Here is a 41,059-nt window from a genome sequence, read left to right as displayed (position 1 = left end):
CGTTCGTAGAAATAGGTGGTACTGATATTCAAAGTTTAATCAATGCTGGTCTAGTATCGGAGGTGTAACCTATGATAACTAATGAAATGCTAGAAGTACATCTCCAACCCATTCAGGAAAAACATATCAGAATCTCACTTTTACAAAATTTCTTTGTCAATGAAGATGACAACCTAGTTAGGAGATTTAGAAAAGTTGGTGAACTTCAAGGAAACACTACTGGAGGCTCAATTGACATCAATAATAACTCAACCATTCGTAGGACTTGTTCTATTGATATGGTTATCACCGATAGTAGTTTTTTAGTATCTGAAGATAGTAAAATTTGGATGGATAAATGGTTTAAAGTAGAATTAGGTATTAGAAATCTCAAAACTGATAATATCGTTTGGTTTAATAAAGGTATATTTGCTATTAATAATCCTTCTATTAAATACAATTCGTCTACAAAATCTTTGCATATTGAAGGATTAGACCTGATGTGTACGCTAGACGGAACTTTAGGCGGAGAACTAGGTATTGTAACAAAAATACAAACCAATGTAGATATACCAGGTGTATTGGAAACGGCTGTATGGAGATTAGGTAAGATAAGCAAAACTCATATATATATAGAGCAAAATGCTTCTACCCTACCCTATGATATTGAAAAAACACCTACTGATACTGTCTACTCTATCCTAGAAGAAATAAGAGATCTATATATGGATTGGGAAATATTCTTTGATGAAGAAGGAAGATTTATTTATCAAAAGATTAAAAACAGATATGTTGACAATCCCCTACCAAACTATGAGAATGATGTAATTACTTTTAATTTCCTAGAAGAACATGATTTAGTAAATGACTATGGACTAGATTATGACTTCCAAAATGTCAAAAACAAAATCATTATCTGGGGGCATCAATTAGATAATGGTATTCAAATACACCATGAATTAATTAATAGTAATCCTGATAGTCCCTTCGATATTAATAAATTAGGTGAAATTCCTAAGACAATTATTGATGATAAGATATTTACTGATGAACAAGCTGAACAGCGTGCAAGGTATGAGTTTTGGAAACATAATAACTTTTGTGAACAGGTAAACATTCAAATGTTGCCTGTTTATTTTTTAGATGTAAATAAATTAGTAGAATTCAATAAACCTGAAATAAATTTAGTTGGCAAATACCTTGTTGATAGCATACACCTGCCATTAGAAATCGATTCTCTGATGAGTTTAAGGGCACATAGAGTTTATGCAACTATACGAGAGGAGTGATGAAATGTGAGGAATAACCAATCTACTTTTACAGCTGAGTACGGTTATTTAATTGACCAATTCGATGAACTGCAAGATTTGCGATGGTCTGATTTACAATACTTAAACGAATACCGTGAGTTGAAAATGAAGAAAAACGATGGGTTGCCAATCGACCAAAATCGGTTAGATGAATTAGAAGAAATATTTAAGAACAAAATTGTGACTTCTGCAAGGTGGAATAAATTCCAAAATGCTTTAGTCGGTATGCAAACCTTTATCAAGAATGAAGTTGAAGAATTTGTATTAGATAAGCAACAAGAAATAACTGATTATACTAATACAAAGAAAACGGAAATTGAAGCAACTGTTATAAATGCACAAAATAGTATAAATACCTCAAAAGATAATGCGTTAATCTCTATTGAACAAAAAAAAGAAAATATTATTGAATATATGGATAGCACAACTGCTGGACAGATTAGAAATGATATAGGTATAATGGGTGAGTTAACTACAACAGATAAATCAAGTTTAGTTAATGCAATAAATGAAGTTAATACAAAAGAAGTTGATTTAACACCAATTGAAAATAAAATTGAAATTTTAAACGCAAGCTTAAGTGATTATATGTATCAAACCCCTACAATAGTAGGAAGCCAAATACAATTAATAAAACACTCAGATATAAATAGAATACATTTTAAACTAGATTCTAATATAAATGGCACTATCTCAATATCCATTGATGGCGGAACTACGGAGTTACCTTTAGTGGACATAGAAGGTAACCCAGTTACATCTCTAGATAAGGGTTTTGTGGAGGTGGTAGCTGATGCGAATTTTTTTATCTTGCGGAATAAAGGGGGATTGAGTGATAGTGATAAGCAAGCACTGCTAGACATAACAAACGAGGCATTGTTGAACGAGAATGCAATAAAAACTAATATAGTTAATGCTTTGAATGATAAATTGGAAAGTGAGTTACTTCCTAATAGTGCTTGGTTGGATATACAAAATGTGATTAGTGGGATTGAAATAGGGAAGAAATGGGCTAGTGGATTAGTAACATCAAGCTCAGTAACAGAGACTTTTAAATTTCAAAATGGTAATTTAGATTCAAAGACGCTACATAGCATTATTGTGACAGGGTTAGATTTTGACCCAAGTACAATAGTTGCATTTACGACGAATGGCTACAATGTTACTGCATGTAAATTACATCAAAAGTGTCTTTCTACCAATGAGGCAACTCTAGGTTTACCTGTAACCACAACTTCAAATGGTAGTGCTAATAGAGTTGTAGATGGTGAATATGCATATATGAGGTTTGGCACTTTTAAGCTACCAGCAGTAAGCTCATCATATGAATATTTCTGGATGGCATTTGAATAAAGAAAGAAGGTGATGAAATGACACAACGACTATGTGACCTACCAATAGGTGCAAAAGTAAAGGATATTAATACAGCATATTATGGCAGACCGATTGAATGGAAAATAATAGGTAAAAATCATCCTGGTTACCCTAAAAACTCAGTTACTCTTTTAAGTGATAAAATATTATGCTTAAAAGCAATTGATGCTAAAGAATCGGGAGGAGATTCAAACAGACAAAAATATGGAAATAATAGATATATGTATTCTAATATGAGACAATGGCTCAATTCCGATAAAGAAGACTGGTATGAACCTCAGCATGAATACGATAATCCTCCTTCTAGTGAATATTTATATCAAAATTATAATCCGTATGATAAAGAAGCTGGATTTTTAACAAATTTTTCAAGTGAGTTTAAGACACATATTTTGCCTACCACTCTAGATACTTCAATACCTATAGTAGATGGGATTGGTTTTGATAGGGTAGTAGATAAAGTATTTATATTGTCAAATACAGAAATAGGAGCAGAAGGAGAAGACGTGTTAGAAGGCGCATCCTTTCTAGAATTAAGCGGGTCTGATGGTAAAAAAGCTTACCCAACACCAGAAGCAGTAGCTAATAGTAACTATAAACCCACAGGTCTTGTTATTGATGAACCATGGGGTTGGTGGCTAAGAACCCGATTTACTAATAATGCGTACACCCTTTGGGGTGCATCATCTAGCGGATATTCATTTTATGGGGATGTTTATAAAGGTGTTCGTGGGGTTCGCCCTGCTTTAAATTTACCACAAGAAGCGTTGGTATCTGATGAGCCTGATGTTGATGGATGTTATAAAATATACTTTACAACTATAACTGGAACTGATGAAAATTTAGGTGGATTAGAAAATCCGCCAACTAAAGAATATATAATATCTAATGAAAACTTTACAAGTCTACCAGTGACAATAAAGTTAGATGGGAACATAATAGAAAGTTTTAATGCAACGATAGGGCAAACATATACATTAAATTTGACAGATGTATGGAATACTTTAAGTTATGGAACTCATGTAGTTACCGTTGAGTGTAATGAAGCTAAAAGAGCATGGACTTTTATTAAACTGTTACGTAGTACAAATGATAAAATCAAAAATATAGTATTAGCTTTACAAGAACTACAAACGATAAATCAAAAAGCAGAATTAAGACAAGCATTAATTAACAAAGGTGTAGATGCATTAGAATCAGATAGTGTAATAGAACTAATTAATAAATTAAATAATATGGAATTAGGAAAGAAGTGGGCGAGTGGAGCAATGTTATCTTCTTCAGTTCCTTTGAATTTTCGCACACCAACCGGCGCATCTAGAAATTGTTGGTATTTGGAAGTAATCGGTTTAGATTTTAACCCTTCTATTGTTATAGCAATATGTGAAAATTCTCCAGAGATCGGTATTGTAGCAAATATAAATGCGCCAAAAAAAGATGATAATATATTGATAATTGCAATAGATGACGCCTATATATTAGAAGGAGTTGCATTTCTTGACCAAGGAGGATTTAGAATACCTGTTCACAACACAAATAGTACAACATATAGGGGAGTTTCATTTCAATGGGTAGCATATGAATAAGGGAGGTAATTAGATGAGAAAAATAGGTAAAAAAATATATTATGACAAAATAACTGGTGACATCATACTTACTACATCAGAAAGGATTGGCAATGTAAGGGAAACTACGACAGAAGAAGACTTTCAAACTTATCAAGCGCTCAAAGAAAGAGTGCCTGATACAGTGGGAATAATACAACTTGAATATGGGCAGTATTCACAAGATTTTATAGAGTGTAATGGGTATAGGGTTAATCTTGAAACAATGCAGTTAGAGTTTAGTTACCCAGACCCCAACACACCGCCTGAAGAACAAGAAATTGTTTATCAAAACCCATTAAGCGAAGAACTAAAAGAAGCCAAATTAAGAATAACTGATTTAGAGTTGATTATGGCTGATATGATTAGTTTATAAAAAAGAAAGGAGAGTATAAATTATGTTATTAAAACCATATCAAGTAAGAGTAATTGCAAGGGCGTGTGTCACTAGATATAATAATGAAGAGGGTAACATTATAACAATCGTTGAAAGCTATGGGCATAGCAAAGAAAACAATGATTTAATATTAGCAGAAATTGCATCAATGCGACCTGACATTCATATGGAAGTTGAGGAAGAAGTTACTGAATAGTTAAGACGTATAAGGTTTCTTATGCGACATAACTAACCAAGGCTTTAACGTATAACCCGAGAAGGGCTTTTTTTATGCCCTTCTAGTTTTTGTGGCAGAAAAAGGTTGTTTTGTGTTTAAACTGTATGTGATACAATATAAGAAATTAATTTAGCAAGTTAATTTAATAACTGAATAAAGGAGGGATTCATGTGAAAGATATCGCTGAAGTAATTTTGCTAATTGTCCTGTTGCTCATTATAAAAGAGCTAAACCTTTTATAGTAACAGGGGTAAGGTTTCGAATTTTGAAATCTTACTTTAAAGCAATTAAAAAAATTATAAGAAAGATATCTCACTTGAGTCCTTTATATAGTAGCACCCTTAGGGGTGCTTTTAGTTTGCTCTCTTTTAAAACAATGATATTTTTAGTATAAGATTACTTATGCAGAGTATAAAAAATTAACACCTAGCAAAGTGTATTTTTGTATCTTTCTTTCCCCTTATTATGGTAAGATGATAGTAAGGGGGAGGGATTGAACAATGGATAAAAAAATAAAGCGTCTTGAAAATAATGAGTATGCTTTAAATATGGCTTATAAAAGATTGAAAAATAGCATTACTAGCAGCCAAGAAAAAGATATATATTCTGCTATAGGAGAATTATTACTGTGGATTCTAACAACTGATGAATGGCATAAGGAACATAATGATAAAGATTATAAGAATAGACGCAATAATGATGAAGATGGACGATTATTACTTGGACTAAGATATGCATATAATTTGATGAAACACAATATGGAGTTTTTTCACGTTTTTGAGGCAAATGAAGGTGGTATAGAATTTCCATTTTCTTTTCCATTAGAGATTCCAGCTTCGTTTGCTGAGTGGATAGTTCTAACTGAGGATATGAAAACAGGGATTCCTAAGCAAATTAATAATTATATCAAATATCTTGAAAGAAAAAATGTCTTAACTACATTTGATTTGGCTATTAGATTTTTAAAAAAAGAAAGCGCCACAGTAAAAGAACAATACTATATATAATTTTAATAGAACTTACTTAGGTAGGTTCTTTTTTAATACCATTTCGGAGGTGCAGAATGGATGAAGCTATCAAAAATATTACAAGTTATATAGACAGAGCCTTTACTGGCATAAAGCCTTTTTTAGGGCTTATTTTCAGTTGGATAGGTTATATTATTTTTCCTGAAAAAGTGTATTTTTTGTCCTTAATGGCAGTCTTAGGAGCTTCGTTTTTAGATATCATCACAAAATCAATTTCTATATGCAAAATACATGGAGGATATAAAAATGCTATAAAAGAGAAAAAGCTCTTTTCAAAATCTCTTTGGAAAGGAACACAAATCAAAATTATATCCTATCTTTTTATTTCAATATTAACAGGATTATCGTATAGGGTTATATATCTTAAGGAGGCAGGAATACTCTTAGCTTCATTCGTATATTCAGTAATGTTCATGAGAGAATTTCAAAGTAATGTTGAAAATTTAATCGAAGCTGGTGCCGATTTGCACTGGCTTTTGTTATTCTCGCGTAAAAAAAATAAGGAATTGATGAAACCTTATGAGGAAGATGAAAAAGATAAACCTAAGAAAGACAGCAATGAAGAAGACTATAACAAGTACCTATGAAAGGAGGGTTTAAATGTTATTTCCAATCGAAAAGCAGAATTTGTCTAAGTGCAAGTTTAGTTCTGCTTTTGGAGAGAGAGTTCATCCTATCACAAAAAAGAAGGACATGCATAGAGGAATAGATATTGCAGTTCCACAAGGTACTCCTTTAGTGGCAATTGAAGATGGTGAGATTACGATTAATAAAGTGAATAACGGAGGACCTACTGTAGGCTTTGGCTATTATCTAGTAATCAAATATAAGAATGGATTACACTCAGTGTATGCTCATCTTAGAGAACTATCAAAGCAGAAAATTGGTAGTAAAGTTACCAAAGGTCAAATAGTAGCCTATAGTGGAAATACAGGCTCAAGCACTGGACCTCATTTACATTTTGAGATTCATGAAGGTGGACTGCTTTTCAAAAGCCAGGTGAAAAATAAAGACACAGCAGTTGACCCTTTAAAATATTATCCTCAACTAAAAGGAATGCTCGGCAAATATCTCACTAATATTAATTTCGATAAAGGAGCTGATAATATGCCTGATAACCAAATAGTTGAATTCAAAGAAAAGTGGCAAGAAAACCTATTCTACGATACAATAGAAAACCTTAAGAAAAAAGGCGCTTTGCTCAATACTGAGGAATGGTTAAATAAATATAAAAATAAAAAATTAACTGTATCAGAGTTAGGTCTGTTAGCTCTTGTCATGGCAGATAGAGATTAATAATCTAAGGAGGTAAAATTATGTTAGATTTCTTAAGTAATGAATATTTGACTTTAGTATTAGTGCCTATCCTAATAGGTATATTGGAAGTTATCAAGAGAACAGAGTTGTTCAACAAAAAATTCATTCCAGTAGCAAGTCTTGTATTAGGAATTCTGTTTGGAATAGCTTTTACTGGTCTCAATGTAAAAGACGGTATTATCGCTGGACTGTTCATAGGATTATCAGCTGTAGGTTTGTATTCCGGAACTACCAATGTAATTGAAGGCATAAAGGCTAAGGAGTAATTCCTAGCCTTTTTATTTTTTTACTCATTAAAAAAAGAGATTTATAAACCTAAAGAAAAAAGGCTCTCCAAATTGACGAATTTTCCCCTTTAAAAGCCTTCTTAATATATTTGTTCATCAAACTCTATTAAACGCCTATATGTGTCAACTGCGTGCCTTATCTATTATATTTGCCTTTTCATCTGTTTCTTGAGCATAGTAATATTCAATTCTTAACAAATCTTTTGTCTGAATTATTCTTTTGCGCTTTTTAGTGTGAGAATAAAATGATACAAAATCTTTGTTAATATCAAAATTCTCAAATTCAATATTTGAATCCCTGTATCTTTTCCCATTTTGGTTATAGAAAATAGTCACAGTTTTAATTTTTTTCTTCAATCCTTCTTCATGAGTAGAGCATATCAAAAAAATGATGCTGGGGCTATAAAAGTAGAATGCAATAAGAGTGAGAATGAAATCAACTATTTCCAATCCTAATTGTGAGAAGTCAATTATAGTAATATAAAAAAACAGAACAAAGAATATGTTTATCGGCGCTATGGAAAATAATAAAATTACAGCTAAAATATATCTGAAAAAAATTCTTGTAAATTTCCTCAATTTATTTTTCAGTGTATTAACCTTGTATTTTTTTCCTGTAGTCCTTATATAAGAATAAACTATTAGTATATCTAAAGCAATTATAATAATCATAATAAAAATTAATGTGTCTATTTTAGCATATAGCATTACCCATAAGAATAATAAAATTAGCAAAGGCACAACTAAAGTAAACTTCAAAATGTTGCGTAATAATTTTGATACATCATCTGCTACCATAACCTGCCTATGTCTCCACTTTACACTTGATTTATAAAAGTAATATGTTACTATAAAAACGGCAACCCCAGAAGTAAAAAAAGAACTTATTAAATCAATTGGTATTCCTTTTATAAAGTTAAAAATATCGATTGTTAATTGACTATCCATCAAACTCCCCCTCTTAAATGGATAAAGTTTTACAAAAAGTTTCAAAATCCTTTATTATTTTATCGCAAGTTTCGACATTTTGCTTTTCCAAAGAAAAAAGAAGGATAGATTCCTTCTTTCAATTTTAAATATCATAATATTATACTACTTACTAGCGTCGATCTTTAACCTTCCTTGAAGACTATTTTTCTTCCACTTCATATAATCGGATACATCATAAAGAAAAGAATAAAGATTACTATATGTCAACCTACCTACAATGGAAGCCACAACATCATGTACTGCTCCTGAATAATCAAGGAAATACCTATTTGATTCATATATATTTTCTATTCTCTTTAAATTATTGTTCTTATACTCTTTTTCTAAACTTTGTCTTATATTTTTTGCAATGTCAAAAGCTTTCTTTTTATCCTTTTCATATATTGCTTGTCCTTCTTCTGCTAGGTTTAAATAATAATTTATTTTTTCTAGAACTTCTTTTATGGTTACTTCGTGTTTCCCATCATATAATATTTCTCTCATTTTAGTTCACCTCATTTTCTTATAAATTTTCGCGCTCTCGTTGCTTTTCAATTATTCTCTCATATATCAAATCAAAGAATAATAGTAATTTTATATAATTCTGTTTAGTTCCATATTCAACATCTGCACCATGCATAATAGCATGTCTACTTAGAAATGAATCAATGGGTTCATTATGTTCAAAACCTACTAATATAGTATTAGTGTAAAATTTACTTAATTGTGCTTTAAACGATGAATCCTCTGCATTAAGTAAATCTAATATATATTGTTTTAATTGCTTACTACTCATTCTACCTTTATGATTATATCCATCAGCTACCATTCCTTCAAGTTGTGAGAATAACACTGGAATAGCTGTAAAATACAGCTGTTGTTCAAAACATGATATTGATTCTCTAATAATTTTTAATCTTCTACTTAATATGGTTGCCTGTTCCCATCTTTTTAGAAATTTCTCTTTTATATACATATCATCAAACCGTGCAATATAAAAATTATCTATTATTTGTTTGACCTCATCTTCATTTCCATGAAAATCTTTGAATAATAAATCCAATTCTCTTTGAGATATGAACAGGCTATAATGATGAGGATATCCCAATAAAGTGCAAATTGTTTGAAAGTTTTCTATAGATTCCGTAACATATTTTATATCCTCTGCCATCTTTTTCATTTTACTAACAGCATTAAAATATTCAATATACATGTTAACCCTTGGCAATAGCACTTCGTTAAACTGATAAATAAGCTCTTTAAGATTACTGCTCATCCCAATCTCCCCTTTTATCTTTTTTCCAGTCTTATACCCAAATTATATCCTTCTTATCCTCATTGTACATAAGAAAATGGTCCATCTTTAAATTGAAAATTTTATATTTTTTTAGTTCTCTTAAATAAAACATCTAATATTTATAAACTATTAACGTTTCTTTTCATAAAAAGAAAGAGTATTTTTTGCTTTTTCCAATAGTTGTTGATATGTAATTATACTTAAATTATGATAGGATGAATTTAATATCCTTAAATATCTTTCTTCATTATTACTTAATTTCTCTATAGATCCGTATAAAACTACTCCTTTTGGCTTTATAATTTTACATTCATTATTCATTTGGTATTTTTCGTTTGTTGTCATTTTTTCTAGTTCAAAAATATAATTCTGAGTTTGAGCAATTGCTTTAGTTAAATTTGAAGTACAATAGTAATTATTATGACTTTTGTCAAAATTAAACAACTTTTCATTTGGAAGTTTTACTTCTATTATATCTATGTAACCTTCAAAATTCTTTGGAATAATGTCTAAAATATTTTTAGCATTAATCTTCTCATCATTTATTATAAACGAATAATCGTTACCAAACATCCATAGATTATCTAATAAAAATTTCTGAATATAATTTTCATTTTTAAACTCACCTTCGATTATTTTTTTCAGTTCTATTATAGCTTGACTCATTTTTTCTATGGCTATTATTTTATAAAAATTCTCTATTTGAAACATATTTGCATTTATAAGTTCAGTAAATTCATCTTGATTAATTATATGAGAGTAATTTTGTTCTGCGATAGACTTATTAATATCTAATGAATCTACAGGTATAGTGAAAGGATTATTATTGTGGTTATCAATAAAATTCATATTATTTAAAAAGTTTCTTAGTCTTAAAATTGCTTCTCCTGTTAATGTAATCTCTTGAGACCCATATACTCCTTTTCTTGTTCTTCTAGAAATGTGCAAAGAGTTAATATATTTTGAACTTGAATTTTCTAACAACCAAGCATGTATTTTCTGCTGTCCCGCTTGTGTTTCAAATAATACTATTTCATCTTTTATTTTAAAATTTACTTCTCTTGAGTTTTCTTTTTCCTCTTTAGTTAAGGATTCCTTTGATAAATATGTATTTACATAATCAATTATTGTTTCAATTTTTCTATATTTTTCACCATCAGCTCCTTCTTTTTTACCTAAAATCCATACATTAGCTTTTTTATTGTCGTCATATATTGGGTCAAACCCCTTTTTATCTTTGCCCAACTTCAACACTACCTTTCATAAAAGTTATAGATTACAATAAATATAACCTAAGTATCTAAAATAATATGGTTACTGAAATTATATCATATCCATATAAAACGTATCATATATAAAAAGGCTCGCCATTAATCCCGGGTGAACCTTATACTTGTAATACTACATAAAAATACTGTAAAACCTATTTCTGAATAATACAGTATTAGAAATACTCTTAAAATATCAAGCATCCCAATATTCATCATATTCCGCTTTTAAAAAATCATCAGCTGCTTTACTTAACTCACTTATAGATTCTTGAAGTTCTTTAAGTACACTATTATAAAACTCGCAACTTTCACATATGCTATCAATATTTTTTATATACCAAAAATAACAGTTAGTATGTTTTAACCCCTCGGGGTTTGGAATTTCGCTTAGTTTGAAACACTCCGTTTCTCTTTGCAACTTATCAAGATCATTTCTTATTTCAACCTGTTTTTCATTAATATGTTTTTTACAAATCCTAAATCTTGTAATAAGGTCTGTTGCCCCTCTATGATTTTTTGTTTTTAATTCATATTCTTTTTCAATCTTTTTTTCTAAATTATATTTTTCTAAAACATGATATTTATCCATTTCTTCTCCCCTGTTTTGATAATTTTTAAGAAAATTATATCATATTTCCCCAAGATTAACCCTATAAAAATAAGGTTCACCCATAACGCAAGGCGAACCCCGAGAATTAAATCCTCTCCAACTCACTATACAATTCCTTTAATCTTTCCCTCAACAAATCAAGCACCTTATTTTTCATTTTATTATCTAACTCATATTCAGCTGATTCCATTGTGCCATAGGCATTAGACTTAAATATATATCTAGATGTTTGTTTTATTATTTTTCCAGTCCAAGTCTTCTCTGCCTGCCATATAAAATCTTCTAATTTATCTATTTCAGATCTGATTTCATTTGCTTTTAGTAACTCGGCTTTAGTCATCAATAAATCCTCCTATTCATAGTACACCGTACAAGTATATCCATGTCTTTTACGCCACTTCTTATTAATTCTACCCTTTTTATGAACTCTGTTTTGCTTAAGGTCTATCCATGAAATTTCATTCGGCAATATTTGATTTATTATTTGCTCTGTTATTCCTTTAAGACTGCCTTTAAGGACTCTATGTTTGCCTATTAGCATTTCTATTGCTTCCTGCGATATTTCTACATTGTTTAATGATATATTTATCTCCTTAGGGACTTCTATAGGCTCATAGTCAGCTATTTCATCAGTGTTAATAGTAAACTCCTGAATACCTTTAATCTCTCTTTTTTCGCCTGTTATTGGGTCGCTTGTATATAATCTACCTACAAATTTATCTGCTGGCATTAATCATTCCTCCAATCAAGTAGTTGACCACAATTCTTACAACATCTTCCGTCCTTCCAACTTCTATCTTCATTACAACTAGGGCATTTATAAGATTCCGATATATCTTTTCTCGTGATAATCTTAGCTATTTGGTTTTCGAGTATTTTTATTGCTAAGTCTAAACTCTCTTCGTCTACATGGAAAAATTGTCTAACATACTTCAACTCTTCTATAGCTTTTTCAATGTCCATTAATCATTCCCTCTTTTCCCACGGGAACTCCTGAACAAAGTCTTCTCCCATTAATTTTCTTAGGCTTTCCTTCATGAACAAAGGCACTCCTGCAGCTCTACATTGCTCTTTGATGCTCATAATCCACTCTTTTTTAGGGATTACTTTGCCTTTTCTATTGCCTGTTTCTGCTCCAACTATTATCCATTGGGGCATTTCTCCCTTAGCTAATTGTCCAAATGGCTCTAGTATCGGTTCTATACTTATAAAGCTTTTATATGGAGTATCTTTGAAGAATACAAATTCATCACTTGGTCTTGTTATAGTTGTTCCTAGCCATATATTTTCTTTATATGGCAATATCTTTTTCTCATATAAATCTATATACCTATCAGGATTCTTAGTAAGGAACAAATACCTATGTTGTGGAGCCTTCTCACAAGCCTTAAATACATCTTTTATCCATTCATCTGGCACCCATTCTCCAAATAAGTCGGCCATGCTGCATACAAATATACTTTGTGGCTCTTTAACCTTTTGCGGGTCATTCAATCTATTAGGGTGAAATGTAGGTAAAAATCCATATGGATAAGGTATATTTGATAAATGTTCTGGCTTAACTCCATTTACATATGTTAGATTATTTTTATCCTTAAATCTATTAGCAATCTTCTTAGCATAACAATATTCGCAATCGTTTTTACAGCCTGTGACTATGTTCCAACTATAATCAGCCCAATCAATCTTTGTTTTATTCATCACTCAAAGCCCTCTCTTTCTAAAAGTTCTGGAGTATCCCATCTGTTACCTAAAATCTCCATAGTGTCATCATTCTCTCCGTTAATGTTCCATAACCACAATGAATGATATCTAGTGCCGTTTTCCAACTTTTCTGCTATGTGCCAACCGTATTGATGGCAAACTACTTCGCCTATATATTCATCTATTCTATCTATTTTCTTTCTTTTACAATTTTCATATATGATTTCTCTGACCTTGACAATATCCCCTTGGAATACTTTCCTTTTGCAAACATCTTTTATACCAATATACTGGCCTAATGTATCAGGATTTATTTCCACCATAACACCTCTGCCAGTGTCGATGTAATGTAATTTTAAATGTTCATCATAAACGTAATATCCCTTTACCTCAACCTTTGAATTAGTTAATGCTCTAAATTCAATCTCTCTCATTCTTCGACCTCCTCCAATTTCAACTTATAGACCTTACGACTAAAATCTAGTTTCTCACCACACATAGGACAAAACTTGTATTTTCTTTTAGGACTTGCAGGTGTAGAAGTGTATATGCTCATGCAGTATTTGCAACATTCTTTGATATCCATCTATTCCACCTCCACTAATTCCATTACTTTTAAATATGCTTCTACCGTAATTTTAGATATGCTTTGCAACTTCTCGATACTAACTCTTCTTTGAACCTGTGCTTGATGTTTACTAATAAAATGCTTGTCCTTTTTAAGCTCTTCAAGTACCTCTGCCCATGTTTTCTTTTCCCAGTAGAACAGTTTAAGTAGCTTCTGTTGTGTTGAGGTTAATCTCCTAAATGCTATGTTTAGCTTATCGTCAACTAGCTCTATATAAAACTTATCTTTCTTTATAGCTTCTAAAGTGTTATAATAGTCACGATTAATGACATTCATGTAATTAGCAGCTATGTCTCCTGTCGTGTCTGATATTTTCCCTGTTGGAGGAATATCAGTTATAACCTTGTTGCCTACAACTTGAGTGTAGATGTATTCATCTTTTTCATCTGAGTTGGCTACTTCTAATGCTCTAAGTTCTATTGCTAAACTTTCCTTTATTCCTTGAATTGTTGGCCATGCCTTAAATAATTCTTCTGTCTGGATGTAGCTAATGTATTCTAAGCCCATCTACTCACCCCTTATGTTTTTAGTTCACCATCTTATAGATTTTCTTTTTTGTTGAGCTTGGTATTGTCTCTCCAATTGTTAAGATACATCTTCGCTGATATTGCTCTTCTTTATGTATTTCCAAAGCTTTATTTTTAAGACTTCTATACTCTCCGTAATCTCCATTCAAATATCTGATTATGCTCTTAGCTATATATGAATTTAACGTTCTCATAATTAACCCCCTACTCTTTTATCTTCTTTTTCTTCTTGACTTCCTTATATGCATATCTGCATCTTTCAAGGTTCCAACCACTTTCAGGAACAAAGTTATTATAAAATACATCATGTAAGTTACATTGGCCAAAATGTTTTTTACACCCTTTACAGTGAATCTGCATTATTTGTTCGCACCAGTCCTCGAATTCTTCCCTATCCACATGAGCGATTTTCATTTCTTCCTGCCATGTGCCTTGAAGCCTTTTAAGTGTGAATTTATCGATTATTTTAAGTTCATAATCCGCTGTTCGTTTCATCATCTTCTTGACTTCTTTTATGTCTAATCTTCTCATTAATTGTTCATAGAATTTGGCAAGATATGTTTGTGCTGTTTTCAATGCCTTATGCTCTTCTTTGGTTAGATTGTCTCGTTTCATCCATTCTTCTCTAATTACCGCTGATTTATCTAGTAGAATTCCTACTAGTAAGACATCATTCATTTCCTGAGCATTTAGATAATCCTTCATTCTTGCCAGCCCCCTTTAACTCTTCTTCAAGTCTGTTATAAGCTGTTGTAACTATCTGATTTATTCTCTCTTGACTGATTCTGAATTCCCTCATAGTTTCTAGTAATATGGTCCCGAACTTTTCCCATGTATGATTAAATCTTTCTTCTACTTTTTTAGATATAAATTCATTTGAAATATCTTCTTTAAGGTTCTTAAGTTGTTTATCTGTCATGATTTTCTTTAAATTCTTCTCAGTTTTTCGCCTTTGGGTTCTATTCATTTCTTCAAACCTCCTATTTTAGAAGTGATAATTGTCTTGTAACTTTCTGGACCTCTCCAAAGAATATCTTTCTAAAGATACTCTCAAATATTGTCACTGGAATCGAGTTACCCGCTTGATGATATAATGCTCCATTTAAACAACCTTCTCTTCCTGGATGAACTGACAAAGCATTTTCAAAATCTTCATCAGAATAGCCTTGCAATCTCCAACATTCCCTCTCGGTTAAATATCTATATCTTCCGTCTTTTAAGTCAATTACCCCACTATTAGGGCTTCTCATTTGCTTAGTAGTGATTGTTTCGCAATAAGAATCTATTATCTTCACATATCCATTAAAGTTCTTTGGTTTCTTGTCAATGACTCTAAGCATACTTGGTTGGGTTACTATATATTTTTCTTCCTCAGTATCTTCAAGATACTCTCTTATGTGTGGAGGTTCTGTCCTAATTAAATCATCAAATTTAAAGTATGTTCCGTCCAAACATGAAATTACGAATACTCTATCTCTATTCTGTGGCAATCCAAATTCCATTGCATTTAAAACCTCATAAGAGTTTGTATATCCCATTTGTTTCATTTTCTTTAAGTATTTATTGAAGTTATGGATCATGTGCTTAGATAATACGTTTTTTACATTTTCCCATATCACAATCCTCGGCTTCCATACTCCCATTTGCTCGATTATATGCAATGTTTCCCACATAAGGCTAGACCTTGTCCCACTATTGGGGTCTGCTCCTTTTTGTTTTCCAGCTATACTGAAATCTTGACAAGGTGAACCATGGATTAATATATCAGGCTTTAGATTCCAACCTCTTACATCTTGAGTTTTGTATTTCAATTCATTTTCAAACATTGCATTGTAACTTCTTACTGCTTTTTCATCTATTTCAACATAATCTATTGATTTGACTGGAATACCAATATTTCTAAGGGCTATTCTAGGTGAACCAATACCACCAAATAGTTCTAATATCTGAACTGTCATCTATAGCTCCCCTTCATATATCTTTTTGTAATCTTTAGTGTTACAATAAAACTGTGTGTGCTTGTGGAGAAACCTTCTCGGTCGCCAAACTTTGTCGGTTTCCCCTTGCACATACGCCCTACTGAAAATCGAATATTGATACTTGATTGCTTTCCTGAACTGCCATCATGATATTTTTATAAGAATGCTCGAAATAACTTTCCTTAAGTTCAATCCCTATACCTTTCCTTCCCATCCTTACGGCTTGGTATATTTCACTACCTATTCCCATGAATGGACTAAATACTATATCTCCTGGATTAGTCCATAAATCTATCGCTCTTTTTATTACATCTAGCTGCAGAGGACAAATATGTTTTTCGTCTTTATCTTCTTTGGCCTGTTGTACGTTTAATACATTAGTCCTTTGAATGTCCATCCATACTGGGCTTGCATATCTTTGCCATATAGGTAGTGGGAAATCCTCTTTTGTATGTTCTACTGGCTCTATTAGATGTTCTTCATCTTGTTCTGCCCATTTTCTGAATACTACTAGGTAATCAGGTAATCCTTGCCGTGAGAAACTTGCATCTTTTCTTACTTGTTTATATAGTAGGCCATGGGCTTTAGTCTTTTGCATTTCGAGTACTGGGTCTGTCCATATAGTTACTTCTGAATGATATTGCCAGTTGAACTTTTCAAAGTGTCTAATTATCTCTCCTCTAAAATCAGTCAACCCTGCTCGGCCATCCCTGCCTTTATACTTCACTAGCTGTTTACAATGTACTGCACATAATCTGCCTGGTTTTGTTACTCTGTAAAGTTCAGGAATAAGGAAGTCAAATTGTTCAAAGAATTCATCTATATCTTTGCAATTTCCCATATCTGCTAAGTCATCTGAATAGATGTATAGGTTAGCAAAAGGTGGACTGAATATGTTGAAATGCACACTATTATCTGGAATTTCTTTTATTACTCTTACACAATCTCCGTTATAGATTGAGAAATTCTCTCCATGATATTGCTTAGTCATCTTATCACTCTCCTACTGCCCATTTTGGTAATTCTATTTTTATTTCATCTAGGTTTAACTTAAATTTTGTACCCTTTATGCTATGACCTTGAATTTCTTTAATGCTGCTGAACATGTTTTCGTTCATTTCTATATGAAGTTGCTGTTTTCTCCTTATTGTTTCTAGTATGTTTAGCTCGGTTGAACCTATTACAATATTGCTACTTACTTCTTCCTTCTGGCCGAATCTGTGAAATCTCTTTAATGCTTGGTAGTAATCTTCATAGCTATAGCTAAGTCCACAAAATGTAGTATTGGAGCAATTTTGTAAGTTCAGTCCATAACCAAATATAGTGGGCTTGCTAATTAGAATTCGAATATCACCATCGATGAATCCCATGATGGATTCCTCTTTTTTCTCTACTCTGTCACTTCCTCGAACTTCTACAGCCTGAGGAATATATTTCATTAATAGATCTGCTTCATAGTTGGTATCACACCAAACTACATGTTGTTTGTCAGATTTTCTTGCTACTATTTCAGCCGTTCTTATTGCTCTTTTTTCAGCTGTAAATCTTTTCTCTTTATGATAGGCCGTTGCATTGGTGTTTATCTCTCTTAAAAATCCATCTTGGAAGGTTTTATCTATTTCACTTATTTCAACTACTTCTATGTTTTCATTTAACTTGGGTAAAATAAATCCTTCATCACTATATGGACCTATATCTGAAGGCTTACTTATACTGACTGCCCAGGTGCTAACCCATTCCCAAAACGGCTTTATTGCATGTTTCTTTAGTCGATATGTCCCCATGTTTTGAGTATCATTGATGAACCACATTGCTAAAGCTTCACTACTACTCATTATTCCTAGAAATTCAGCTTGGTTTAATATTTCCATGTGGTCATTAGGTGCTGGTGTTGCTGTACAACTTAATCTATATGGTGTATTCTCAAAGGCTTGTACTAACATTCTTTTTGTCTTTCCCATGAAGGATTTTAATATTGAGGACTTATCTAAAACCACTCCTATAAATTCATCTGGGTCAAAATGTTCTAGCATCTCATAGTTGGTTATATTTATCCCCTTTTTAACATCTTTCTGTTTTCTGGCTATATGAGTTTCTATCCCGAATTTTTCACCTTCTCTTTGAGTCTGTCTACTTACGGCCAATGGTGCTACTATTAATACATTCTTATTAGTCTTTTGATGAACTTGATTTGCCCATTCTAACTGTTGAATTGTTTTTCCTAAACCGCATTCCTCAAATAATGCGCTACGACCTTTTCTTAAGCTCCAACTTACTACTTCAGATTGCCAATCAAATAGATTCTTATTTAGCATTTCAGGATTAACTTTTATTCCTGCAGTTTCTTCCGTTTTTTTCTTTCTTTCAAGAAATTCAATGTAATCCATATTTCTACCTCCAGATTATATTGTGTTACTAACTACTCAATAACCTCCCACTTCACTAATTTCCCTGCCAAATCCATAACTCTATAACTTCTTCTGAAAGAACCATTGCCTTTTAGATAAGCAAAGTCAACAATTATTAAATCCTTTGTCCTCTGAATTACCTTGCCTACTCTCATGCATGTTTTTCTTTTCTTATCTTCATTGTCTATTTCAATTTTTAGCATGGTGCCTACTTTGACATTAGGTACTGCTGTATCTATATAGCTGATGTGTGGCATATCAAAACTCCTTCCCGTGTTTATAAGTACGGTTTTTATTTTTTAGCATCTTATTAATAGTTTCTGTTTCTAAATCTACTTTGGCAGCTCCTGAGTAATCACCTGTTCTAATTAAAATATCTGCTATTTCTTCATCGTGTTCTATTTTATCGCCTTTTCTAAGAGCTTCTATGGCTTCTGTTGCCTCGCAAATTATTAGTGCTATTTTTTGAATCTTAAATGCAGTTTGGATAATCTCTATTTCTTTTTCATTTAACCTAATGTTTTGTCTTAGCTTATTTACTATAAAGCGTTCATCATCATAAAATCCCTTTTCAACTGCATTTTCATGTGCCTTTTTAACTAGTTCCCTTATTTCCATCTCAACGTCTCCCTTCAATCGCTAGAAATTGCATTTGTCCTTTCAAACCTTCTGCTTTGGCTATTTTAAATTGCTCGTTTAGTATCTCTCTTTGGCTTCTTAACTCTATTTCAATGATTTCAGAATTGATTACTTTTCTGTTGCTCTCTAAACTATTTATTTTCGCTATAGTTCTTCTTATCTCATGGAGTAGCATAACCTAATACCTCCTTAGCTTGTTCAATCGCATCTTTGACTTTTATACCTTTAAAGTACATAGCAACTACCATTTCAACTGCTATAAGTACCTTTTCTTTGTATTCCTGAATTGTTCTAGTTGCCTTAGTTTGACTGATAAATAGTTTTCTTGCTATTTCTCTGCCATTAAGTCCTTGTTTATGTAATGCAATTATTTCTGCATCTAGCTCTTTTTTAGTCATATTCTCATTACACCTCTTCCTTCTAGAAAGGTATATCATCGTCATCTGTAGGTCTGAAACCAGAAACCTCAAAATCTGATTGTTGGTAGCTTTGTTGATTAGACTGCTTGTCCTTATATTCAAGAAACTGTACTCTCTCTGCTACAACATCAGTTGTATATCTCTTTGACCCATCTTCAGCAGTATAGCTTCCTGTTTGAATACGTCCTTGAATCGCAACTAATCTGCCCTTTACTAAATAGTTTGCACAGTTTTCAGCTTGTTTTCCCCAGACTACAATATTGATAAAATCTGCTGTAGGTTGCCCTTTACTCTCAAACTCTTGTTTCTTCTCTTTAGATAAATCTTTGTCTACTGCTAGACTAAACCTTGATACTGCCATTCCTGTTTGCAGGTATCTAAGGTCGGGGTCTCTAGTTAACCTTCCTATTAAAATTACACTATTCATAATTTCCCTCCTAAACTTATAGTTAGTAACTAATTAATTCTCCACAATTAAGACATTCCTTATATAACCAATGACGTTTTGAAAAAGACCATTTTCCCATTTCAGCAATATCTCTGTCCTCCACTTTTTGCATATCGTAATAGTTATTGATATTTACTTTTCCTTTTATGTCATAGAAAACATTATCTATCAAAGTAATTACATGACTATGATTTTTATCATCTTCTACGACTTTTACTTTGTAGGCAATCGCATTTGGATATAATAATTTCAATATCTTATAAAATTGATATCATCCACCATTACTATAAATAGCCTCAATATAGTCTTCTGATTCTCTTAATTGATTAATAAAGTCTATAGGATGAACCATACTTTCTCCTTTCTACGATAAGTGTAAACTTAGCAACTATAAAACATCTGAAGAAACACTCAAAATATATGGTTTTGTTTCATTTCTTAATTTCATAGCTTCTGCTTTAGTAATAGAAATACATAAATCCCCATCCCATATTTCTTGTTTATGTCCTAATTCAATTAATTCTTCAAGTCTTGTAACTGGAATTTCGCTTACTGGATAAAACATACGACTTTTTTCTGGATTAATTTCTTCTACACCCTCGTATAATTCATCATCTGGTGTTATCCCATATTCCTCAACATAACAACTTAAAGCTTCTTCTCCACCATGTGCTACTACTGTGTAATATTCATCTACTCTAAAAGCTCTCATTCCATTAACTTCAAAACTCACATTGTCTATAATTTCTTGCTTATGTTTTCTGAAAGCTTCTTTTAATTCTCTTGATATTTTTTCATCAGACATTACATCTCTACAATGACGGCAATAATAATTTCCTTCTTTGCTATCCCATTCTATCGAACCGCATTTATCACATTTAATATCATAAAACTTTACTGACATTTCCATACCCCTTTCAATTTTTATTTTTTTAGTTGCTAACCCTCAAGTTAACGACTTCTTCCATATTTCTTTAACATACCTGACATATAGTTTGATTTGTCTTTTATGTTTTCAACCCCCTCAAAATTCCATAACCCTAACTGACCTTTCGCTGGAATTAATTCCTTAAGCATTTCAATATCTTCTAATATCCAAGCATATCTACCAGGAGAGTAGTCTCCAAATTCTAATTCATTTCCTGTTATTATCTGTCCGTTTCCCAATGTAGCATTTATTACCCTATATGAACTGTCCAGCTGCCAATCTGTCATTTTTACGCAATCTACTAAATTACATTTTGCAATTATAAAACCAGTTGGAAGCTTATTAGATTCATCAATGCCATTACTGTGTAGAGTTGAATAAAAAGGCTCTATATCACAAACTCTTTTTTCTATCTTTTTACTAGCATGTATCAACAACGGACCTCTATAATTTGTTTTCCATGATCTAGTTTCTATTTTCTTTTCATTTAACGCTATTAACGTTGCCCAAGGTTGTATTAGAGATAATACTTTCATCACTCAACCCCCTCAAGCATTTCTACGAATTTTTCAACAATTTGATCCCATACATGTTTTTCACATTGTCCTCCTACATACTTATATTTATCTTTCGCCATATTGAAAAATTGTCTGCATAACTGAATTTTCTCTGCTAACTCACGATTTCTCGATGAAAGTTGCTCTATTTTATCTACACATACATCCCTTGCTGCTGTCACATGATTTAGTGCATGATTTAGATTCTTAATTTCTTTTAGTTTCTCTAGATACTTTCCTCTTGTGACAAATTCCTGAACACCTTTCTCTTTTACCTTATTTTGCAATTCTATTAAGCATTCCTCACAAATACATAACATTGATACTTCGCTTTTTTTACATACCTTACATGCTGCCACTATATCCCCTCACTTCCTTCAATTTTTCTAACTAAATCAGTTATTCTATCAAGTCTAAACATTAGTTTTCTATATTCATTTGATTCGCTATCATGTTTACATTGAAGCCCATGACCTGTTATATCATTGCCATAGCTAAAACCATATTCATTGCTTCTAATGTCAATTAGTCCGTTTAATTTCCCGTCTTTTTCATCATAGACATCTATTACTATCCTTTTCATCCTGCACCTCACTTTTATCAACTTAACCTTTCACACTGATTCGTGTTTCCCTAATAATTTCTACTTTTATCAGTCCTTTACGTTCTAAATCTTTAATTCTTCCATGTGTGGTGCTGGTGCTATAAAAACCCAATAAATCAGTCAATCTTCTAATCGGCATATGCTCGCCTTCATGCTTTTTTATTACTTCTAGTATTTCTTCATCAGTAATAATGTCTTTTAAGCTATCCATATAATCCCTCCAAAAGCCTTTTATTTTAAGATTTCTCCCATATCCATACTGCTAACTAATCCTGCTATTGCTTTTGTGTTTTCTGATATTTGCTTTATTTCTTCTCTGAACGTCTCTGGTAGCAGCCTATCTTGTTTTTCTCGTTCTGCTACCGTTTCATACATCTTTAGAAATTGACCTCTAACTACATCTGGCTTTTCGCTGTGGCATATTTCTTGCCATCCCATGTACTTAACTACTTTTCTAGTTACTGGTGTCATACTTTCCAAAGCTTCTTTTTCCCTATAGTAACCGTATTCTTTAATAGCCTTGATTACCTCTCCCCACCCACTAGCACCATCTAACTTTTCATTTGCTGGGGTAGCAACTTCCATTACCTGCTTTCTTATTTCAGCTATAGAAGGTGGGAAAGTACTTTCAAGAATATGTTTCTTTATAGCCGCTAATGCAACTTTTGTGTCTATATCCTTTAAACAGTCATACCATAGGTTTATTTGTACTTCATTTACTTCTTTCATATTGGGATAAGCTGCAGCTAACATAGCTAATAGCTTTATTACTTCTGGCTTAGTCATCGAATCCCCCTTCCTCTGCTAGTGCCTTTTGAAACATTTCCTCTAGCTTAGATAAATTATTGTTTGCTTTTGGCTTATTACTAACTTTCATTTTGCTCCAAATCTTATCCCAATTTTTTCTTAAGTTAGTTGGTGACTGGACCACCGTACACCAAAAGTCATCTTTAAATACAAATTTCATTATTTCTCTCATTTCATCTATTGTTCTTTTATCTCTCTCAATTGTTAGCCTTATCGTGTCTGACCACTTCTCTAATGCTTTAGGGTTATCATTGGGCACCTTGCATTTAGGATTGAACTCGAGAATCTTTTTCCTTAGATACAAAGCTGCTTGATAGTAAACTGAATCCTCGTCATACTTTACAGGTGGAGATTCTTCAGAATCGACACAAGTAGTATTTATATCTTCTTTATCATTCTTATCATTCTTAATACATTCTTTATCATTCTTGTTTGTATCCAGTGACTGTTGTTTTTCTGTTTCTGAACTGTTTCCGAACTGTTTCTCTTCTGTTACTTCTTCACTGTCCTTTTTTTGATAATCGTTGTAATTTACTATCTTGTAATGTGTTTCTGTTCTGTTACCCTTCTCACCATATATAAAAATCATGTCGTTTGCTTCCAACCAATCCAATATTTCTTGAACAGTTTTGGGATTTGGAATTTTCAATTTCCCTCTTTCATACCATGCAATCCAATTGCATATATCTCTTACACTTGTTAATCGCTCGCCTCTTTGAATCAACTTTTTACCAGTGACTTTTGAGCCTTTTTCTTTATAAGGTATTTCTGCATCTTGATGATTAGCTTCAATTATTAAGCGTTCAAACGTTCTCAAGTATAAAGGAGGCATTTGATAGATGTCACTATTCACTATTCGCCTATGAAGTTTTATCCAACCTGACAATAATCATCACCCCTTTAGGGTGCAGGAGCTTTCGCCCCTGCTGTACATTAAGATATTATTTCAAAGAAATCCTTTATATCTTCTAACGCTTCTTGTAAAAACTCTTTTATTAACCACATAGCTTCGTTCTTCCATGCTCCTCCATCTGCTTGATATAATGCTGCCAATGGACCCGTTTTCATTCTGAATATAAACTTACTTGCAGGTTGCCTAATTTCAGGGAAGGTTCTATATGGAGCTAGTACCACTGGATTAGGTACTTCTGCTTCACCTTTTTTCGCTATTCCAGTCTTGATTGTAGCTGATTGCGTGACTCCATCATCTCCAACTGTTTTAATAGTTTCATCTTGTATTAAACCTGTGAACTTCAATAACAACTGCTTGTCCTCATTATCTACGAATGAAGATTGAAGCATGATATTGAACTGCTCTGTGTCAATAAATCTGTCATAATAAATGTTATCTGGAAGATTAGCAACTGCCTTAATGTACTCTTGTCTATTGTTGTCTATATCTAATGGCGACAATAATCTTACTTCCTTCGGACTGACTACCTGGATTAGCATTTTACTTGGCAAAACATCTATATTGCTTTTACAGTAGTCGATTAAGCTTGTTAATGTAGATACTATAAGAGTCTGAACTTTTGGTAATTCAACTCTTTCAAGTCTTGATTTTGAAAACAATCCTTTTTCTGTTTCGATTAAAACATCTTCATTGAATCCTAAACCTACTAAATACTCTAAAGCTTCTCTGTTTATCATTCTTTCATTCCTCCCAAAATCTATTATTTTATTAACTTAATGCCTTTTGTGTCTACTTTTTCTGCTAATATCTCGCCTGTTTCTTCATCAACTCTCATGTATTGTTGACCTCTTACTTGTTTTTGATATTCGCTTGCTACTATATTTCCATTACCATCTTTGTCTATTAATATTTTTGTGCCTACTGGAATAGGTGGTATCAGTTTTGTTTTAACTTTGATGTCGATTAGAGATAGCTCTCTTTCCTCGTCAGGTTGGAATTCTAGTTCAAGCGTTAGTTTTCTTTTCTTCTTGAAATCTGTGTTTAAATCTGAAATGTTCTTGAGTACTTCCTGAAAACCATCATTAAATTTCTCTGCTAGTGCTCCACCTGCAAAACTTTCTAGATTAATCATGTTTGGCATTTACATATCACTCCTTATCACTTTTAATAATTTCTACTATCGCTTTAGTTCTTCCAAAATCTCTAACCTTTTGTGATTCTTCGTTGCTACTGAAGTCACCGAGGAACAAATCTATTATTTTTCCTTTAACTGCTCCTCCCGTGTCTCTTGCAATATACTCACCGTTGTACTTTGAATATTTTTCATCTGTAAATGTAACTCTAACCTTGCTACCTAGTGGTATTACTTTTGGGTCAACTGCTATGGTCTTTGCTGTTTCCCATGTATGACCTGTAAGGTTAAATCCTGAAGCTGTGATGCCATATTCCTTGTGCCCTATAGGTTTTCCGCAAGACTCAACCGATAAATCATAAGCTGTAACCATAAATTCTCCTAGATTTTTTCTTACAAGACTACCCCTAGAGGGTTGCTCCTCTTTTGTTTTCTGAAACTCTTTTACAAAATCTCTTAATAGCTGGTTTAGCAGTTCATTATCATTTGTAACTGAATTCAGCTTTTCTTCTAGCTGTGCATTTTTAGTTTCTAATGATTTTATGGTCTCAGACTGCTTCTGTAGTTCTGCTTCGTACACTTTCATTTCTGCCTTATATTCATCAGCTAATGCATAAACTAATGCTAATGCTAAAAGTATAATTATAAAAATAGTTATTAAAACTCCAAAAGAATCATCTTTTATCTCTCTCACCTCTTTAAATTGTTTTTAAGCTTTTTTATGTGATTGTCCGATAAATTGCATTACTGCTATAAGCTTTGTTGCTCTAGGGTAATTCTGTGAAGCCCCAGGAGTTTTATTTTTTAAAACAGCCCTCGTATTTCTTCATAGTCTTGGCTCCAATCGTATTTGCCTTGCTTCCATTTTTCGCATTGCATATTGTAATTAGTATTTTTTATTGATTCGATATTCCAATCTTGCATATCAGGTGGTATAGCCACACAATCTGGAATATTTGGTTCTCTACCATACCACTCGCCAAAACTATATTCTTCGCCTTCATTCCAACCTTTCAAATTCTTACAAGTAAAGCAATTCTTTAACTCTGGATTGAATTTGCATTGGTGTCTATCAGGTGTCTTGAAGTCTTTTTTACAGAATTGACATTGGTACCTAGTTACTTCTTTCATATGTTCCAAAATGAGCCCTCCTAGTTACCAATTCTCATAACAATAAGTCCAAGCCACATTATTGCAAGAAATAGCCAAGAGTTTGAGGTTAACCTTGATTTATTTTTTCTAATCTTTATTTGCTCTCTAACCCATAATCCAGCAGCTACTATCCAAATACTAAATCCTATCGACCATAAAAATTTCATTTTATCCCTCCTAATACGGATACATTTCTAATATTAACTCCAACCCCTTATCTGCCACATAAGGTCTAATCCCTGTTAGTTCTTCAATTTCTTTTATCATCTGGTTTTCATCTGAGTTTCTATCGCTAAGATGCAAGAGAATTATATTTTGGCACTGGCTTAAGTCATTAGCTTTTAAAAACTCTTTGACATTTTCTAGACTAAAATGTGACTGTAATAACCTTGGCTTCATTGAGTCGTCTATATATCCATTCTCTATATTTTGGTCTAGGGTTTCTTTGATGTAGTTGCACTCAATCAAGATGTAATTTAAGCCTTTGAACTTGTATTTACTGTAGTAACTATCAGTGATAAATAAGAACTTTTCTTTAGTTGGTCTATACTGGATTAAAAATCCTCTTGGGTCTGCTGCATCATGTTCAGTTTTAAAAGATAACACTGTAAAATCTCCAAAATCTATTTGGAATCCTTCTCTTGCAGGTATTGCTCTGTAGCTTTGGTTATGTGGTATATTTAAAGCATCTATAGTGCCTTTACTCATGTAGCAATCAATACCAGCCTTCATAACATCTGCTACTGACTTTGAATGATCTAAATGTTCATGTGACACTAAGCAAGCTAATACATTTGATATGTCATAGTCCAAACCTTTTAACATCTCCTTCCAAGGGATACCTGCCTCAATTAGCAGGCTCCCTGTTGGAGAATTAAGGATGTAGCAATTGCCTTTTGAACCACTTGCAAGAACTTTTAGTTTCATAATCTCACCTCTAAACCATGTACATTGGTGGCTTTGGGATAATGTCATATTTCGGTCTCCACAAATGCAAACAATGCGGATGAATATTTACATATTCACTTTTAGGTGGATGATACTGCAGCACGCATTCATCTTCTTTAAAGAAAATATCCTTGATGTAGCACATTTCATCCCAAGTAGGAGTTCTACTCGAATAACTGGCTGATACGTGGTCCCAACCACCACCAAAACTAAATATAATAGCTACTGGTTTTTTTGAAGTTGGAAGATATGCATATCCATATCCTCCATCTATGCCTATTTCTTGTAGTATCAATCTTTTATTTTGTTTGATTTCTTCTATATCCCTCATTTTAATATCCCGGTCCTTCGTCTATAATTATCTGTTCAGGCTCTTTCTTAGGCTTATCCTCTTTTATTGGCTCAACATCTACTACTTCTGCATCTGCTTCAATGACATCTTCAGTATCAAAGTCTAATAATTCTTGATTTGCATTTTCTTCGATAATTGCTTGAGTTTCAGCTTCGGCTATCTCACTATCTAATTTCTTAGCAAATTGTACAACTATACTTGTATCACTTGAACTGTTGATTACATACTTACAAACCTTATTAATAGCTGTTTTTTCTGCCATATCAGCTGTAAATTTATCGTGAGTACTACCTGCTTTGATATTGCCTTTTTCATCAACTGGCTTCATCGCTGACTGTTTCCATGCCTGCTTTATTTGGTCTATTGTTAATACTTCTGATATTTCCCTTCCGTCTTTGTAAAGGATTGTCCCATAAGCAGCTACAATTTTATCTTTATGAATATTTTGTAGTTTCTGTTTATGCAAGGTGACTACATATTTTCCGTGCTTGATTTCGTATTCAAATTCATCACCTTCATACACTGTCATTCCATATATGTCTTGAATATTAGGGTCTACTGTCTTAGCTACATGCATCGCACCAAAATAGGACCTATGAAGAACTAATTTATTTCCATATGGTATGAAGTAGCATTGCTTCTTCTCTGGATTTAACCCCTGAACTACCATCGACAATAAAGCGTTTGCTATACTTGGCTTAGTACAGGTTTGTAGCACTGGCTTCTTATCTTTGTCTTGTGTTTCTTGTAGCATCAAATATGCTGATTTCAAAGCATTTTCTGGTATATAGTTCTCTGGGAACACTAGCTCCCCATTTCTCTGAAATTCCCTTACTCTGTTGGTTACATTATCAACTATGTTTTTTTCTATTATTGCAACTTGGTTTTTTGACATTTAGCATTCCTCCTTTATTCTTCAAAAATAACGCCTAAGTCTTGTAAAAACTCTATAATTTTATCTTCAAGAGCAACTTGATTTTTCTTATCAAAATCTTCTTTCTTTTGCCCTTCTGGCAATTCTACTCTTATATTTTTATCAGTTAAGCAAGTTTTGCAGATATGCTTTTCTACTCTTGTAATCTCACTTCTGTAGTAGCTATTACTACCTTTTTGTGGAGACTTGATTACAACTTCTACTGTACATAAATCTCCTTCTCCTACGCTTTTATTACATACATCACAAATATAAGTTTTTGTTATCATTTAATATTCCTCCCTTAACTCTTTCTTACATTCGCCGCAAACATTTTTACCTTTGAAGTTCTTAACATCTTTTGCTTCTCCGCAAAATATACAAGCTGGAGCATATTTTTTCAGAATTATTTGGTCGTCCTCAACAAATATTTCTAATGGGTCATTTTCTTTAATGTCTAAAGTTCTTCTCAACTCCATGGGAAGTACTACCCTCCCTAAATTATCAACTTTTCTTACGATGCCTGTAGCTTTCATTATTCCTCTACCTCCTCATCATCTTCCAAGGGTATTAATAGCCTTACATTCCCATCAACTGCATTCCTTCTCTTTAACCTATTTTGATAAGCCTGTGTCTTGTAATAAGCTATGGTGTCTCTTTTTACTCCCAACTCTTTAGCTATTTCAGGTATTGTTCCTATTGCCAACATTTCATCACCTTTGTAGAGTGCATATTCTTTCATTCTTGAACCTCCACTCTTAAAGTATTATTTCTGTCATTCCAAGCTTTCTTAGCTTTTTCGATGTTAACCATATCCAGCATTGAAGGCTGTTCGCAATTTTCTACTCCTGCTAACCTATATTGAACTGTTTTATCTAACTCATCCCATGTTGGTGGCTTGATTAGATTAATTATTTGACTATTGATTGCCATGATTTCGCTTACCGACTCACGATTGTCTATGAAAATTGGAACTTGTACATTATAGAATTTACATAGTGCATTGATGATATCTAATCCTGCATTAATCTGTCCTGCTAGGTTTCCATCCTCAAACTTGACATAAGCTCCATTAGTATTGACTAGGGCTATACAAGTTTCCTTAATGCCGTCATTTGTGATGTTTTCCTCGAATAGCTTAAACTTAACATGCTTAAATTGGCTGTTTATTTTATCTTCAAGTAGATTTACTTTAGCTACTACAAATCTCTCTAGCAGGAATTTATGTCCTTCTAATTCAGCTATAAGTGCCGACACTCTCTTTTCTTCTGCCTTGAGTTCTTCGATACGCTTTTTATTCTTAGCAACAGTATCTTTGTTGTTTAGTACTTTATTACATTCATCAATCTTAGCCTGAATATTAGCTTTTCTTTGGAGCAACTCGCCTGATTTATCTTCCACTGGTTTTTCTAGTTCAGTTTGTAGAGCTATTATTTTTTCTGATATTTCTATGTATTCTGCATCTTTTGAGTAGTCTGGCTCTGGTGATGGTTTAGATATTTCTTTGTCTAGCTCGGCTATTGTAGCTGATATTTCTTTTAGCTTTAGCTTTTTTTCTGCAAGTTCTCTTTCGAGCAACTCTTTGTCTTTTTTATCTTGTTCTACTTTTGCCTTAGTTGAGATTCCGGTGTCTTTATTTTGGTTTAATTTTGCAATTACTTGACTAAGTTCAGACTGTTTGTTTTTATCAAAATTAATTTCCATTTCAGCTAATTTGTATTTGATTTCTTCTTCTGGTAATGCCTGTCCGCATGTTGGACATTGTGTGTTTACGCCATGTTCTATTGAATCAAACTCCATCGCCATGATTTCTGACTTCTTTTCATTCAAGGTTTTCCAATCTTCTCTTAGCCTTTTAAGTTCCTGTTCTCCATAGTCAATATTCCTCTGGCAACTTTCAATCTGATTTTTTAAATTTAATATATTGCCTTGAAGGATAATTTGTCCGTTTATTAGTTCTGTCTTTTCCTGAATAAGTTTTGATTTATTAGCACCTGCACTTGAAGCAATTCTAGTCTTTACCTTCTCCAATTGAGTTTTTAACTTATACAAGTCTTGAAACTTCTTGTTATGTTCATTTGCCTTAGTAGTTGCATTGGTTAATAGTAATTCAATACCTTGGAGAGTTTCTTTATGTGACTGCAGCTCTTTTTCCGTTGCTGAATAGTCTGGTTCTTCCTGTGGCAATGATAAGGTTAATTCGTCTATTCTAGGTGGAATATCGTCCCGCTCTTTTTTAAGTCCTTTGAGTTTGTCTGCTAGTACTGACTTGTAGTCGTCAATAGATCTGCCGTTTAATATCTCTGTTAGTTTAGCAAGACTTTTATCAGAAGCTATTACTTGTTCCTGAGTAGCATCTCCGCATATTTCTAAAAGAATCTTTCTTCTCTCTTCCCATTTCAATTTGGTGTTAAAAAATAACGGATTCGTTATCATCTTGAATATGTTTTCATTGATTAATCCGTCTATCTTTTCCTTGTACTCCCCTGCCTTAACTGGGACCTCGTTGTACCAATAATATGATTTGTTGCCTTTTAATTTTGGCTTTGCTTGCCCTCTAGGTGTTTGCCAATCTTCTTCCTGCATTTTTTTAAGTCGTAATGGTTGTCCATCTACTAATAACTCAGCTTCAACCTCTGTCTGTAGATGGTGTATATCTTGACCAAGTTCATCTTGTGGCTTAACTGTGAAATCAGTTTTATCGTTGCTATCTTTTCCGAAAAGCAACCATTGAAAACCGTCTATTAAAGTAGTTTTACCTTTACCGTTATCTGCAAATACAGAAACATTCTTGCCTTTAGCATCTAGCTTGAAATCCTTAATTCCTTTAAAATGCTTTATATGTAACCAATTTAATTTGATATTCATTCGCTAACTACCTCCCCCTTTTCTTCAAATCCATCACATTCGAGTAACCATGATGGATCAAAATTGAATGGCCACATAAACCAACCTCTCTTTATTCCGTGTTCATGCCCCTTAACCTTAGCTCTGATCTTTATACAACAACTATGAGCACTACCAGCAATACTCCCTCGGTTCTTGCATTTATAACAATTTGGTTTACTTTCGATAATCTTGCTCAATTACTTCTCCCCCTTTAATCCATTTGGTAATAAACTAATATACCCCATCCAGCTTCCCGCATAACCTTTGCCATTGCTTCAACTGCTCTATTTCTTGAATTTCCTTGTCCACACTTAGGTGGTGAAATGAAGAATCTTGGACCAATCCATTCACTTTTGCCACGGGTGTATAATCCTGCTTTCTTTACTGCTTCAATTACTTTGTTCTCATTTGCTCTAGGTAGTTTTATGGTCATGGTATCTAGGTTTGCAGTCCCTCCATCTTCACCCTTTGCTGCTTCTTCTGCTGCTTGTTTAGCCATGATTAAATCTTCTGTTAGCTTCTTATAATCAATAGCCAAGTCTTTTCTCCTCCTTAATTATTGTTTTAAAATCCTTATATGAAGGAATTAATTCGTCTGCGACATTGTTTGCTATGCTCCAATTAATAAAATTCTGGTACTCTTCTCTTAGTTCGTTTTCATGTGATGAATCATTTAACGGAAAAGCTGTATTCACTAACTTCTTAAACATATCTGCTACAAAGTGCATCTCTACAGTTTTGTTTGGATTAGATTTAATCGTATTGTTTGCATGTTCAAATAAAACTATGGCTATTTTAGCTATAATAGGTAATCTATTCGGGTTAATTTCCATGATTTTGCTCCTCCTATTTGTTGTTTTACTCTTACTTGAAATACTTATCATAGATACTTTGTCTAGTTATTGCATCTAGTGATTCAACACGTTTAATAGCTTTTTCACGACCTTCTTCAACTTGCTTTTGAGTTTTGAAAAAACTGCAATCCTTGCATATATCCACATGAAAACTTGCTATTTTTAAAGCACTACAGTAACAATCGCTATTGTTAGCAAAACATTTTTCTGTATTTTTATAATGAGTTACCAATTGTTATCCCTCCCTAAAATGGAATTTCTATTTGGATCACGTCTAAATCAATTAAAATTCGTGTTTTTATTTTTCTGTTTTCATAGATAAGCGTATTTATTTGTCCTAAACAGTAGGAAGTCTCATGTTTACTATCAGTGTTTCTTATCTTTTCTCTCAATTTGGCGATTTCTATTTCATTGGTTCTTTTATCTTCTACTAGACACATATGGATGAATGATTTTCTCTTGAAAATATTATCAAGTTTTTTCATTCTGGCATCGCCTCCTGGCATCTGGTATAATCTAATTGAGTTATTTTTTTACTTGACCTTTTCTAGTTAGCGCTAGGAAGGTCTTTTTCTTTTGTCTTGCCTCCTAATCCACATTTTCATCACACTCCCTCCACTCCTTGTATTTGCATACAAATAGCCCTACAAATAAAAGAAATACAACCACTACATCAGCTGACATTGCCCATTGGGCATTGTTGAATAATAGGCTCAGCATTTTCCCACCTCACTTATTTTTTAATAATTAGTTCTAAATTCAAAATCAAAAGCATAAACTGTAGGTTAAAGACTTTTTAGTAATTTAGAGTTTTTATAAAGAGCTATAAGCTCTTTTTATCAATGAGGTTTTTATGTTTTTCTAGTAGTTTATCTGCTACTCTTAAAAAATTCTGTTGTCGTTCTTCTCTTTCTTCGTCAGTGAGAATCGGAATTCGACGCACAACTCCATTTTTTCCAATAACTTCTTTATACTCTAACTCTTTTTGCATCTACCATCCCCCTTATATAACCTTATGAATGGAGTATTATGTCCTATTACTTGCGTTTACGTAAGTTGCTCGGCAAAAAAAATTGCATAAGCAGTATGTACATCTAAATTTAATATTTCTTTTAGTTGCTGAACTTCATTTCTAGTGAAATCGCTGACACCATTCATTTTTCGATAAAGTGTTACAACGTTGATATTTAGCTTTTCTGCTACTTGCTCGGTTGTAAGACCATTTTCAATAATTTTGGCTCTGAATTTATTTCTATCGAACATATATTATCACCTCCTGCTTGTCCAACTTGCTTTTTCGTAAGTTAATGATATCATCTTATATTTTTAATGTCAATACGTTTGCGTAAGTTTTTTTGATATTTTTTTATATTTTTATTGCATATAGTTAATATTTATATTATAATGACTATAGTGTGAGGTGAGGTTAAATGGATGCAAATGATATTAAGGATATCATTAAAAATAGACGCATAGAATTAGGGCTTACACAATTAGATATAGCAAAAGCTGTGGGTGTTAGTGAAGCCACCGTATCACGTTGGGAATCTGGAGATATTGGAGATATGAAAAGAAGCAGAATTGCTACACTTGCAAAAGTATTACGAATATCTCCTAACGTTATTATGGGCTGGAAAGATGAAGATGATTTTCAATTAGGAAATTTATTAGTAACATATGATGATGAGTTAATTGCCATAATTAATAAAATCACCAATCTTCCTCAAAATAAATCTAACATAAAAAGCATTATAAATGATATATTAGAAATGGACGAGAAGCAATTAGAACAGCTGAAAAAATTGATAATAGTTATAAAAAGCAATATCTTAGATTAAAGATATTGCTTTTTTTCTTCTTCTTTTTTTAAGTAATCTTTAACTATGGCTTTTAGTCGTCTTATTGCTGTTTCATTTTCTATTTTGCATATTAGTTCTAATAACTGATTTAATTCATTCCTCTCTCCATGCATTATGTCCACCACCTGATATGTATTAATGTAATCACGGTATCGAACACCAGTTCGGCTTATAATTATATAATAGCATTTTTAAAAGAAAGTGACAACATATTTATTTAAAAAATCACAGATACCTATTCTATTTTGCATGTTTAAAATTCCTGTATTTATATTATAATAGAAATATACTAAAATACAGGAGGATTAAATATGTATGCCCTTTACGCTAGGCAAAGCAGAGATAAAAAAGATTCTATTTCTATAGAGAGCCAATTCGAATTTTGTATGAAAGAAGTACCTGAAGGTGTAGAAGTTAGAAAATATAAAGATAAAGGTTACTCAGGAAAAAGCATCGAGAGACCAGAATTTCAGAAATTACTAAAAGATATTGAAAAAGGGATAATTGAGAAGGTTATAGTTTATAGGCTGGACCGTATGAGCAGATCTACTTTAGATTTTGCAAGACTTATGGATTACTTCAAAAAATATAATACTGAATTTATTAGTACTACTGAAAAATTTGATACTTCTACACCAATAGGTAAAGCTATGCTATCAATTGTGATGGTGTTTGCTCAACTAGAAAGAGAAACTATTCAGCAAAGAATCACTGACAATTACTATGAACGTGGTAAGAAAGGTATGTTTTTAGGTGGTAATGTACCTTTTGGATACGAATTAATTCCTACAAGAATAGATGGTAAAAAAACTAATATGTTATCCCCCACCAATTCCTTAGGCTATGTAGTAGATTTATATAATAAATATGTTAATAGCAGAGCAAGTTTAAAATCATTAGCTTTTGACTTAAATGAAAGAGAGATAAAAACTAGATTCGATAATTATTGGGACAGCGCTAAAATAAGCAGGTTATTAAAAAACCCAGTGTATGTGAAGGCAGATATAGATGTTTATAACTATTACAAAAATATGGGCTGTATTCTACATAATGATATATCTGAATACACTGGTGAGAATGGTTTATATGTATATGGCAACAATGTTTCTACAAGCACGAAATTCCAAAATTTAGAAGGATATCATGTAGTTTTAGCTCCCCACAAAGGCGTTATAGATAGTAATACTTGGCTTAAATGTCAGCACAAATTAAGTAAGAATAAACAGATAAAAAATTCTGGCAAAAGTAAATACAGTTGGCTATCTGGATTAGTTAAATGTAAACAATGTGGCTATTCAATGAATATTAATAAAGCTACATTATCAAAGAAAAACAATACTTCTGCTTTATATTTTAGATGTTCTGGTCGCGCCAATAAAAAGATTTGTGATAGTTTATCTTTGAAAGTGGATGCGATTGAGCAACTAGTTGCAAATGATATGTTTGAATATATAGAAAATCTAAGCAATAAATTAAAAATAGATACAGTAAAGGAAAACAAAAAAATAAATGAATTAAAAACTAATATGGCTCGAATAGAGAATGAAATAGAGAATCTAATAGACAATTTAACACAAGCTAAAGGTGCATCTATGAAATATATTAATAAAAGAATTGAAAAACTTGACGAAGAATTAAGTGTGTTAAATGAAGAGTTGCTAAAAGCTAATCAAGATAATAGCGTTGATGATAAAAAGATAATTGAATTAAAAAGACTCATATCTATATGGGACGAATTACCTTTAGATGATAAAAAAGAATTTGCCCAGGCCTTAATTGATAAAGTACACATTCGAAATATAGCTAATAAAATTGAGTGTAAAGTAGATTTTAGATATTGATTTAACTTGCCTGTATTTTTATATTATGTGTATTATCTACAGGATTCCCTGTATTATCTGCTCAAGAGTCCCCAATTTGTAGCACTTTCCCAAGCTTATTCCCTAGGCAAATCGATAGCAAGAAACCTCGTCGCTGCGCAACAGAAACTGCTGAAGCAGAGAGTATTGAAACTGAGGAATAGTATCAAATAAAAGCTCAAATCATATGATTTGAGCTTTTATGCTGCTTCCATAGAGGCTATTATTCTTAGTTAATTACATCTGCTACGTAATAATCTCTGTCAGTTAATAAATCAAGAAATCTACTTTCTACTTTTACTACCGGTCTTGTTGGCATTTGTCTATGAATATATACCACCTCTCCTATTTCTCCACTGTTAAGTTTTACGATATTTCCTACATAAAATTTAGATATATTGTTTATAAACACATTTGCAATTCTAGGATCCAATGTACAAAAACTATCCCTAAATATTTGCTCAGCAACTAAAAAAGGTGATTGTTTTCCTTTATATACTCTTTCTGTAGTCATTGCATTATAAACATCACATACTGCTATTATTTTTGCAAACTCATGAATTTTCTTTGAATCTAATCCTAAAGGATAACCACTACCATCTTCTCTTTCATGGTGTTGTAGTGCACCAAAAGCAATATTCTTACTTATACCAACAGTTTCATTAAGCAGATTGTATCCAAAAATAGTATGGTTTTTTACTAGGTCGTATTCATCTTCTGTCAACCTTCCAGGCTTATTTATAATATTGTCTGGAATTTTCACTTTGCCAATATCATGGAATAGACCTGCTAGCGCAAGTTGTTTAAGCTCTACTGCTGAGTAGCCTAACCATTTTCCAACCATTGTAGCAAGCATACAAACATCTAGAGAATGCCTATAGGTATAATCACTTTCTTCTTCAATTTGTCTCAATCTAGCTAAAATATTATTACTTTTAACTATTTCTTCTATCATTTTATTTACTGCTTCCCCTATTTCACAAACAACTAATTTTTTCCCAAACCTTGCATTATAAAAAATACCTTTTGTTTTATCTGAAAATTTTTTATATTTTTCTGCAAAACAATCATTATTGATGATCACGAACTCATCTTGCTTATTATTATTTGAATAGATCTCTAAAAATTTAATTCCTAAGTTTCGTAAGGTCGTAATATTATTTCTATTTAATACCGTACCGCTTGCTAATAATATTGCACCTGTTGCTTCATTCTCAATATTTCTATTAAGAATCATTCCAGGTTTTACGTCTTCAATACTTAAGAGCGTCATTAATTATCCCCCCTTACCTTAGTCCATAAATATATAGTATATGTTTTATTATTCTATAATATTCAACAAAATCCTTCTTTTTCTATGGTTCTATTTGATCTGCGGAGAATAGTTTGTCGATATATCTTGCTGTTAATAAAGATACGATTGTTACTACTATTATCCTGTAGCCCAGTAATAACCAGCCCTCTGAAACAACCACAATATAAAAATTGCTACTAGATAAAAAGCCTTCTCAGATAATTTTCGTTCTTTAGTACTATTTATTGTTACGCTAACACCATACGTAAGTCCTAGTGTTGAATCAACACAAGTTCCCAGTATTAAATCAATAATTAAGAAATTGGTACATATCCAGTTTGACCTACCATCGATTTCCTGAAAAAGCATTCAGTAAATCAGGTTAGATCATAAAAACAGATACATAACGTATCTGTTTTTATGCCAAATTTTTATTTGATGTTGTTAATTGTCCAGTCCATTTACCACATTTGTCACCATATCTAGCTACTACAGTATTATTAGCTACTATTTCTATAACTTCGCATGTGTTTGAACAATCTCCACACTCAATGCCCTTAACCTTGTATGGTACATCAGAAATGCCTAGGCCTCTAAAGTTTGTTTTTCCTTTGCTCTTTACCTCTTCCTTTGCCAATAATGCTACTCCTATTGCTCCCATTACATCATAGTTTTCTGGAACAATAATTTTTGTATTGAGTGCATCTTCAAAGGCTTTCTTTATCCCTACATTAGCAGCTACCCCGCCTTGAAACACTACTGAATCTGATACTTCTTTTCCTTTTCCTACATTGTTCAAGTAGTTTCTAACTAATGCTTCACAAAGTCCCCTTACTATATCCTCTTGATTATGTCCTAGCTGCTGTTTATGTATCATATCTGATTCTGCAAAAACTGCACATCTACCAGCTATTCTAACTGGATTCTTTGAGCTTAAAGCTAGCATGCCAAACTCTTGGATCTTAATACCAAGCCTTGTAGCCTGCCTATCTAAGAAAGAACCTGTTCCTGCAGCACATACAGTATTCATAGCAAAATCAGTAACTACTCCATCTCGCAATAAAATTATCTTCGAATCCTGACCTCCTATTTCTAAAATAGTTCTGACATTAGGAACATATTTTATTGATGCTACAGCATGTGAGGTTATCTCGTTTTTAACCACATCTGCTCCTAATATCATACTTGCTAGATACCTTCCACTACCAGTAGCACCCACTCCTTTTATTGGAAGTTCACCTAGTTCTCTTCTAATTTCTCCTAACCCATTCTGTAAAATTTCTATAGGTTTGCCTTGCGTTCGTACATATTTTTTTAATAAAACATTCTCCTCTTCATCTATTAAAATAATATTTGTACTTACAGAACCAACATCAACCCCTAAGTAACATTCTTTCAAAATTTTTGTCCTCCCTTCTTTTCTTCAAAAGATCGACGAAAGCTTCTAGTCTAGTTAAATATCCAGCTTCACCTGTCATCTCATCCACAACTAAAGTTAATATGGGTATGTCATAGTCTTTTTGAATAGTAGGTAGAATACTCTCAGCTACAATCTCTGGCATACAAGTTAACGGAAATATTTGTACTAATCCATCATAGCCAGCTTGAGCATATTGCACTGCACTACCTATGGTTTCTCTTCCATGTCCTCCTACTAAAGTACTTAAATATGGCTTTGCTGCTTCCCATTTACTCTTCTCTTCCTCAGAGCCAAATGGAAAAGAAAAGATATGATGCTTTGCCCAGTTACTTGGAGTAAGAGATTTTTCTACTTCTGCACCTAAATGTCCAAGCTTTTTTTCTACATCTAAGTTTACAAAGGGCTCTATTATAGTATATATCTCTCCAATAATACCTATCTTCAAAGGTCTTTTTTTAGGATCTATGTCTATTTTTTCAAGTCTTGTTTTAGTTTTTTCTATAAGTCGTAATATTTCTTCAACTCCATGTGTAAGTTCTATATCTCGATAAAACTCCTCAATTACCATATCTATTTCATGGCCATTTACAGCTATTGGACGTTTTTTATTAGCAAGGTCTGTCAAATTATCTGCCTCGCATAATATTTTAAATGCTCTTTTACCACTCTTTAATATTCTTAGTGGATTTGATGTATTCATTGCTTCAGCTATTCTATTAAACAATACCATTGGTTTTCCATCAGGAGGATCAAAGGCAATTATTTTAACATCATATCCAAAATCATTTAGTAAATATTGCTCCATAATATGATAGAATCCAAATCTACAAGGACCACAGCTACCTGTTATAACTATTGTATCTGCCCCTTTTTCAATAGCTCCAATATAATTTCCAATATTTATTTTTAAAGGTAGACATATTGACTCCGGTGAGTACTTGGTTCCTAGCTCAAGAGTTCTTTTACTGCATCTAGGTGCTAAAACCACTTCGTTTCCTAAATCCTCAAATAATCCTTTAACAGCAATATACGTATTACCCATGTGTGGAAATGTAATTTTCATTTCTATTCCTCCGATTTATCATGTCAATGAATGCTTCTATTCTAGTATTTATGCCAGCTTCTCCCGTATGCTCATCAATAGTTAACAATGTAAAAGGAATACCCTCTTTTCTAGCTGCTCTCTGTACTAAATCTATTAGTATAGAATCAACCCCACATCCAAAGGAAGATACATAAATTATTCCATCCATCTTTTTTTCATTAATCATGCAAAATGATGAACCTATTATTCTTTTTCCATAAGTCCAAAACATTCTTTTAGGTATTTTAGCAGAATAATAATCTACTTTTACTGCATCAACCATTTCTGAGGTTATAACTCTAATACCATAACTCCATAGCTTATTAATTATATTCATATTCATATATTCATCATATAGATTATACGGATGACCTACTAACATAAATATAGGCCCATTATTACTAATTGGCCTTTTTGCTTTTGTAGCATTGTTATAACTCTTTATGGCCTCAATAGGTATTATCCCTTTATTAATAAGCCTTTTATAATTTTCATAGTGTCTTGTTGCCACCTTATAAGCCTTCTTTATTCTAGTGACATCAGAAGTGACATATTTTCCTGTTTCTATAACTGCATCCATTAGTCCAGTATTAGATTTAATTAAATTCACATTTACATCTATACAATTAGGAAGATTACTTATAGAATTTTGTACCATTTCAGGTAATCCTAAGTATTTTGGACATCCATATTCTTTTTTATAAACACTAATAATCTTAGGCATAAAAATATAATCTACCTTATCTTTAAGTTCTATTACATGCCCATGATAAATTTTTACAGGAAGACAAGCTTCATCAACACAATTTGAAACACCATGATTTAAAATAGACTTGTTTGTTTTTGACGAGACTACTACCTCTGCTCCAAGTTCGCTAAAAAACTCTTTCCATAAAGGAAAATAATCATAATAAAATAGGCTTCGTGGAACACCAATCTTTAAAGACATTAAACCCCTCCAATCTCACTAATATATTATGGGCATAATATCCTTATTTTATAACCTTAGGTCTAAACTTGGTTTCTATGATTCTTTAATATCTGATAAATGCATTCAGGAAATCGGTTTAGGTCATAAAAAA

The 41,059-nt window shown here is 32.5% G+C and carries 68 protein-coding genes; 11 read left to right on the top strand and 57 right to left on the bottom strand.

Features of this window, described 5'->3' with window-relative positions; all coding sequences use genetic code 11:
• Nucleotides 1-71: 71 nt before the first annotated feature.
• From DW1_RS05745 to DW1_RS05705, 9 genes are all read left to right on the top strand, one after another.
• Nucleotides 72-1,268 (top strand): DUF5048 domain-containing protein, encoded by a 1,197-nt coding sequence (locus DW1_RS05745; protein ID WP_074349662.1) that lies wholly within the window; start codon nt 72-74, stop codon nt 1,266-1,268.
• A 6-nt stretch (nt 1,269-1,274) separates the two neighbouring features.
• Nucleotides 1,275-2,642 (top strand): hypothetical protein, encoded by a 1,368-nt coding sequence (locus tag DW1_RS05740; RefSeq protein ID WP_074349661.1) that lies wholly within the window; start codon nt 1,275-1,277, stop codon nt 2,640-2,642.
• Between the two features lie 17 nt (nt 2,643-2,659).
• Nucleotides 2,660-4,249, top strand: a complete 1,590-nt coding sequence (locus DW1_RS05735; RefSeq protein WP_074349660.1) for a DUF6273 domain-containing protein — start codon at nt 2,660-2,662, stop codon at nt 4,247-4,249.
• Between the two features lie 13 nt (nt 4,250-4,262).
• Complete coding sequence (locus DW1_RS05730; RefSeq protein WP_074349659.1) at nt 4,263-4,643, top strand: hypothetical protein; 381 nt, start codon at nt 4,263-4,265, stop codon at nt 4,641-4,643.
• A 22-nt stretch (nt 4,644-4,665) separates the two neighbouring features.
• Entirely contained in the window at nt 4,666-4,860 is a 195-nt protein-coding gene (locus DW1_RS05725) for a hypothetical protein (RefSeq protein ID WP_074349658.1), read from the top strand.
• A gap of 521 nt (nt 4,861-5,381) precedes the next feature.
• Nucleotides 5,382-5,888 (top strand): hypothetical protein, encoded by a 507-nt coding sequence (locus tag DW1_RS05720; RefSeq protein ID WP_074349657.1) that lies wholly within the window; start codon nt 5,382-5,384, stop codon nt 5,886-5,888.
• A gap of 56 nt (nt 5,889-5,944) precedes the next feature.
• The gene (locus DW1_RS05715; protein WP_074349656.1) at nt 5,945-6,496 is read left to right on the top strand and encodes a hypothetical protein; all 552 of its coding nucleotides are present in this window, start codon (nt 5,945-5,947) and stop codon (nt 6,494-6,496) included.
• 13 nt (nt 6,497-6,509) lie between these two features.
• Nucleotides 6,510-7,205, top strand: coding sequence for a M23 family metallopeptidase (locus DW1_RS05710; protein ID WP_074349655.1), 696 nt, complete (start codon nt 6,510-6,512; stop codon nt 7,203-7,205).
• 20 nt (nt 7,206-7,225) lie between these two features.
• The gene (locus DW1_RS05705; RefSeq protein ID WP_074349654.1) at nt 7,226-7,492 is read left to right on the top strand and encodes a holin; all 267 of its coding nucleotides are present in this window, start codon (nt 7,226-7,228) and stop codon (nt 7,490-7,492) included.
• A 144-nt stretch (nt 7,493-7,636) separates the two neighbouring features.
• Here DW1_RS05705 and DW1_RS05700 read toward each other — a convergent pair whose 3' ends face one another.
• The 51 genes from DW1_RS05700 to DW1_RS05470 all read right to left on the bottom strand — a co-directional run bounded on the left by DW1_RS05700 (nt 7,637) and on the right by DW1_RS05470 (nt 33,724).
• Nucleotides 7,637-8,461 carry a hypothetical protein gene (locus DW1_RS05700; protein WP_074349653.1) on the bottom strand — a complete coding sequence of 275 codons (825 nt, stop codon included), beginning with the start codon at nt 8,459-8,461 and terminating at the stop codon, nt 7,637-7,639.
• Nucleotides 8,462-8,605: 144 nt separating this feature from the next.
• Entirely contained in the window at nt 8,606-8,986 is a 381-nt protein-coding gene (locus DW1_RS05695; protein ID WP_074349652.1) for a hypothetical protein, read from the bottom strand.
• 19 nt (nt 8,987-9,005) lie between these two features.
• A complete protein-coding gene (locus DW1_RS05690; RefSeq protein WP_074349651.1) occupies nt 9,006-9,758 on the bottom strand; it encodes a hypothetical protein in 753 nt (250 codons plus the stop codon).
• 150 nt (nt 9,759-9,908) lie between these two features.
• Nucleotides 9,909-11,024: a Shedu anti-phage system protein SduA domain-containing protein gene (locus DW1_RS05685; protein ID WP_074349650.1), complete on the bottom strand. Its 1,116-nt coding sequence runs from the start codon at nt 11,022-11,024 to the stop codon at nt 9,909-9,911.
• A gap of 219 nt (nt 11,025-11,243) precedes the next feature.
• On the bottom strand, nt 11,244-11,639 hold the full coding sequence (locus tag DW1_RS05680; protein ID WP_074349649.1) for a hypothetical protein: 396 nt from the start codon (nt 11,637-11,639) through the stop codon (nt 11,244-11,246).
• Between the two features lie 106 nt (nt 11,640-11,745).
• A complete protein-coding gene (locus tag DW1_RS05675) occupies nt 11,746-12,000 on the bottom strand; it encodes a hypothetical protein (protein ID WP_074349648.1) in 255 nt (84 codons plus the stop codon).
• A gap of 12 nt (nt 12,001-12,012) precedes the next feature.
• Nucleotides 12,013-12,390, bottom strand: a complete 378-nt coding sequence (locus DW1_RS05670) for a hypothetical protein (protein ID WP_074349647.1) — start codon at nt 12,388-12,390, stop codon at nt 12,013-12,015.
• On the bottom strand, nt 12,390-12,623 hold the full coding sequence (locus DW1_RS05665; RefSeq protein WP_074349646.1) for a hypothetical protein: 234 nt from the start codon (nt 12,621-12,623) through the stop codon (nt 12,390-12,392). The genes DW1_RS05670 and DW1_RS05665 overlap by 1 nt, the downstream gene beginning before the upstream one ends.
• A 3-nt stretch (nt 12,624-12,626) precedes the next feature.
• Complete coding sequence (locus DW1_RS05660; protein ID WP_074349645.1) at nt 12,627-13,361, bottom strand: DUF5131 family protein; 735 nt, start codon at nt 13,359-13,361, stop codon at nt 12,627-12,629.
• Nucleotides 13,361-13,798 carry a YopX family protein gene (locus tag DW1_RS05655; protein WP_074349644.1) on the bottom strand — a complete coding sequence of 146 codons (438 nt, stop codon included), beginning with the start codon at nt 13,796-13,798 and terminating at the stop codon, nt 13,361-13,363. Before DW1_RS05655 ends, DW1_RS05660 begins: the two co-directional genes overlap by 1 nt.
• The gene (locus DW1_RS15495; protein ID WP_159433557.1) at nt 13,795-13,950 is read right to left on the bottom strand and encodes a hypothetical protein; all 156 of its coding nucleotides are present in this window, start codon (nt 13,948-13,950) and stop codon (nt 13,795-13,797) included. Before DW1_RS15495 ends, DW1_RS05655 begins: the two co-directional genes overlap by 4 nt.
• The gene (locus tag DW1_RS05650; protein ID WP_074349643.1) at nt 13,951-14,499 is read right to left on the bottom strand and encodes a hypothetical protein; all 549 of its coding nucleotides are present in this window, start codon (nt 14,497-14,499) and stop codon (nt 13,951-13,953) included. It lies immediately after the preceding gene.
• 19 nt (nt 14,500-14,518) lie between these two features.
• Entirely contained in the window at nt 14,519-14,713 is a 195-nt protein-coding gene (locus DW1_RS05645) for a hypothetical protein (RefSeq protein ID WP_074349642.1), read from the bottom strand.
• Nucleotides 14,714-14,723: 10 nt separating this feature from the next.
• On the bottom strand, nt 14,724-15,224 hold the full coding sequence (locus DW1_RS05640; RefSeq protein WP_074349641.1) for a DUF5651 domain-containing protein: 501 nt from the start codon (nt 15,222-15,224) through the stop codon (nt 14,724-14,726).
• Nucleotides 15,190-15,486, bottom strand: coding sequence for a hypothetical protein (locus DW1_RS05635; protein ID WP_074349640.1), 297 nt, complete (start codon nt 15,484-15,486; stop codon nt 15,190-15,192). The genes DW1_RS05640 and DW1_RS05635 overlap by 35 nt, the downstream gene beginning before the upstream one ends.
• A 13-nt stretch (nt 15,487-15,499) precedes the next feature.
• Nucleotides 15,500-16,477, bottom strand: a complete 978-nt coding sequence (locus DW1_RS05630; protein ID WP_074349639.1) for a DNA cytosine methyltransferase — start codon at nt 16,475-16,477, stop codon at nt 15,500-15,502.
• Between the two features lie 118 nt (nt 16,478-16,595).
• Nucleotides 16,596-17,489, bottom strand: coding sequence for a DNA-methyltransferase (locus DW1_RS05625; protein WP_074349638.1), 894 nt, complete (start codon nt 17,487-17,489; stop codon nt 16,596-16,598).
• A gap of 4 nt (nt 17,490-17,493) precedes the next feature.
• The gene (locus tag DW1_RS05620) at nt 17,494-18,885 is read right to left on the bottom strand and encodes a helicase-related protein (protein ID WP_074349637.1); all 1,392 of its coding nucleotides are present in this window, start codon (nt 18,883-18,885) and stop codon (nt 17,494-17,496) included.
• Nucleotides 18,886-18,917: 32 nt separating this feature from the next.
• Entirely contained in the window at nt 18,918-19,163 is a 246-nt protein-coding gene (locus DW1_RS05615) for a hypothetical protein (protein WP_074349636.1), read from the bottom strand.
• Between the two features lies 1 nt (nt 19,164).
• On the bottom strand, nt 19,165-19,524 hold the full coding sequence (locus DW1_RS05610; protein WP_074349635.1) for a nucleoside triphosphate pyrophosphohydrolase family protein: 360 nt from the start codon (nt 19,522-19,524) through the stop codon (nt 19,165-19,167).
• A 1-nt stretch (nt 19,525) separates the two neighbouring features.
• Nucleotides 19,526-19,720, bottom strand: a complete 195-nt coding sequence (locus tag DW1_RS05605) for a hypothetical protein (protein WP_074349634.1) — start codon at nt 19,718-19,720, stop codon at nt 19,526-19,528.
• Nucleotides 19,707-19,943, bottom strand: a complete 237-nt coding sequence (locus DW1_RS05600) for a helix-turn-helix domain-containing protein (protein ID WP_074349633.1) — start codon at nt 19,941-19,943, stop codon at nt 19,707-19,709. The genes DW1_RS05605 and DW1_RS05600 overlap by 14 nt, the downstream gene beginning before the upstream one ends.
• A 22-nt stretch (nt 19,944-19,965) precedes the next feature.
• Nucleotides 19,966-20,391, bottom strand: a complete 426-nt coding sequence (locus DW1_RS05595) for a single-stranded DNA-binding protein (RefSeq protein ID WP_074349632.1) — start codon at nt 20,389-20,391, stop codon at nt 19,966-19,968.
• Nucleotides 20,392-20,413: 22 nt separating this feature from the next.
• Nucleotides 20,414-20,584 carry a hypothetical protein gene (locus DW1_RS15490; protein ID WP_159433556.1) on the bottom strand — a complete coding sequence of 57 codons (171 nt, stop codon included), beginning with the start codon at nt 20,582-20,584 and terminating at the stop codon, nt 20,414-20,416.
• 216 nt (nt 20,585-20,800) lie between these two features.
• Nucleotides 20,801-21,316, bottom strand: coding sequence for a TFIIB-type zinc finger domain-containing protein (locus DW1_RS05585; RefSeq protein WP_074349630.1), 516 nt, complete (start codon nt 21,314-21,316; stop codon nt 20,801-20,803).
• Nucleotides 21,317-21,363: 47 nt separating this feature from the next.
• On the bottom strand, nt 21,364-21,876 hold the full coding sequence (locus DW1_RS05580; RefSeq protein WP_074349629.1) for an ASCH domain-containing protein: 513 nt from the start codon (nt 21,874-21,876) through the stop codon (nt 21,364-21,366).
• Nucleotides 21,876-22,256 carry a hypothetical protein gene (locus DW1_RS05575; protein ID WP_074349628.1) on the bottom strand — a complete coding sequence of 127 codons (381 nt, stop codon included), beginning with the start codon at nt 22,254-22,256 and terminating at the stop codon, nt 21,876-21,878. Before DW1_RS05575 ends, DW1_RS05580 begins: the two co-directional genes overlap by 1 nt.
• A complete protein-coding gene (locus DW1_RS05570) occupies nt 22,256-22,480 on the bottom strand; it encodes a hypothetical protein (RefSeq protein WP_074349627.1) in 225 nt (74 codons plus the stop codon). The genes DW1_RS05575 and DW1_RS05570 overlap by 1 nt, the downstream gene beginning before the upstream one ends.
• Before the next feature lie 22 nt (nt 22,481-22,502).
• On the bottom strand, nt 22,503-22,712 hold the full coding sequence (locus DW1_RS05565) for a LexA family protein (protein WP_074349626.1): 210 nt from the start codon (nt 22,710-22,712) through the stop codon (nt 22,503-22,505).
• A 20-nt stretch (nt 22,713-22,732) separates the two neighbouring features.
• Nucleotides 22,733-23,287, bottom strand: coding sequence for a replicative helicase loader/inhibitor (locus tag DW1_RS05560; protein ID WP_074349625.1), 555 nt, complete (start codon nt 23,285-23,287; stop codon nt 22,733-22,735).
• Complete coding sequence (locus DW1_RS05555; RefSeq protein WP_143474367.1) at nt 23,280-24,125, bottom strand: hypothetical protein; 846 nt, start codon at nt 24,123-24,125, stop codon at nt 23,280-23,282. Before DW1_RS05555 ends, DW1_RS05560 begins: the two co-directional genes overlap by 8 nt.
• A gap of 116 nt (nt 24,126-24,241) precedes the next feature.
• Complete coding sequence (locus DW1_RS05550) at nt 24,242-24,958, bottom strand: hypothetical protein (protein ID WP_074349623.1); 717 nt, start codon at nt 24,956-24,958, stop codon at nt 24,242-24,244.
• A 23-nt stretch (nt 24,959-24,981) separates the two neighbouring features.
• On the bottom strand, nt 24,982-25,362 hold the full coding sequence (locus tag DW1_RS05545; protein ID WP_074349622.1) for a replication terminator protein: 381 nt from the start codon (nt 25,360-25,362) through the stop codon (nt 24,982-24,984).
• A 7-nt stretch (nt 25,363-25,369) separates the two neighbouring features.
• Nucleotides 25,370-26,047 carry a 3D domain-containing protein gene (locus DW1_RS16005; RefSeq protein ID WP_074349621.1) on the bottom strand — a complete coding sequence of 226 codons (678 nt, stop codon included), beginning with the start codon at nt 26,045-26,047 and terminating at the stop codon, nt 25,370-25,372.
• 110 nt (nt 26,048-26,157) lie between these two features.
• Nucleotides 26,158-26,493, bottom strand: a complete 336-nt coding sequence (locus DW1_RS05535) for a hypothetical protein (protein ID WP_074349620.1) — start codon at nt 26,491-26,493, stop codon at nt 26,158-26,160.
• An 11-nt stretch (nt 26,494-26,504) separates the two neighbouring features.
• On the bottom strand, nt 26,505-26,672 hold the full coding sequence (locus DW1_RS15485) for a hypothetical protein (protein ID WP_159433555.1): 168 nt from the start codon (nt 26,670-26,672) through the stop codon (nt 26,505-26,507).
• Between the two features lie 10 nt (nt 26,673-26,682).
• Nucleotides 26,683-27,432, bottom strand: a complete 750-nt coding sequence (locus DW1_RS05530) for an MBL fold metallo-hydrolase (protein WP_074349619.1) — start codon at nt 27,430-27,432, stop codon at nt 26,683-26,685.
• A 10-nt stretch (nt 27,433-27,442) separates the two neighbouring features.
• Entirely contained in the window at nt 27,443-27,784 is a 342-nt protein-coding gene (locus DW1_RS05525) for a DUF7694 domain-containing protein (RefSeq protein WP_074349618.1), read from the bottom strand.
• A 1-nt stretch (nt 27,785) separates the two neighbouring features.
• Complete coding sequence (locus tag DW1_RS05520; protein WP_074349617.1) at nt 27,786-28,700, bottom strand: recombinase RecT; 915 nt, start codon at nt 28,698-28,700, stop codon at nt 27,786-27,788.
• A gap of 14 nt (nt 28,701-28,714) precedes the next feature.
• Nucleotides 28,715-29,008 (bottom strand): hypothetical protein, encoded by a 294-nt coding sequence (locus DW1_RS05515; protein ID WP_074349616.1) that lies wholly within the window; start codon nt 29,006-29,008, stop codon nt 28,715-28,717.
• Nucleotides 29,009-29,254 carry an AbrB/MazE/SpoVT family DNA-binding domain-containing protein gene (locus DW1_RS05510; RefSeq protein WP_074349615.1) on the bottom strand — a complete coding sequence of 82 codons (246 nt, stop codon included), beginning with the start codon at nt 29,252-29,254 and terminating at the stop codon, nt 29,009-29,011.
• On the bottom strand, nt 29,254-29,460 hold the full coding sequence (locus tag DW1_RS05505) for a hypothetical protein (RefSeq protein ID WP_074349614.1): 207 nt from the start codon (nt 29,458-29,460) through the stop codon (nt 29,254-29,256). Before DW1_RS05505 ends, DW1_RS05510 begins: the two co-directional genes overlap by 1 nt.
• Nucleotides 29,457-31,586, bottom strand: coding sequence for a hypothetical protein (locus tag DW1_RS05500; RefSeq protein ID WP_074349613.1), 2,130 nt, complete (start codon nt 31,584-31,586; stop codon nt 29,457-29,459). The genes DW1_RS05505 and DW1_RS05500 overlap by 4 nt, the downstream gene beginning before the upstream one ends.
• A complete protein-coding gene (locus DW1_RS05495) occupies nt 31,583-31,804 on the bottom strand; it encodes a hypothetical protein (RefSeq protein ID WP_074349612.1) in 222 nt (73 codons plus the stop codon). Before DW1_RS05495 ends, DW1_RS05500 begins: the two co-directional genes overlap by 4 nt.
• Before the next feature lie 14 nt (nt 31,805-31,818).
• Nucleotides 31,819-32,145 carry a hypothetical protein gene (locus DW1_RS05490; RefSeq protein ID WP_242942440.1) on the bottom strand — a complete coding sequence of 109 codons (327 nt, stop codon included), beginning with the start codon at nt 32,143-32,145 and terminating at the stop codon, nt 31,819-31,821.
• A complete protein-coding gene (locus tag DW1_RS05485; RefSeq protein WP_074349611.1) occupies nt 32,135-32,440 on the bottom strand; it encodes a hypothetical protein in 306 nt (101 codons plus the stop codon). Before DW1_RS05485 ends, DW1_RS05490 begins: the two co-directional genes overlap by 11 nt.
• Nucleotides 32,441-32,471: 31 nt before the next feature.
• Complete coding sequence (locus DW1_RS05480) at nt 32,472-32,693, bottom strand: hypothetical protein (protein WP_074349610.1); 222 nt, start codon at nt 32,691-32,693, stop codon at nt 32,472-32,474.
• A gap of 13 nt (nt 32,694-32,706) precedes the next feature.
• On the bottom strand, nt 32,707-32,946 hold the full coding sequence (locus DW1_RS05475) for a hypothetical protein (RefSeq protein ID WP_074349609.1): 240 nt from the start codon (nt 32,944-32,946) through the stop codon (nt 32,707-32,709).
• 103 nt (nt 32,947-33,049) lie between these two features.
• Nucleotides 33,050-33,181: a hypothetical protein gene (locus tag DW1_RS15900; protein WP_278335725.1), complete on the bottom strand. Its 132-nt coding sequence runs from the start codon at nt 33,179-33,181 to the stop codon at nt 33,050-33,052.
• A gap of 103 nt (nt 33,182-33,284) precedes the next feature.
• Nucleotides 33,285-33,452 carry a hypothetical protein gene (locus tag DW1_RS15480; protein ID WP_159433554.1) on the bottom strand — a complete coding sequence of 56 codons (168 nt, stop codon included), beginning with the start codon at nt 33,450-33,452 and terminating at the stop codon, nt 33,285-33,287.
• Between the two features lie 56 nt (nt 33,453-33,508).
• Complete coding sequence (locus DW1_RS05470; protein ID WP_074349608.1) at nt 33,509-33,724, bottom strand: helix-turn-helix domain-containing protein; 216 nt, start codon at nt 33,722-33,724, stop codon at nt 33,509-33,511.
• Between the two features lie 167 nt (nt 33,725-33,891).
• Between DW1_RS05470 and DW1_RS05465 the strand changes: the two genes are divergently transcribed.
• Nucleotides 33,892-34,299, top strand: a complete 408-nt coding sequence (locus DW1_RS05465) for a helix-turn-helix domain-containing protein (protein WP_074349607.1) — start codon at nt 33,892-33,894, stop codon at nt 34,297-34,299.
• On the opposite strand, the gene DW1_RS15475 is transcribed toward DW1_RS05465, so the two are convergent.
• Nucleotides 34,296-34,433: a hypothetical protein gene (locus DW1_RS15475; protein ID WP_159433553.1), complete on the bottom strand. Its 138-nt coding sequence runs from the start codon at nt 34,431-34,433 to the stop codon at nt 34,296-34,298. The two genes, DW1_RS05465 and DW1_RS15475, sit on opposite strands and share 4 nt — an antisense overlap.
• 198 nt (nt 34,434-34,631) lie before the next feature.
• Here DW1_RS15475 and DW1_RS05460 point away from each other — a divergent pair, with 198 nt between their 5' ends.
• The gene (locus DW1_RS05460; RefSeq protein ID WP_074349606.1) at nt 34,632-36,161 is read left to right on the top strand and encodes a recombinase family protein; all 1,530 of its coding nucleotides are present in this window, start codon (nt 34,632-34,634) and stop codon (nt 36,159-36,161) included.
• 247 nt (nt 36,162-36,408) lie between these two features.
• On the opposite strand, the gene DW1_RS05455 is transcribed toward DW1_RS05460, so the two are convergent.
• The 5 genes from DW1_RS05455 to DW1_RS05440 all read right to left on the bottom strand — a co-directional run bounded on the left by DW1_RS05455 (nt 36,409) and on the right by DW1_RS05440 (nt 40,926).
• Nucleotides 36,409-37,452, bottom strand: coding sequence for an HD-GYP domain-containing protein (locus tag DW1_RS05455; protein ID WP_074349605.1), 1,044 nt, complete (start codon nt 37,450-37,452; stop codon nt 36,409-36,411).
• Nucleotides 37,453-37,611: 159 nt separating this feature from the next.
• Nucleotides 37,612-37,842, bottom strand: a complete 231-nt coding sequence (locus DW1_RS15270) for a hypothetical protein (RefSeq protein WP_143474366.1) — start codon at nt 37,840-37,842, stop codon at nt 37,612-37,614.
• 49 nt (nt 37,843-37,891) lie between these two features.
• Nucleotides 37,892-38,875, bottom strand: coding sequence for an acyl-CoA dehydratase activase (locus DW1_RS05450; protein WP_200800476.1), 984 nt, complete (start codon nt 38,873-38,875; stop codon nt 37,892-37,894).
• The gene (locus DW1_RS05445) at nt 38,847-39,956 is read right to left on the bottom strand and encodes an acyl-CoA dehydratase activase-related protein (protein WP_074349603.1); all 1,110 of its coding nucleotides are present in this window, start codon (nt 39,954-39,956) and stop codon (nt 38,847-38,849) included. The genes DW1_RS05450 and DW1_RS05445 overlap by 29 nt, the downstream gene beginning before the upstream one ends.
• Nucleotides 39,928-40,926 (bottom strand): acyl-CoA dehydratase activase-related protein, encoded by a 999-nt coding sequence (locus DW1_RS05440; protein WP_074349602.1) that lies wholly within the window; start codon nt 40,924-40,926, stop codon nt 39,928-39,930. The genes DW1_RS05445 and DW1_RS05440 overlap by 29 nt, the downstream gene beginning before the upstream one ends.
• Between the last annotated feature and the right edge of the window lie 133 nt (nt 40,927-41,059).

It is taken from the genome of Proteiniborus sp. DW1 (assembly GCF_900095305.1).
Classification (GTDB): Bacteria; Bacillota; Clostridia; order Tissierellales; family Proteiniboraceae; genus Proteiniborus.
The sequence above is the reverse complement of the archived record's forward strand: the minus strand, read 5'-3'. Positions and strand labels throughout refer to the sequence as shown.

What these genes read in the sequence shown, in the direction of transcription:
- DW1_RS05745 (WP_074349662.1), top strand. Translation starts at nt 72, where the DNA reads ATGATAACTAATGAAATGCTAGAAGTACATCTCCAACCCATTCAGGAA.
- DW1_RS05735 (WP_074349660.1), top strand. Translation starts at nt 2,660, where the DNA reads ATGACACAACGACTATGTGACCTACCAATAGGTGCAAAAGTAAAGGAT.
- DW1_RS05730 (WP_074349659.1), top strand. Translation starts at nt 4,263, where the DNA reads ATGAGAAAAATAGGTAAAAAAATATATTATGACAAAATAACTGGTGAC.
- DW1_RS05725 (WP_074349658.1), top strand. Translation starts at nt 4,666, where the DNA reads ATGTTATTAAAACCATATCAAGTAAGAGTAATTGCAAGGGCGTGTGTC.
- DW1_RS05720 (WP_074349657.1), top strand. Translation starts at nt 5,382, where the DNA reads ATGGATAAAAAAATAAAGCGTCTTGAAAATAATGAGTATGCTTTAAAT.
- DW1_RS05715 (WP_074349656.1), top strand. Translation starts at nt 5,945, where the DNA reads ATGGATGAAGCTATCAAAAATATTACAAGTTATATAGACAGAGCCTTT.
- DW1_RS05710 (WP_074349655.1), top strand. Translation starts at nt 6,510, where the DNA reads ATGTTATTTCCAATCGAAAAGCAGAATTTGTCTAAGTGCAAGTTTAGT.
- DW1_RS05705 (WP_074349654.1), top strand. Translation starts at nt 7,226, where the DNA reads ATGTTAGATTTCTTAAGTAATGAATATTTGACTTTAGTATTAGTGCCT.
- DW1_RS05700 (WP_074349653.1), bottom strand. Translation starts at nt 8,461, where the DNA reads ATGGATAGTCAATTAACAATCGATATTTTTAACTTTATAAAAGGAATA.
- DW1_RS05695 (WP_074349652.1), bottom strand. Translation starts at nt 8,986, where the DNA reads ATGAGAGAAATATTATATGATGGGAAACACGAAGTAACCATAAAAGAA.
- DW1_RS05690 (WP_074349651.1), bottom strand. Translation starts at nt 9,758, where the DNA reads ATGAGCAGTAATCTTAAAGAGCTTATTTATCAGTTTAACGAAGTGCTA.
- DW1_RS05680 (WP_074349649.1), bottom strand. Translation starts at nt 11,639, where the DNA reads ATGGATAAATATCATGTTTTAGAAAAATATAATTTAGAAAAAAAGATT.
- DW1_RS05675 (WP_074349648.1), bottom strand. Translation starts at nt 12,000, where the DNA reads ATGACTAAAGCCGAGTTACTAAAAGCAAATGAAATCAGATCTGAAATA.
- DW1_RS05670 (WP_074349647.1), bottom strand. Translation starts at nt 12,390, where the DNA reads ATGCCAGCAGATAAATTTGTAGGTAGATTATATACAAGCGACCCAATA.
- DW1_RS05665 (WP_074349646.1), bottom strand. Translation starts at nt 12,623, where the DNA reads ATGGACATTGAAAAAGCTATAGAAGAGTTGAAGTATGTTAGACAATTT.
- DW1_RS05660 (WP_074349645.1), bottom strand. Translation starts at nt 13,361, where the DNA reads ATGAATAAAACAAAGATTGATTGGGCTGATTATAGTTGGAACATAGTC.
- DW1_RS05655 (WP_074349644.1), bottom strand. Translation starts at nt 13,798, where the DNA reads ATGAGAGAGATTGAATTTAGAGCATTAACTAATTCAAAGGTTGAGGTA.
- DW1_RS15495 (WP_159433557.1), bottom strand. Translation starts at nt 13,950, where the DNA reads ATGGATATCAAAGAATGTTGCAAATACTGCATGAGCATATACACTTCT.
- DW1_RS05650 (WP_074349643.1), bottom strand. Translation starts at nt 14,499, where the DNA reads ATGGGCTTAGAATACATTAGCTACATCCAGACAGAAGAATTATTTAAG.
- DW1_RS05645 (WP_074349642.1), bottom strand. Translation starts at nt 14,713, where the DNA reads ATGAGAACGTTAAATTCATATATAGCTAAGAGCATAATCAGATATTTG.
- DW1_RS05640 (WP_074349641.1), bottom strand. Translation starts at nt 15,224, where the DNA reads ATGAAGGATTATCTAAATGCTCAGGAAATGAATGATGTCTTACTAGTA.
- DW1_RS05635 (WP_074349640.1), bottom strand. Translation starts at nt 15,486, where the DNA reads ATGAATAGAACCCAAAGGCGAAAAACTGAGAAGAATTTAAAGAAAATC.
- DW1_RS05630 (WP_074349639.1), bottom strand. Translation starts at nt 16,477, where the DNA reads ATGACAGTTCAGATATTAGAACTATTTGGTGGTATTGGTTCACCTAGA.
- DW1_RS05625 (WP_074349638.1), bottom strand. Translation starts at nt 17,489, where the DNA reads ATGACTAAGCAATATCATGGAGAGAATTTCTCAATCTATAACGGAGAT.
- DW1_RS05620 (WP_074349637.1), bottom strand. Translation starts at nt 18,885, where the DNA reads ATGGATTACATTGAATTTCTTGAAAGAAAGAAAAAAACGGAAGAAACT.
- DW1_RS05615 (WP_074349636.1), bottom strand. Translation starts at nt 19,163, where the DNA reads ATGCCACACATCAGCTATATAGATACAGCAGTACCTAATGTCAAAGTA.
- DW1_RS05610 (WP_074349635.1), bottom strand. Translation starts at nt 19,524, where the DNA reads ATGGAAATAAGGGAACTAGTTAAAAAGGCACATGAAAATGCAGTTGAA.
- DW1_RS05605 (WP_074349634.1), bottom strand. Translation starts at nt 19,720, where the DNA reads ATGCTACTCCATGAGATAAGAAGAACTATAGCGAAAATAAATAGTTTA.
- DW1_RS05600 (WP_074349633.1), bottom strand. Translation starts at nt 19,943, where the DNA reads ATGACTAAAAAAGAGCTAGATGCAGAAATAATTGCATTACATAAACAA.
- DW1_RS05595 (WP_074349632.1), bottom strand. Translation starts at nt 20,391, where the DNA reads ATGAATAGTGTAATTTTAATAGGAAGGTTAACTAGAGACCCCGACCTT.
- DW1_RS05585 (WP_074349630.1), bottom strand. Translation starts at nt 21,316, where the DNA reads ATGTCAGTAAAGTTTTATGATATTAAATGTGATAAATGCGGTTCGATA.
- DW1_RS05580 (WP_074349629.1), bottom strand. Translation starts at nt 21,876, where the DNA reads ATGAAAGTATTATCTCTAATACAACCTTGGGCAACGTTAATAGCGTTA.
- DW1_RS05570 (WP_074349627.1), bottom strand. Translation starts at nt 22,480, where the DNA reads ATGAAAAGGATAGTAATAGATGTCTATGATGAAAAAGACGGGAAATTA.
- DW1_RS05565 (WP_074349626.1), bottom strand. Translation starts at nt 22,712, where the DNA reads ATGGATAGCTTAAAAGACATTATTACTGATGAAGAAATACTAGAAGTA.
- DW1_RS05560 (WP_074349625.1), bottom strand. Translation starts at nt 23,287, where the DNA reads ATGACTAAGCCAGAAGTAATAAAGCTATTAGCTATGTTAGCTGCAGCT.
- DW1_RS05550 (WP_074349623.1), bottom strand. Translation starts at nt 24,958, where the DNA reads ATGATAAACAGAGAAGCTTTAGAGTATTTAGTAGGTTTAGGATTCAAT.
- DW1_RS05545 (WP_074349622.1), bottom strand. Translation starts at nt 25,362, where the DNA reads ATGCCAAACATGATTAATCTAGAAAGTTTTGCAGGTGGAGCACTAGCA.
- DW1_RS15485 (WP_159433555.1), bottom strand. Translation starts at nt 26,672, where the DNA reads ATGAAATTTTTATGGTCGATAGGATTTAGTATTTGGATAGTAGCTGCT.
- DW1_RS05530 (WP_074349619.1), bottom strand. Translation starts at nt 27,432, where the DNA reads ATGAAACTAAAAGTTCTTGCAAGTGGTTCAAAAGGCAATTGCTACATC.
- DW1_RS05525 (WP_074349618.1), bottom strand. Translation starts at nt 27,784, where the DNA reads ATGAGGGATATAGAAGAAATCAAACAAAATAAAAGATTGATACTACAA.
- DW1_RS05520 (WP_074349617.1), bottom strand. Translation starts at nt 28,700, where the DNA reads ATGTCAAAAAACCAAGTTGCAATAATAGAAAAAAACATAGTTGATAAT.
- DW1_RS05515 (WP_074349616.1), bottom strand. Translation starts at nt 29,008, where the DNA reads ATGATAACAAAAACTTATATTTGTGATGTATGTAATAAAAGCGTAGGA.
- DW1_RS05510 (WP_074349615.1), bottom strand. Translation starts at nt 29,254, where the DNA reads ATGAAAGCTACAGGCATCGTAAGAAAAGTTGATAATTTAGGGAGGGTA.
- DW1_RS05505 (WP_074349614.1), bottom strand. Translation starts at nt 29,460, where the DNA reads ATGAAAGAATATGCACTCTACAAAGGTGATGAAATGTTGGCAATAGGA.
- DW1_RS05500 (WP_074349613.1), bottom strand. Translation starts at nt 31,586, where the DNA reads ATGAATATCAAATTAAATTGGTTACATATAAAGCATTTTAAAGGAATT.
- DW1_RS05485 (WP_074349611.1), bottom strand. Translation starts at nt 32,440, where the DNA reads ATGGAAATTAACCCGAATAGATTACCTATTATAGCTAAAATAGCCATA.
- DW1_RS05475 (WP_074349609.1), bottom strand. Translation starts at nt 32,946, where the DNA reads ATGAAAAAACTTGATAATATTTTCAAGAGAAAATCATTCATCCATATG.
- DW1_RS15900 (WP_278335725.1), bottom strand. Translation starts at nt 33,181, where the DNA reads ATGCTGAGCCTATTATTCAACAATGCCCAATGGGCAATGTCAGCTGAT.
- DW1_RS15480 (WP_159433554.1), bottom strand. Translation starts at nt 33,452, where the DNA reads ATGCAAAAAGAGTTAGAGTATAAAGAAGTTATTGGAAAAAATGGAGTT.
- DW1_RS05470 (WP_074349608.1), bottom strand. Translation starts at nt 33,724, where the DNA reads ATGTTCGATAGAAATAAATTCAGAGCCAAAATTATTGAAAATGGTCTT.
- DW1_RS05465 (WP_074349607.1), top strand. Translation starts at nt 33,892, where the DNA reads ATGGATGCAAATGATATTAAGGATATCATTAAAAATAGACGCATAGAA.
- DW1_RS15475 (WP_159433553.1), bottom strand. Translation starts at nt 34,433, where the DNA reads ATGCATGGAGAGAGGAATGAATTAAATCAGTTATTAGAACTAATATGC.
- DW1_RS05460 (WP_074349606.1), top strand. Translation starts at nt 34,632, where the DNA reads ATGTATGCCCTTTACGCTAGGCAAAGCAGAGATAAAAAAGATTCTATT.
- DW1_RS05455 (WP_074349605.1), bottom strand. Translation starts at nt 37,452, where the DNA reads ATGACGCTCTTAAGTATTGAAGACGTAAAACCTGGAATGATTCTTAAT.
- DW1_RS15270 (WP_143474366.1), bottom strand. Translation starts at nt 37,842, where the DNA reads ATGCTTTTTCAGGAAATCGATGGTAGGTCAAACTGGATATGTACCAAT.
- DW1_RS05445 (WP_074349603.1), bottom strand. Translation starts at nt 39,956, where the DNA reads ATGAAAATTACATTTCCACACATGGGTAATACGTATATTGCTGTTAAA.
- DW1_RS05440 (WP_074349602.1), bottom strand. Translation starts at nt 40,926, where the DNA reads ATGTCTTTAAAGATTGGTGTTCCACGAAGCCTATTTTATTATGATTAT.